Below are 55,655 nucleotides of genomic sequence, written 5' to 3' on the forward strand. Positions count from 1 at the left end.
TTCGTCGGTCGTGGGAGTCGGAAATTTGACGGTTAACTCGATGCGTCATTCCTACCGACCAGTAGGTCACCAAAATGCGTGACCTGCTGCCATCGACGGTCGCCGTCGCCGTCGCCGGGCCGGAGGACTGGACGGGCGAATTGCTCCCCGCCGAGCAGGCATGCCTCGGCGAGCGGGCGGTACAGACCCGTCGGCGGGACTTTGTCGCGGGCAGGATTTGCGCCCGCAGAGCAATGCGCGACCTCGGCCTGCCGTCGACCGCCGTGCCGGCCGCCGCCGACCGCGCGCCGGTCTGGCCGGCCGGGATCGTCGGCAGCATCACCCACACCGCCGGCTACTGCGCCGCGGCGGCGGCGCACACCACCGACATCCGGTCCGTCGGCATGGATGCCGAGCAGCACCGCGAGGTCAATCCGGGAGTACGCCGACTCGTGCTGCTGCCCGAGGAGGAGGCCGTCTGCGCCCGGCTGCCCAGCGGCACCTACTGGCCGATCGTGCTGTTCAGCGCGAAGGAGACCGTCTACAAGGTGTGGCATCCGGTCGTCCGCGGCTGGTTGGACTTCCACGACGCCCACCTCGACATCGATCCGGACGCTGGCACGTTCACCGCCCGGATCGCACCGGCCCGGGTGGACGCGGCGGGGGTCGACGACCCACCGGCATCGATCAGCGGCCGATTCGTGATCGCCGACGGGCTGGTCCGTACCGCCGCCGCACTTCCGGCACGTTGACCTCGCCCGGTTACTCACAGCAATGAATGGATCACCGATCCACATTGGCGTTTGGTGACCGCTTGAACACCGTCCACGCTGGCCAGACACGTTCTGCGTCCTCGCCGTGGGAAGCCCTCCGGCGGGGCGATCGGTTGCTCCGCCACCCACGGTAACGTCGAAGAGTTCCCGCACCGCACGTACCGAAGCGCCAAGGAGTACGGTGACCCACCCCCAGCCTCGCGTCACGCCGCACGAGCCCCGACAGCCGAACCCGCAGCCGCCGACCCGCTCGTTCGCGGCGACACCGCAGCCGCCGTTCTCGGGGGCTGCATACCCGGCGGCCGGCGGGAACACGGGCGATGGCGGCGGATACCGGGCACCCGGCGGCTCCGGCTACCCGATCATCGCACCACCACCGGCGCAGACGGACCGCGCCAAGAAGTCCGTCGTTGTCGTCGCGGTCACCGCGGCCGTCCTCACCCTGCTCACCTGCGCCGGCGGCATCGTGGCGGTCGTCATCGGCACCAAGGGCACCTCGACCACGGTGAGCGAGGCACGGGCCACCCCGCCGGCACCGTCGGCGAACGGCGACACCCGCGGGATGTCGCCGGGCGATACCCTGGTCGTCAACCGCGAGACCGGCACCGTCGAGATCACCGTGACGAAGTTCAGCAGCGCCACCAAACCCTGCAAGTCCCACGGACTGAAGCCCGGCGAAGGCATGTACGTGATAGCCGACGTGACGGTGGCCGTCACCAAGGGCACCGCGTCGACGAACCCGCTCTACTTTCAGTGGGTCGCCGCCGACGGCACCAAGACCACCGCGATCGGTGGAGCCTTCTCCGGCTGTGGCAAACCGATGCCGGCCGTCGACGACCTGACCGCCGGCGCCAGAAGCACCGGCAGCGTGGTGTTCGACGTGCACGACACCTCGGGCGCGCTGGAATACCACGACCAGTTCCAGACCGCCGGTTCCTGGAAGCCGTGACGCGTCGACGCGACGTGGGGCCGACCCGTCCGGGCCGGCCCCACGCGGTGGGCGAGTCAGCGGGTCAGCAGCCCGTCCAGCGCACCGGGGTCAGCCGGTCGGCGAGAACGTTGCGGAACCCGACGATGGTGCCCGAGTCGGAGATGGACCGCGCACCGACGACCACCCCGGTGCCGCCGCCCGGCAGGACCCGGGAGGTGGCGCCCCGGGCAACGCGGTCACCACCCACCACGACGCCCTTGGCGTTGACACCGGTCAGGGCCGGCATGTCCTGGTCGAGCACCGTGTGCGAGCCGTTGCGCAGGTCCCACCGCACCCTGGCCGAGGTGGTGCCGCCCAGCCACGCCTGGCCGATCGCCCAGCGGCCCGCCGCCTCGCCGGCCGTGCTCCACTCGGCACCCGGGAACGTGAGCGCGTCGATCCTCCCGTTCGGCCGGCGGACCCAGCTGTTCCAGTCCCCGAAGGGTCCGGCGCTACCGACGATGGTCCCGTTGTCGGTGATCCCACCCGCCTGCGCGTCCAGCGGGGCGTCGAGCACCTCCACAGTGCCCGGACGGGCGGCCGGCCAGCGCAGCGCCACCAGTTGCCCGGGGACGATGTCCGAGCCGTAACCGACGATGTCGCCGACGTCGTTGATGGCGCTGACGAAGATGCCGGTGGACGGCAGCACCGGCAACTGCTCGAGCTTGCCGTCGCGGTACCTCCACGGCTGCCCGTAACCGCTCTCCGCCGATCCGTTGCCGACCACGACGCCGTCGGCGTTGATGTCGACGGGGGTGTCCGTGCTCTTCGACTCCAGTTCGGTGACCCGCTGCCCGTCCCAGAACAGCAGCAGGTACTGGTTGTCGGTCGCGCCGACCCGCAGCGCGGTGCCCGCGACGTAACGCCCCGTCGGGTCGACCGCGTTCGCGTCGGCCCGATAGGTGTCGGCCGGGTACGGCAACGTGCTGATCTTGCAGGTGCGGGGGGCCGCCCCGCTGGGCGCGGCGGTCGCCGTAGCGGAGACGGCGACCCCGAGAGAGGTGGCCAGCAGACCGGTCGCGGTGGCTGCCAGCATCCGGCGTCGAGTGCTTCGGTTCATCGTTGCTCCCCCGTGTGGGGCCCGGGTGCTCCCAGGCATCTGGTTGATACCTGGCTCCACAGGCGAGCCGGCCGCACGGTTGCGCACTGTCAGCCAAGAGACAGCAGCCGAACAGCCGGAGCTACCGCCCCCATGCCTCGGTGGCGGTGACGACCGGGCGGCCGGTGCGTACCGACTCGTCGACGGCGAGGCTGATCAGGTGGTCCTGGCAGGCTTCGGCCAGCGGGTACGGAGCCGGGCCCTCCTCCCGCGCCCACGCCCCGGCGCGGGCGACGATGTCGGCCACCGCGATGTCGTCGTCGGACATCCCGCTGCCGACGAACGGGTTGCGGTAGACCACGTCGCCGTCGAAGCTGATGTGCTTGAGGTCGAGCCCTTCGAGGTTGAGGTCGAGACCGGTCTGCCGTCGGGTCAGGAACGACTCCACCGGTGTGCTCGGGTCGATCAGCCGGACCACCCGGTCGTCCACCAACTCACCGCGCGAGCCCCGGATCACCAACCGGCGGGTGCGCAGCGGGTTCCACCACTGGTTGTCGGTGAAGTCGTACAACCCCATCCGCCCACCGAAGTCGATGGTCGCGAGGGTGGTGGACAGCTGCTGCGGGGTGTCGTCGCCGCTCCAGCCGGCCGGCGAGAGCGGGTTGGCCAGCGGCGCGACGAAGGCCCGCGCGCTCACCTCGGCGCTCTCGTGACCCACGCCGAGCAGACCCCGGATCAGTGAGACCGCGTGGTACAGGTGGGTCGACGAGATCTGGACCGAGGTCGGCTCACCGAGCACCCCGGCGCGGACCAACGCCAGCCGCGCCGCGTGCCCGGGCATCAGCAGGTACTGCTCGGCGACCTGCACCAGGCCGCTGTCTCCGACGTCGGCCCAGAGCGAGCGCAGACCCGCCAGGTCGGGGGCGGGCGGCGTCTCGGCGAGCACCGGTACGCCGGCCGCGACCAGTTCCCGGGTCGCCTCGGGCGTCACCGACCAGGGCACCGACACGAGGACGAAGTCCGGCCGCTCGTGGGCGAGCATCTCCGCGCCGGTACGGAAGGTCGGCACACCCCAGTCGGCCGTCACGGCGGCTCCCCGTGATCCGGTACGTGTCACCACCCCGGTCACCCGGAAACTCTCGGGGAGCAGCCGGGCCAGGCGTAGGAAGAACTCACCTCGCCAGCCGCTGCCGATGATGCCGAACCGGGTCTGGGCCACCGAAGTCATCTGGGCTCCTCACGTAGAGATCCGGATGCTAGCCGCTCTCCTTGGCTACGGTTGCGCTCCGCTCTCCTTGGCTACGGTTGCGCTGATGAACATCGAGCCGTTGCGGGCCGTACCCGTGCTGGTGCCCGACGTGGGACCGCCGCCCCTGGACTACTACCTGGTCCTACCTCGGCACGACGACAGCGGCGCGATCACCACTGTGGACGGGATCGTCGTCGAGGAGTTCACCCGCCACCACGACTTCACCACGACGGGGCTGGACAGCGCCGCCTGGACCCCGGAGGCCGGCTGGTGCAGTTCCGCCGCGCTGAGCCGCGCCATGCGCACCGCCCCCGAGGTGCTGACGCGGGTGCTTCCCACCTCCCGCCGGGAGGCCGAGGACGTCCACCGCGCGCTCGGTGGCGGGCAACTGCCGGCCGAGGCGGTGCTCCGTACGCACTTCCTCGACCACCAACCGATCGCCAGCGCGCCTCCGCTTCGGCTCGGGCCCGCGCAGGCACCGGCCGGGTTTCACGAGCGGCGGGTGTACCGCGTCCTCTTCGCCGGGGATCTCCGCGCCGAGCAGGTGGCGAGCCTGGCGGACGCCGGCGGGCGGCACGAGTACGGCCTGGGACCTGCGACGGTTCGGCGGCAGCCTGGGCTGGGGTCTCGACGTGACAGTCCTGCTGAGCACCGATGTGGCCGAGGCGGTGGGCTCGACCCTGACCGACCTGACGAACGTCTGCACGAGCACGGTCTGATACCGGTGACGTCCGAACGCTTCTCCTAGCTGCGCTCCTGGCCGGAATTGCGGATGTCGCTCCGCTGCGGACCGCAGGGAGGGGGCGATGGACGTCCATCGCCCCCTCCGCGTTCAGGTCAGACTCTGCCTGCTTGGCAGGTCCGGACAATCTCGTGCTCTCAGTCCTTGTCGGCCTCGTCCATCAGGGCCTTGGTGAGGATGCCGCCAGCGCACCCACCCACCGCACCGAGAACCCCACCGAGCGCCGCGGTGGCGGGTCCGCCGGGAGCCCCACTGACGGCTCCGGTGAGGGCGCCGCCTGCAGCGCCGCCGGCACAAGCCTCCCCGTAGTCGATCGCGAGGCCGGTCGGGTCGACGTAGTTCACCGGGTTGCCGGCGGCGTACGCGTACCGGTTGCCGTTGGCCGGGTCCGCGAGGAAGCTCAGGCTGTCCTGTTGGGTGAAGCGGCCGGTGTTCGGGTCGTACCAGCGCCGACCGAACTTGGTCAGGTCGTCGTGACGGGTGCCGCTGGCAAAACCGATCGCGTTGTCGATGATCTCGTTGTTGCTGCCGACCGTCTTGACCACCTTGCCGTACGGGTCGTAGGTGTAGGAGCCGGACAGCGACCCGTCGTACTTGATGAGGGCGACCACCGAGCCCAGCCCGTCGAACACGTAGAAGTAGTGGTCGAAGGTGCTCCCGGTCTTGCCCCGGAAGCCGAGCGGCGTGCCGAGCTGGTCGCGCTCGACGTAGTGCCGGCCGTAGGTGCCCGGCACTGTGTAGCTCTGCACCACGCTCTGACCGTTCTGGTCGTTGCGGCCGAAGAAGTACTCGTACTCGAACCGGGGCGTGCCCTTCCAGCCCAGCTCGATCTGGTCGGCCCCGCTGTACGCCCAACCGAGCTCGGCGCCACCGGCGGTGAAGCCGCGCATCAGCTGCCCGGCGGTGTTGTACTCGAAGTCGCGCAGCGCCGAACCGCCGAGCTGGTTGCCTGCTCCGTCGTGGGAGTAACCGGAGCTGGTGATCTGGTTGCCGGCGTTGTACGTCAGCGTTTGCGTGGTGACGCCGTCCACCTTCTCCGAGGTGCGGTTGCCGTTGCTGTCGTACGCGTAGTCGTAGGTCTTGCCGTCGATGTTGGTGGCCTTGGTGAGCCGGTTGCCCTTGTCGTAGGTGTAGAGGCTGACCGCGCCGGCGCGGTGGTGGTCGGTCTGCCACTGCCGTAGGCCGGTGTCGTCGGCCTTGACGGTCGAGCAGGGCGAGGTGCCGACCCGCTTGGCGTAGCAGTAGGAGACGTCGAAGACGGTGCTGGCCGTGCCGCCCTGCCAGCGCTTGCTGGTGGTCCGGCTGATCCGACCGGACTGGTCGAGGGTGTTGACGGTCTCGGCCACCTTCACCGAGGAGACGGTCAACGTGGTGGAGGTGCGGCGTCCCTCGTCGTCGTAGGTGAAGGTGTAGGTGCCGTTGGCGGCCACCAGCTTGGTGAGCAGGTTGCGGGCGTTGTAGGTGTGGAACGAGCTGCCGCGCTCGTCCTGCTGCTCGATGAGGTTGCCGACCGGGTCGTAGACGTACCAGAGTCCGCCGACGCTGCCGGTCCGCCGGCCGGTGAGCCGGTTCAGCCGGTCGTAGAAGAAGTTCTGGTACGCGTTGCCGTCGATGCGGGCGTAGACGTTGCCGCCGCCGTCGTACTCGTAGGCGACGTCGGGGATGTCCGGGTACGTGATCCGGGTGACCCGGTCGTCCAGGTCGTACTCGTACTCCTGGGTCCGCCCGGTGCCGTCCGTCGCCGTGCGCACCCGGCCGAACTCGTCGTAGCTGAACTGACGACCCCCGAGCGTCGTCCCCGCCGGTGGGGTGATCGAGGCCAACTGCTTGTTGGCGTCGTACTGGTAGGTGGTCCTGTTCGTGCCGTTGCCGGGGTCGGTCGACGAGGCGATCGTGCCGTCGGTGTTGTACTCGACCTTGGCCTCGGCGGCCAGGGCGTCCGTCGTGGCCAACTGGTTGCCCGCGCCGTTGTACGTGTACGACGTGCTGTTGCCCTGGCTGTCCGAGCCGGACGACGGCTGGAAGTTCGCCGTCGGGTTGGTGGGCGTCGCCACGTTCACGTAGGCGAGGGAGGCCTTCGCCCCGGTCGGCGTGACGACCTGGGTCGGCGACAGACCACCGTTCGCCTCGTACGAGGTCGTGGTGGTCGCACCGGTGCCGCTCTGCGTCGACGCCAGGTCCAGGTTCGGGGTGTAGGAGAAGTTGCGGACCTTGCCGTCGGGGTCGACCAGGCTGGTCACCCGCTTGTCGGCGTTGACCGTGTACGTGCTGCGCGGCACCGAGGTGACCGGCTGCGACTGGTTGGTGTTGGCGTCGGCGACGAGCGTCTGGGTGGCCGACGGATACGCCCAACGGGTGGTGGCGCCCACCGTCGGGTTCTGCGGCTGGAAGGCCCGGGTCAACGAGGTCACCCGGTGTGCCGAGTCATAGGTGATCGAGGTGGCGTTCCCGAGATTGGAACCCTGGATGCCGCCCGAGATCCTGGTGACCCGCCGCGACGAGTCGTACTCGAAACGGGTGTCCCTTCCGCTGGCGGAGCGGATCTGGGTCAGGTTGCCGTTGCTGGCGTAGCTGTACCTGACGCTGCGGTACTGCCCACCGGCGACGGTCTGCTCGATCGCCGAGAGGTAGCCGTTCGAGCCGTAGAGCACCTTCGCGGTGCGGACGCCCGCAGCGCCTCGGTTGGTGGTCACCGTGGTCAACCGGCCGCTGCCGTCGTAGCTGTAGTCGGTGACGCCTTCGTTGCGGTCCTGGCTGCGGTCCAGCTGCCCGGCGGAGGTGAAGAAGAGTTGCCGCCCGCTGTCGTGCTCGACCAGCTTCCAGCCGGTGCCGTCGGCGGTGAGCGTCGCCTTGAACTCCTTGGCGGCGGTGTAACCGGACCCGCTTGGGGTGAACCGCCCGATGACGCCGTCGGCCGCGACGTACGTGACCGAGTTGTCGTCCGCCTTGATCAGCCTGACGTCCACCCCGGCCCTCGTACGCCAGCTGTAGCCGAGCGAGCCGGTCGGCACCTCGCTGCCAGTGAGCAGGCTGTTGTACGCCGCACCCAGCACGAGGCTGTCCGCGATGCCCGGAAGGGCCAGGTCGGTGCTGCGGATGAGCAGGTTTCCCGAGCCGGTGTTGACCTGGGCGGTCAACCGGTCAGTGAGTTGGAACGTGCTGAACGTTCCGTTGCGGACCGGCCCGGTGCCGATCGGGACCGAGATCGGCCCGGCGAGCTGGCTGACCGGAGCGTTCGACGGTCCGAGCGCTCGCTGTTCTGGCGAGCCGGGCGACGCGGGCTGGGACGGTGGGGCCGAGGCGGGCTTCGCTGCCGCCTGCTGCGGCGCGGCGTGCGCTGGCACGACCACCACACCGGACGTGGACACCAGTAGGACACCCAGCGCGACTCCGGTGGCACGTCGTCGGCCACCCGCCCTTGGTAGGAACCTGAGCATGCAACTCCCCCTTGACGATCCTCGAGATAGGAAGGGCTCCGCGGACACCCTGGTACGCGGCCCATCCGTATGAGCTGCGGTGGTCGCCACAGGTCAAAGACCCAGGCGCATGGCGTCGGCCGTACTCCCCGACCGTCCGATCAGGACCGGGACGACCCGCCGCGAGATCGAGTAGAGCATCGATGATCGCCGTTTGGGACAGATGGGCTGTTCGGGACCGTTCGGGCCAGTTCGGGTCCGTTCGGGACGCGCGGCGCCTGCCGCTACACAAGATCGAAAAAGGCCGCCTCCCACACGGGAGACGGCCTTTTTACCTAGGGTGGAGCTGAGGGGATTTGAACCCCTGACCCCCTCGATGCGAACGAGGTGCGCTACCAGTCTGCGCCACAGCCCCCCGCCGGCGAACCGGCTTCGGTCCCACCCGGCTTACACCGGGCGGGCCGGCAGCAAGGCTAACAGGTCGTCGGCCTCCACCGCGAATCCGCCCCCGGCCCGGCGCTCCGGCCCGCCCAAAGATCGACTCGGGTTCCTGGAAATCGGGGCATCCCGGACGCCGCAACCCCCCGACTTCCAGGAAACCGAGTCGATCAAGCCGCCGGCCGCAGCCGGGGCCACGAACGGCACGGCCGGGCCACGGCCAGGGCTGGGGCCGGGGCCGGGTCAGGCGCCTCGGCCGGCCTCGTAGGGGCGGCCACGCAGGCCGCCGGACCGCCGGTACGAGACCGATCCACCATTGACCGCCGCCGGCAGGTCGCCCGGCCGGTCCAGGCCCATGGCGGCTCGGCGTACCCCTTCGCGCTGGGCGGCGAGGCGGCGCTGCGCCTCCCGGCGGGCCGCAGCCCGGCGGGCCTGCTCCCGGCGCACCTCGGCCTGCCGGGCGGCCAACCAGGCGGCCTCCCGGGCTCGGGCGCGGCGGCGGCGACGCCCGGCCAGGGCCTGACCCCGCAGGTGCACGACGTAGAGGGCCAGGAGCAGGAAGGTGACCCCGAAGCCGACCCAGAAGCCGGGGCTGACGAACAGCACACCGATCAACTCGACGACGTTGAGGAGCAGCAGGGCGGCGAGCACCCGGCGACGCCGGTACACGGCGGGGGTGTGCTGTCGGCGCGGCGGCGGGCGGCGACGGGACCGTTTCGGCGCGGCGGGCACGGCGCGCAGTCGGCCGGAGCGGCGGACGGCCGGCGGCGCGGAGACCGGCGCGCTCAACGCGCCGGTAGTCGCATCCTCACTGAGCGTCACGACCAGTGAGCGCGGAGGATGGACGGGTCGCCGTCCCGGCACAGTGCGGCGCCGTCGGCGGCGCTGGAGCACCCGCGCCGTCGACTGCGCCCGCTCCGCCACCAGCCGCTCGGTGGCGTCGTACCGGCGAACCAACGCCGGGGCCAGGGCGAGCAGGCCGGCGGCGGCGAGGACGGCGAGGAGCACCGAGGTCGGCACCCTCACCCCTCCCGTCACCGAATTCGAAGCAACCGCCACCCGACCGCAGGATCTTCCATCGATCACGCCTGGGCGCGTGGATCGTCCGGCCGGGGAGCGCTTGCCGCAGCTTGCAGTTACTTGAGGTTACGGCGCACCGACCGGGTTGCCACCGCGCCGCGCCGATCCCGTCCGTGGGACGAGTGGGCGAATGTCCGGAAATCCTCCTACCGCGCGTTGGCGCGAACCCGGTGCCAGCGGGCCAGCAGGCCACCCTCGGCGGCGATCTCCTCACTCGTCATCGCGTACCCGATGTGGTCCCGCCACGCGCCGTCGATGTGCATGTAGCGCACGTGGTACGACTCCTCGCGGAAGCCCAACTTCTCCACCACCCGCCGGGAAGGCTGGTTCTCCGGACGGATGTTCACCTCCACCCGGTGCAGCCCGCCCGGGCCGAACGCGTGGTCCACGGCGAGCGCCAGCGCGGTCGGGATCACACCCTGGCCGGCGACCCGGGCGTCCACCCAGTAGCCGACGTAGCCGGAACAGAGCGCCCGCCGCACGATGCTGCCCACGTTGATGTGCCCGACCAGCCGGTCACGATCGGCCTCACGCAGGCAGACCGCGAACGGCATGCCCTCACCCTCGCGGGCCGAGCGCCGCTGGTCACGGTGCACCCAGCGGAACGCGGCCGGCGAGTTCATCTCGTCCCAGCCGCCGGGCAGTGACGACTCCCAGGGTGCCAGCCAGGCCCGGTTGGCCCGCCGCACCTCCGACCATGCCGCCGCGTCGGAGCGCCGGTAGGGCCGCAGCAGCACTGGGCCGTCGGCCAGCTCCACCGGCCAGCCCGGTGCCCGCGCGGGTCCGAAGAGACTCACCTGGACAGTCTCCCGCGCGGGACCGTGTCGCGCGCAAGTGGCCTCACCGCGTTAACCGCACAGATCCGACGATCACCCGACGCGGGCCGCGAGCGGGCCGGCCGGGACGTGTCACCGGCGGCGGTCCAGCAGCAGGACATCCACTGTGGAACCGGCCGCGGCCGTGGTGACCCGCTCGCCGAGCACCAGCAGCCCATTGGCCTCGGCCAACCCGGAGAGGGTGAACGGTCCGCCGCTGAGCGGCTGGACCGTGTACCCGCCGCCGCGTCGCTCGGCGACGTGCGCCGGCCGGAACTCGCGCAGCCCGGTCGGCGACGACACGGTCTCCAGCAGGTGCGCCCGCACACTGGGTCGGAACACCGGTTCGGCGCCGGCGAGCAGTTGGATGGCGGGGCGGGCCAGCACCTCGAAGCCGATCAACGCGGCACCCGGGTCGCCGGGCAGGCAGACGACCGGCACCTCCTCGGCGCCGACAGTGCCGAACCCGAGCGCGGTGCCGGGGTAGAGCGCCACGTCGGTGAAGGTGACCGGCCCGGCGCGACCGCCCTCACGGCGGGAGAGGATCCGACGCACCATGTCTCCGGGGCCGGTGCCGGTGCCCCCGGTCGTGATGATCAGGTCGGCGCGCAGCGTCTGGTCCTCCAGCAGCCCGCGCAGCCCCTCCGGGTCGTCGTCGCAGATTCCCACCCGGTACGCCAACGCGCCCACCTCGGCCGCCGCGGCGGTCAGCGCGTGCGAGTTCGCGTCCACCACCTGACCGGGCTGACTGCCCCGGCCCACGTCGACCAGTTCGTCACCGGTGGCCACGATGACCACCCGTGGACTGGGCCGCACCACCACGTGCCCGATGCCGGTCGCCGCGAAGACGGCGACCAGGGCCGGGGACACGTAGGTGCCGGCCCGAGCGAGCAACGTGCCGGCGGGCAGCTCCTCACCCGCCCGGCGTACCCCGTACCCCCGTTTGGGGGTGCGGAAGATCTCCACGGCAGCCATGCCCTGGTCGGTCCACTCCACCGGGACCACGACGTCAGCGGCGACCGGCAGCGGAGCCCCGGCGGCCACCGAGAAGCACGAGCCGGGGGTGAGCCGGACCGGCCGCCAGCTCGCGGCACCGAGATCGCCGACCACGTTGAGCCGGATGGTGCGACCGCCGCGCGTGCCGGAAGGGGCCGGGACGTAACTCGGCCCCCGACCCCCTCCGGAAATGTCCTCCCAGCGCGCGGCGTAGCCGTCCACGGCCGCCTGGTCGAAGGCCGGGAAGGCGTGCGGCGCGACGACGTCCTCGGCGAGGACGTTGCCGTGCGCCTGGGTGAGGTCGAGGTCGAGTGGCGGCAGCGCGCGCAACCTGCGCAGCACGCTGCCCAGGTAGTCGGCGAGCGGCGTCAACTCGTTCGCGGCCGCCTCGGCGTCGGCCGTCGCTGTCATGTACCAGATCCGCCTGCCGCGTCGGCCTTGACGAAGTCGGCCAGCCAGGACCGGAACTCGGTGCCCAGGTCCTCGCGCTCGGCGGCGATCTGCACCACCGTCTGGAGGTATCCCAGCGGCATGCCGGTGTCGTAGCGGGTGCCCCGGTAGACGATCGCGTGCACCGGGGTGCCCTCGCTGCGCAGCAGCTCCATCGCGTCGGTCAGCTGGATCTCGCCGCCGCTGCCCGGCTTGGTCCGCCGGATCGCGTCGAAGATCTTGCCCGGCAGCACGTAGCGGCCGAGCACCGCGAGGTTGCTCGGAGCGTCCTCCGGCTGCGGCTTCTCCACCATGCCGGTCACCTTGACGACCTCGCCGATGTCGGTCAGCTCCGACTCGGCCGGCTCGACGGAGGCGATCCCGTACCGCTTGGTCTCGGACGGGTCGACCTCGAAGAAGGCGAGCACCACACCGCCGGTGCGGGCCTGCAACTCCAGCATCGCCGGCAGCAACGGCTCCGACGGCTTGACGAACTCGTCGCCGAGCAGCACCGCGAAGGCGTCGTCGCCGACGTGCGACTCGGCGTACCCGATGGCGTGGCCGAGCCCGAGCTGCTCGGGCTGCCGCACGGTGTAGATTTCGGCCAGCTCGCTGGGCCGACGCACGGCGGCGAGCCGCTCGGCGTCGCCCTTCTCCTCCAACCTGGTCTCCAGGTCCGGGCGACGGTCGAAGTGGTCCACCATCGACGTCTTACCCCGACCGGTGATCAGCAACACGTCACCGATGCCGGCCTGCGTGGCCTCCTCGACGATGTACTGCAACACCGGCCGATCCACCACCGGCAGCAGTTCCTTGGGCACCGCCTTGGTGGCCGGCAGGAACCGGGTGGCCAGTCCGGCGGCCGGGATGACGGCCTTGACCGCCAGGGGACGGCCGTTTGCGGCGACCGTCGATGAGGGGTTCGCTGAGTGCTCCGACATGCCGCGAGACTATCGGCCACGGCTCTGCCGCGGCGGGTGTGGCCCAGAAGACGCGCCGCCACCCGACCCCGGCCGGGCCGCGTCCGGGCCGGCCCGCGTGCCGCCCGTCGCGCTTTCCGGCGTGTCGTCGGCCGCATCCGGCCGGGCGTGCGCCGGGCCCGCCACCGATGATTCAGGTACGCCCGCCGCCGGGTCGGACCGGGCGGGCCCGCCCGGCTCCCGGGTGGCCTGCACGGGCTGGCCGGCGCGCGGCAGCCCGTCGGGTGGGCTCGCCGCACACGCGAGCACCGGGATCTCCCGGGTCGGCAGATCCGAGCGAACCTCGCCGACCCGGTACGTGTCGCGGCCCGCCGCCTTGGCCGCGTAGAGGGCGTCGTCGGCGGCCTCCAGCACCTCCCGCCCGGTGCTGCCGTGGTCCGGGAAGACGGCGATGCCCACCGACACGGTCACCAGGACCGGCCCGGCGTACCCCTCGACGGCGATGGGCGTGTCGCGCACCGCCGCGCCGAGCCGCTCGGCCACGATCGCCGCGCCCCGCGCGTCGGTCTCCGGCAGCAGCAGCACGAACTCCTCGCCACCCTGGCGGAAGGCGAGGTCGACCTCCCGGATCTCCCCGCGCACCCGCCTGGCGAACTCGGCCAGCACGGTGTCCCCCGCGGCGTGCCCGTAGGTGTCGTTGACGTCCTTGAACCGGTCCAGGTCCAACGCGAGGACGCTGAGCATCCGCCCGAAGCGGCTGGCCCGTTCCACCTCCCGCCGGATCGACTCGCGCAGGTAGCGGTAGTTCCACAGCCCGGTGAGCGGGTCGGTGAGGGAGAGCCGCTGCGCCTCCTCGTGCACCCGGACGTTGTCCACCGCCACCGCCGCGTGGCCGGCGAAGGTGCGCAGGGTGGCCAGGTCGTCGTCGTCGAACTCGTCGACGCCCAGCCGGTCGTAGAGGGCCAGCACGCCGAGGGCGGCCGCCGCGCCCGCCTCGTCGACCGGCCCCGAGGATCCGCCGAGGGTGGCCGTGGCACCGCCGGGCGGGGCGGCGAACGGAACCGCGACGTAGGTGCGACAGCGCGGCTCACCCGTCGGCGCCCCGGTCGGCTCCGCCCTCCCCCGCTGTGGTTCCCCGGTCGCGGCGACCTCACCGACCACGCCGACGCCGACCGGCACCCGGAGCGTCGGCGACCCGTCCGCCTCCTCCGCCGGCCAGCGCCCGTCCAACCCCTCGGTGCACTGCGCGACGAGCACCCCGCCGGTCTCCACCAGCAGGACGGCACCGGCACGCGCGCCGGTGGCGCCGATGGCACTGCGCAGGATCACCCGCAGGATGCGTTGCAGGTCGTGTGTGCTGGCCAGGGTATCGCCGAGCACCGCGAGGTGCCCGCGCAGCTGGTCGCGGTTGCTGGTCAACGCCGCGACGTAGGAGCCGGTCTCCCGGGTCATCCGGTTGAACGCGGCGGCCAGCCGACCCAACTCGTCACGACTGCGCACCGGCACCCGGGCGGTCAGGTCGCCCTGGGCCACCCGGTCGACGGCACCGGCCAGCTCCGCCAGCGGCCGGGTGGTCACCCGGGCCAGCCGCCAGGCGGCCAGCACCGCGAGCAGCCCGGCCAGCACGACCACCCCGAGCAGCGTGGCGTGCAACCCCGGTGGCCGTTCACTGGGCACGGAGAGCACCAGCGGCAGCGGCTGCGCGTCGGAGGGCCCGAGCCTGCGCACGTACCGACCCTCGTTGGTCTCGGTGACCTGTTCACCCCGTACCTCGACGGCGGCGGCCAGCACCGCGTCGCGGACGTCGCGGGACTCGGTCGTGTGGGTGACCCGCGCGGCGCTCGCCCCACTGTCGAGGAGGGTGACCGCCACCCCGGTCACCGCCGCCAGTCGGGCCACGAAGGCCGGGTCGACCAGTTGCGCGGCGGTCACGGTGCCCAGCCGGGCGCCGGCGCGATCGTGCAGGTCGACCTGGGCGGCCAACGCCCGGACCGGGCCGGCCGGGCCCGGGTTCGAGCCCCCGTTCGTGGCCTCGGCCGAGCCGTCGCAGTCCTGCCACGGGGTCGACGGGGCACCGGGCGAGAGGTAGGTGACCTGGCCGGTCACGTCGCTGACCAGCACCGCGGCGGCCAGACCCCGGCCGACCAGTTGCGCGGCGGCGACGGCCGGATCGGCGGTGAGCGCCACCGCGTCGGCGGTGGCGCGTAGCTGCTGGCAGAGCGCGTCGAGCGAGGTACGAACCGTGGAGGCAGCCACCGCCAGGCGCTCGGTGGAGCGGCTGCGGTCCACCGCCGCGACGGTGGAGGCGACGAAGAGCGCGCCGAGCAGGACGGGCCCGAGCACCACCACGAGGAAGGCTGCCGTCAACCGCCCGCGTAGCGTCACTCGTCCCCCCGGAAGTTCCGCCTCCGTTGCTTGCGATGCTGACACAGTGCAACCGTGGGAGAGGCGTTGCGTCAGGAGTGTTGCGTGCCGGAATTTTCTGATGAAGCGGAAGTGACCCGGGTGGCGAAGCGGAACACCCGCGTCGAGCTGCTCGCTCGCCGCCGGTCGCTGCCCGCTCAGAGCCGGGCAGCCGCCGCCAGGCGCGTGCAGGCCGAGCTGGTCGCCCTGGTACGCCGACTGCGCCCACACCGGATGACGGCGTACGTGCCGGTCGGCTCCGAACCGGGCGGTGGCGACCTGCCCGAGGTGCTGCGGGCGGCGCTCCCGCCGGACGCCGAGTTGCTGCTGCCGGTGCTCCTTGCCGACCTGGATCTGGACTGGGCGGCGTATACCGGGCCCAACGCGTTGATCGCGGCGGGGCGGGGTATCCGAGAACCGCTCGGTGTCCGTCTCGGGGTGGCCGCCGTGGCGCAGGCGGAACTCGTGGTCGTTCCGGCTCTCGCGGTCGACCACCACGGTCGGCGGCTCGGGCGTGGTGGCGGTTCGTACGACCGCGCCCTCGCCCGGGTGCCCGCGACGGCCCTGACCGTGGTGCCGCTGCACGACGGTGAGCTGGTCGAGGCGCTGCCGGCGGAGCCCCACGACCGTCGGGTGCGCGCGGTCGTCACTCCCGCCGACGGGGTGCGTACGCTTGACGGCGGCCCGGGTACGGCGCACGGTGTCGCGCCCCACACGTCTGCTGGACGAACCCGGGGCGAATGACGCACCATTGGCACTCGAATACGTCGAGTGCCAACTGGCTGAGCCCAGATCCGGAGGAGAACGTGCCCACGTACCAGTACGCCTGCACCACGTGCGGTGAGCAGCTCGAGGCGGTGCAGTCCTTCTCTGACGAGCCGCTGACCGAGTGCCCGGCGTGTCAGGGGCGGCTGCGCAAGGTCTTCAACTCGGTCGGCATCGTCTTCAAGGGTTCGGGCTTCTACCGCACCGACTCCCGGGCGTCCGGTTCCGAGACGACCGCCGGCGGCACGACCACCAAGCCGGCGAAGTCCGAGTCGTCCTCGACTGACAGCTCGTCGTCCTCTTCGGGGTCCTCGTCCTCGTCCGGGTCGTCCTCGTCCTCGGGGTCGTCGTCCTCCTCGGGGTCGTCTTCCGGCTCGTCCTCGGGCGCGTCCGGCGGCGGCAAGGCGGCGGCGACCAGCTCCACGTCCTGATCGCGCGTGGCCCGACCCCGCCACGGGTCGGGCCTCGATCCACCCGGGTTCCAGGAAGTCGGCCTGTCCCCGTCGCTCTGACCGCCCGCTTTCCCTGATCCCGAGTTGATCACGGCGGTTCTCCTAGCAGATCGCGCCGACGGATGCGCGTTTTCCACAGGCCGGGCGGTTGTCCACAGGCGGCGGCCGTGGGTCGGCCGAGGCGGCGGAAACTGCCTAGCCTCCCGTACACGGGTGCCACTGCGGCGCTCGGGGACGGGAGGCGGCAGAGGCGATGGTCGATCCGGATTCCGCGCGGGCGTTGCGCCCGCTGCGCCAGCTCACTCTGCCCGGCGGGCGCACCCTGCTCCGGGCCGGTCTGGTCGCCGCGCTGCTCGGCCTGGCCGCCGCGGTCCTGCAGACCCCGTCCGGATGCCCTCCTAGCGCGGTGCCCTCCGACGCGCCATCGGTGCCGGACGACCCGAGCCGGTAGGCCGACCAAGGCCGGTCGGGCAAGCGCAGCAGGACAGGCGCACCGGTCAACCCCGGTCGAGCACCGGCCACCGCCCAGGGCAGGCCGGCTGGCGGATCGAGACCGTCAAGGGTCTGGCCGAGCCTGCGGGGGTCATTCCCAGTGCGGGGGGCGTTCGGCGAGCAGCCAGTCGTCGTTGCCGCCCGACCGCTCACCCCAACCACGGTCGGTGTCGTCGGCGGTCTGCTCGGGCAGCACCACCAAGTCTTCGCTCAGGTCGACGGCACGGTCGTCGTCTCCCCGTGCGCCGCGCGTGCCAGGGTCCTCGGTGCTCACGAGCGGCAAGACTAGCTCAGCCGACGGCGGCGGACCGGGTCGCCGGCACTGGGCACGCCGGCCAGAGCCCGGCCGGACCGCCGGCACTGGGCACGCCGGCCGGAGCCAGCCGGACCGCCGACAGTGGGCACGCCCGCCAGAAGCGACCGGGCCGCCGGTGGCGTTGGTAGCGTCGGACGGCGTGACGACCCCCAGCGGTGGCAGCGACCCGGACGACTACTGGCGACGGCCCGACACCGGTGACGACGCGGTGGCGGACCAACCTCCCGCCGCACCCGCGGGCCCGCCGCCCGCACCAATCGCGCCGGCGCCGACGGGAGGCGCAACCAGCGGGTACTCCGGCCCGCCGCCGAGCGTGCCGCCGCCGACGGGTTGGCGTCCACCCGTACATCTGCAGCCGGCGCCACCGCGACGGCTGCCGCCGCAGGACATGGCCGACCTGGACGCGGCCGAGCAGCGGTCGCAGCGGGTCACCTACGGCTTCGGGGCGGCGGCCGGCGTGGTGCTGCTGGTACTGCTCTGCCTGCTCTGCTCACGGGTCATCTTCTGACTCCCACCCCTGGGCGGCGGCAGCAGCAGCAGCTCAGAGCGTGGTGCCCCACACCGTCTCGGCACCGGAGTGCCCGGTCAGGTAGACGTAGATCAGGGCGGCGATGGAGAGCCCCACCGTCGCTACCGCCAGCACGGGGGTGACCAGCGCGGGCAGCTGCGGCACCCGGGGGTGCCCACTGGTCGCCACGAGCAGCAGGATGGCCACGATCCCGAGCGGCACCACGACGCGCAGCAGGATGTCACCGTAGCGGGAGTGCTCGAAGATCTGATCGAGGATCGGCCCCTGGAAGCCCCGGGCAACCAGCGCGTCGGTGAGCGCCTCACCCGACTTGACCGCGACGTAGGCGGTCACCGGCGCGGCCACGGCGAGGAGACCCAGGGCCCAGTCCAGCCGGTGCCGCCACCGCGGTAGCCCCACGTACGCGATGGCCAGTACCGCCAGCAGCGGCACGAACACGACGACCGCGTGGATTACCAGGACGTGCACCGGTAGACCCAGGATCTCCTCGAACATCGAACCCTCCAGGTGGATCATGGTCAGGGTTGTTCAGCCTATGGTCCGCCGATCGTCCCCAGGCTCTCGACGGATGACACGCGCGCCGCGTCGATCGGGTTCACCCGCTCGGGCCGTACTCCCGATCTTTGCGTGGCTGTGTCGGTGGCCACCCGGAGCGGGCGATGGTTGTCGATGCGGGTCGGGCGTGCTGTCATTGGCCAATGTCCGGTGCCGAGGAGTTGCTGCGGTCGAGGGGCCTGCGTGTCACGCGCCCCCGCCTCGCGGTGCTCGACGTGCTCGCCGACGGCGGCCACCTGGAGGTCGACGAGATCACCCGGCGGGTGCGCGAACGCCTCGACTCGGTCTCCACCCAGGCTGTCTACGACGTGCTGGGCGCGCTGTCCCGGGCCGGGCTGTCCCGCCGGATCGAGCCGGCGGGCAGTCCCGCCCGCTACGAGGCGCGGGTGGGCGACAACCACCACCACGTGGTCTGCCGGGGCTGCGGCGAGATCGCCGACATCGACTGTGCGGTGGGCAGCGCACCGTGCCTGGAGCCGAACAGCGCGCACGGGTTCGAGGTCGACGAGGCCGAGGTGACCTTCTGGGGCCTCTGCCCGGGCTGCCGGGCCCGCCGCTCCGCCGACGTCTGACCACCGGCACCGGCGGCACGGGACCGGCACGGTCGGCCCGATCGTGGCACTCTTGTGCGGTGGACTCCGATGACCTCGGCCTTTTCGGTCCGGGTTCGGTCACGTGGAAGGTGCACGAGGAGCCGATCCTGATCGTCGCCGGCCTGCGCTCGCTCTACCTCCAGGCGTTGCACCCCCGGGCCATGGCCGGGGTCGCGCAGAACAGCAACTACCGCACCGACGCCTGGGGTCGACTGCTCCGCACCGCCACCTACGTGGCGACCACCGTCTACGGAACCACCGCCGAGGCGCAGGCCGCCGGGGCCCGGCTGCGCCGCCTGCACGACCGCCTGCGGGCCACCGACACGCTCACCGGTGAGCAGTTCCGGATCGACGAACCGGACCTGCTGCGCTGGGTGCACGTGACCGAGGTCGAGTCGTTCCTCAGCACGGCCCGGCGCGCCGGGCTGCCGCTGAGCGACGACGAGGTGGACGGCTACTACACCGAGCAGCGCCGTGCCGCCGCCCTGGTCGGCCTGGACCCGGCCACCGTCCCGGGGACCGCAGCCGAGGTCGCCGACTACTACGAGGGTGTACGGCCACAGTTGCGGATGACCCGGGAGGCCGCCGAGACGGCGGTGTTCCTCACCGCCCCGCCGCTGCCGTGGAAGCTCAGCCTGCCGGTCCGGTTGGGGCTCACGCTGGGCCCGCCGCGCTGGGCGTACCTGGGGATCGCGGGCACCGCGTTCGCGCTGCTGCCGGCCTGGGCACACCGGATGTACGGGGGTATCGGCCTGCCGACCACCGCGCTGTCGGCGGACCTGAGCGTGCGGGCGCTGCGGCTCGCCCTCGCCACCGTCCCCCGGCGCTATCTGGAGGGGCCGTTGATCCAGGCGGCCAAGGAGCGGGCCGCGCGCCACGCGGCCGCCACGCCGGCCGGCTGACCTGCCCCTCGGTAGGGGATCACCCGTCGGCGGGCCGGTCCATGGCCGCCCACGGCTCCTTGCCCGGAACCTGCGCGCCGGTCGGGCAGTGCCGTCGGAAGTCGCACCAGCCACAGCGCGGGCCGGGTGCCACCGGGAAAGCCTCGTCCGCGTCGGCGCCGTCGGCGACCGACCGCTCGGCGGCCATGATGTCGCGGGCCGTCTCTTCGGCGCGGGTCAGTTGTCGGGCCAGCGACTCGACCGTGTGGTCGTGGCCGGCGACCGTGCCGGTCGGCAGGTGGTGCAGCTCCACCCGGCGGCACGGCCGACGAAACACCCGCTCGGCGGCGTACGCGTAGAGCGCCAGCGCCTGCGAGCCCCGGGCGTCGTCCGTGTCCAGCCCGGTGCGACCGGTCTTGTAGTCGACGATGACCAGCTCCGGCCCCTCCGGGCCGGGCCGGGAGTCGATCCGGTCGGCACGACCGTTGAACGCCAACACCGCGGTCTTGACCGCCACCACCCGCTCGACGCCGAGCGGGTCGGAATCCGGCTCCAGCGTGTCGACGTACGACTCCAGCCACCCCAGCGCCCGCCGGTAGGCGGCCCGCTCCTGCTCGTCGTCGCGGTAGCCCTCGCGGACCCAGGTGCCCTTGAGCAGCGTGGCCAGCACCTCGGGACGCCTTCGGTCGGCGGGCAGCGCATACCAGTTCTTGAGGGCGGTGTGCACGCTGGCGCCGAGCGAGTTGTGCGCCCACGGCGGGCCCTTGGGCGGGACGGGCCGGTCGACGTAGGAGTAGCGGTAGCGACGCGGGCAGTCCGCGTACGCGCCGAGCTTGCTGGGGGTGCAGACGAACAGCCGCTCGGGCATGCCCTCGAAGCCGAGCTGCTCGGCGTCGCCGGCGCGCTGCCGCGGAGCCCGGCCGCCGGCGGCGGGCCGCCCCGCTGATGAGGATCGTCGCACGCCTGCGATCCTGCCATCCGCCCCCGACATCGCGCGCGTGCCGTCAGGTCATGTTGACGTACTGCGTGACGAAGGCGAACACCGCGTCGGCGATGAGCTGCACGGCGATCGCGGCCAGCAGCAGACCGGCGATCCTGGTCAGAACCTCGATGCCACCGGGTCGCAGGATCTTGACGATGCCGCCGGAGAAACGCAGGACGATCCAGACGGCGAGCATCACGGCGAGGATCGCCACGGCGATGGCGGTGAAGTCCGCCAGCCCGTCGGCCTGCTGGACGAAGAGCATGGTGGCCACGATGGCGCCCGGTCCGGCCAGCAGTGGGGTGCCCAGCGGCACCAGTGCGATGTTCGAGGTGGCGTCCGAGCTGGGGCCGTCGGTCTTGCCGGTGAGCAGTTCCAGTGCGACGAGCACGAGCAGCAGCCCGCCGGCCGCCTGCAACGCCGGGAGGTCGACGTGCAGGTAGTCCAGCAGGGTCTGCCCCGCCACCGCGAACACCACGATGACGCCCAACGCCAGCGTGACGGCCTGCCAGGCGGCCCGGTTGCGGTCACGGGCGGGCAGTGGGCCGGTCAGCGCCAGGAAGATCGGCATCATGCCCGGCGGGTCAGTGATCACCAGCAGGGTCACGAAAACCTCGCCGAACAGCTTCAGATCCACGTGATCAACCTAGCCGCGCGGCGATGGGCGAAATACCCGGATCAACCCGAAGCGACCTCGGTCACCCCGTCGGCGACGATCCGCTCGTACGCCTCGACGCCGGTGCTGAACGCGCCGAGTTGAACGGTCTTGTGGGTACCGTGAAAATCCGAGGAGCCGGTGACGAGCAGGCCCAACTCGGCGGCGAGCCCCCGCACGTGTTCCCGCTCGGCCGGGCTGTGGTCCTCGTGGTCGGCTTCGAGCCCGGCGAGCCCGGCGGCGGCCAGCTCGGCGATCAGATCGTCGGGCACCACCCGGCCGCGTCGGGTGGCTCGCGGGTGGGCGAAGACCGGCACGCCTCCGGCCGCGCGGACCAGCCGAACGGCCCGGAACACGTCGATGTCCTCCTTGGGCAGCCGGTACCGCTCGCCCAGCCAGTCCGGGCCGAACGCCTCCCGGACGCTGCCGACCAGACCGGCGCGGATGAGCGCCTGCGCGATGTGCGGACGCCCCACGGTGCCGCCACCCGCGCCGGCCAGGATGTCCGGCCAGCTCACGTCGATGCCGTCGTCCCGCAGGAGGGCGACGATCCGTTCACCACGCTCCTCCCGGGCGGCCCGGACCCGCGCCAGCTCGGCCACCAGCTCCGGGTGGTCCGGGTCGAACAGGTACGCGAGCAGGTGCAGCGGCACCGCCGGCTGCGGACCGGACCAGCGACACGACAGCTCCGCACCCCGGATCAGGCGCAGACCCGGCGGCAGCGCGGCCACTGCCGGCGCCCAGCCGGCCGTGGTGTCGTGGTCGGTGATCGCCAGCACGTCCAGCCCGGCGTCGGAGGCCGCGCCGACCAGCTCGGCCGGGGTCAGCGTGCCGTCGCTGGCCGTCGAGTGGGCGTGCAGGTCGATCCGGGGGGCGGGGCCGGTACGCGAGGTCACCGCCCGACGTTACCGAGGAAACGGTGAGCCTGGCTCACATGGGCCAGCGGGGGTCAGAAGCCCTGCACCAGGATCGGCCGCTCGCCGGCTGGCACACCGGGCACCGCAGCGGGGCTGGCGGGCTTTCCCGCCCGCACCTGACCGACGTCGACCCGGACGAGCTTGCCGTCGCCGTCGAGGTAGGAGGCCTGGGACTTGTCGCTCCAGACGATCGCCCCGGTCATCGGCGGCCCGGCCGGGACAGCTGTCGCACCCGGCCCCAGCCGCAACAGGTCGACCAGCAGGGACCGACCGGCCGAGCTGCTGTTCTCGTTGACCAACAGCCACCGCCCGTCCGGTGAAACCCCGCCGACGCCGTCCTGGCTCAGGTCCGGGCCGCAGCCCGTGCGTACCGGGTCCAGCTGACGTGTCGGGGTGAGGACGGCGAGGCAGGTCCGGTCCGGATCGGTCGTGCTGACCTGACCGACGAGCCGCCCGTCGGGCAGTCGCCCGTAGACGTTGAGGCTCTTGCGGTCGAGGGCGTCGGGCAGCGGCCCGGCACCGGGCCGCCAGAGCGTGTGACCGGCGTCGGCCGGGTCGAGTCGGACCAGCACGCTGTCACCGACGAACCGGACGGGCTCTGCCGCAGCCGGCACCGGGGTGCGCACCGACCCGATGAGTTGGGTGCCGACCACGCCCGCCATCAGGAGGTCGTCTCCGTCGCGCCAGGCGACCTGGCTGCTGTCCGGAGCCAGGACGATCGCTCCGGCACCGGCCAGCAGCACCTGCACCAGGCCGTCGTCCTGCACCACCCACAGGGAGCGCCCGGCGATGCTCGGTGCGCCCACCACCAGCCAACCGTGTCCGCTGGGCAGCGGCTGGACCCGTTCGGCCGGCCCGACGTCGGACAACACCAGCCGCCGCCCGTCGGCGCTGACCAGCGTCTCGCTGGCGAGGAGCAGGGTCGACGCCGTGGGCGTGGGGGCGGGGCCGGGAATGCTGGCTGTCGGGACCGGTCGGCTGGTCGGGTCGGGGTCGCCGATAACGACGATGGGTGGGCCGTCCCGCCTGGTCTCGGCACCGAGCTGGGCCATGCCGGCGCTGAGCAGGACCGTGGCGACCGCCGCGAGGGCGAGGCCGGCGGCGGTGCGTCGGCGACGGATCCGGTTCGCGCGACGGATGGCCTGGCCGGCCGGGTCGACGCTCAGCGGGCGGGCAAGGGCGACCCGGTGCGAGAGGGTCTCCCGCACCGCACCTTCCAACTCGTCAGGCCGCACCTGGTAGGAACGCTGCGGGCCGTCCGTCAGGTTGTCGGGTCGGCCGGGGAACTGACTCACTGCTGTTCCGCGGAGCCCGTGCCGACGGGCACGGCCGCCGGGGCGGTGGGCAGGACCACCTGCGGATTGATCACACGCGGCGCGGCGGGACGTGCAGCGGTGGGGCGGGGCACGGGTCGGCCAGCTTCCCGTCCGGGACGGGGTGAGGCGGCGGCGCCGGCCGCCGGGACTCGCCCGGTCCGGGAGCCCGAGCCCGTCGTCCGGCCGGCGGCGCCGATCGCGCCCGCGGCAGTGTCGGCAGCGCCAGACCGGCCGGCGGCGGCGGCCAGATCCGGTGCGTCCGCGCCCAGCCGCCGACGCAGCGTGGCGAGCGCCCGGGACGTCTGGCTCTTCACGGTGCCCGGTGAGATGTCGAGCATCGCGGCGGTCTGCGCCTCCGACATGTCCTCGTAGTAGCGCAGCACCAACACTGCCCGCTGCCGGTTGGGCAACTCCCGGAGATGCCGCCAGAGCAGGTCACGGTCAAGTTGCTGCTCGATCTCGTCGACGCCGGCCCGCTCGGGCAGCACCTCGGTCGGGCGTTCGCCGTGCCAGCGACGCCGCCACCAGCTGGTGGACGTGTTGACCATCACACGCCGGGCGTACGGCTCGACCGCCTCGATTCCGCCGAGCCGCTTCCACGCCAGGTAGGTCTTGGTCAGCGCCGTCTGGAGCAGGTCTTCGGCCGTGGCCCAGTCGCCGGTGAGCAGATAAGCGGTACGCAGGAGCGCGGCGGAGCGGGCCGCGACGAACTCGCGGAACTGCTCCTCCAACGAGTCCTTGCTCGCCACCGCCCACCTCCGAACCCCTGCCGTCCTGGCAGAGTGCCACGTCAGGGGCGGTCTGGTCCATGACGAAAGGTGCGCACTTGCTCCGATGTTCGGTCGAAAACCTTCACGCCCCGTCGTCGGCCTTGGCCTCGTCGGCTTCCTTGCCGAGCCGCGCCTCGACGGCCTGCGGCTCGTACATCTCCTCGACGACGCGCAGGTAGAGCTCGTTCGGGTTGGGCAGATTCTTGACCTCGCGAAGCGCCTGCTCCTGACCGGCGGACTCCAGCACGAAGGTGCCGTAGTTGAGCGCCCGGCCGGTCGGGGTCTGCTCGTACTTCATGTCGGTGACCCGGACCAGCGGCATCATCGCCACCTTGCGGGTGACGATGCCGTTGACCACCATGACCCGCTTGTTGGTCAGGATGAACCGGTCATACCACCAGTCGGCGACCTTCCACGCCACCCAACCCATCACCGCGAACCACAGCAGCACGGCGATGGTGGTCAACGCGCCGACGTCCTGACCGGCGAGGAAGCCGGAGAGATAGCCGAGCACGAAGGTCGCCGCGACGCCGATCAACAGCGGGTTGCTGAGGTGGATCCAGTGCCGCTTCCACTCGCCCCGGTAGCGCTCGGTGGGGAAGAGGTAGCGAGCCACCAGCGAACTGGGTTCGTCTTCCAGCGGCAGCACCCGCCGGGGGGTCGAGCCGGTCGCGTCGGCACGCAACCCGGCCAGCTCGTCCTCGGAGATCTGGGGCGGCTGGTAGCTGGCCTCCGGATCACGGATCCAACCCCGACCGGAACGACCCTGGCCGGCATAGCCGGGCCCGTCGCCATAGCCGACGTCGTCCGAAAGGGACGGACCGTCGGACAGGCCGGGACCGGCCCCGTAGCCCGGGCCGTCATCGGGCCCGATCCGCGGGATCGGCTCGGTGTCGCGCTCGCGGCGTGCCCGGTCGGGGTCGTCCGGGTCGAAGGGTGGACCGGAGGGGCTGCCCATCGGCGGCTAGGCGACGAGGCTGGTGAAGAAGTCGCCGAAACCCTGGGCGATATCCATGATCCCGCCGCCGAGCGACTTGAACACGTCCGCCGCCGAGTTTGGTCGGTAGGCGACGAAGAAGATCAAGAATGCGATTCCGGCCCAGGTGAGGACCTTCTTGACCATGGCGGGCCATCCTCTCGCGCGGCGCCGGGTCCCATTACCGCAGCGGCACCCAGAGTATCAGTGTGGTGTCGTACAGTGAATATCTGCGTCCGTTCTCCGTCAAACCGGGAGACTTGTCAAGGTCTCCCGGGTAGATACGGGGACGGTGCGCCGTACACGAGCTCGGGCGGAGTCCACTCGGTCAGGTCGTGTAGCACGACGTCTTCCGCGAGCAGGTGACCCGCACTCGCCGGCCAGGCTATCGCATGGATCCACATTCCCCGAGCTTCGCCGGCGTACGCGCTTCGATCCGTTGGAGAATTCACCAACCACAGTGGAGTGGGGTGGCCGCCGACCTTGATCTTCGCCTGTCCGACGTGGTCAGGGTGACCCGACCCCGGGTCGGTCAACGCGTCCACCAACTCCGGCCCCGGATCCGGGCCGCTCAGACCGGCGAGCCGGGTGCCCAGGCCGACACCGGGCTCCTCGGCCACGAAGACCAGATCGGCCGGACCACCACCGAGGGGCGCGGGGCCGGCGCAGGCCACCACCGTCGCCCGCACACCCGTGCGGTCGTCCCCGGCGTACGCCACGCCGGTGAGGGTCCAACCGGGCGGCAGCGGCCAGGGGCACCACAGCGGTGTCACCGGTGGATCGCCGGTCGCGGTGATCCGTTCCACCACGCTCGCCACGATGTCCGCTCCGATGTGCTCGGGCACGTGCAGCGGCGGCACCGGGCCGCAGCGCACGCATCTCGAGTCGGTGTTCATCAGATCCGGCGCCCGTACCGGGCCCCCGCATCTCGGACAACTCACCGCGACACTCACATCCCCACCGTCTCCCCCGACCGCCGGCACGTCAAGCCGGAACGTCCGATTCGGCACCGTACGTGGGTCAGTCCGGCGGCGTGCCGGCGTGCGCGCGGATCCAGGCGTGCATGGCGATTCCGCTGGCCACGCCCGCGTTGATCGACCTCGTCGAGCCGTACTGGGCGATGGAGTAGAGCTGGTCGCAGGCGGCGCGGGCGGGCGCGGAGAGGCCGGGGCCCTCCTGGCCGAACAGCAGCACGCAGTCGCGCGGCAGGGTGCCGGTCTCCAGCGGACGCGACCCGGGCAGGTTGTCGATGCCGAACACCGGCAGGCGCCGCTCGGCCGCCCAGGCGACGAACTCCTCGATCGTCTCGTGGTGCCGTACGTGCTGGTACCTGTCGGTCACCATCGCGCCGCGCCGGTTCCACCGCCGCCGTCCGACGATGTGCACCTCGGCGGCGTTGAATGCGTTGGCGTTACGCACAACGGTGCCGATGTTGAAGTCGTGCTGCCAGTTCTCGATCGCGACGTGGAAGCCGTGCCGGCGCCGGTCCAGGTCGGCGACGATCGCCTCGTGCCGCCAGTAGCGGTAGCGGTCGACGACGTTGCGCCGGTCCCCCTCCGCGAGCAGTTGCGGGTCGTAGCGGCTGTCGTCCGGCGGGTCCCCCGGCCAGGGGCCCACGCCCACCTCAAGCTGGTCGTCGGTCACGGTCATCAGAGGGTACGGACCGCGTCGGCGTCGGCCGCGCCGACCTGCCGGTCAGCCCAGGTCGAGGGCGGCACCGAGCCGGTCCAGGAAACGTCGGTCAGCCGGGCTGGCCGATGGGTCCACCCGGCGCGCGCCGGTGCCGGGCACCGCGCGACAGACCCGGGCCGCGACCGACTGCACCCACTGGCGGTACGCGGCCGAGTCGGCGGGGTCGGCCAGCCGGCGGAGGACCCGGCTCGCCGCACGGCAGGCGGCCAGCAGGTCCACCAGGTCGGTGAGCCGCTCGGCGGGTTGTGGGGTGCCGTCGTGGCGGGCGTAGATCGTGGCGACCACCGCTCGGACCAGGTCACTGTCGGAGGCTCGGCCCGCGGCCACGGCGTCCAGACCGGCCAGGCCGGCCGTCACTGGACGCTCCGTCCGCCCAGGACCGGGTGCCGCGGCGGCCACGAGAACCCGACCGGGCAGGCTGGTGAGCAGATCCCACTCGACGGCGGAGTAGACAGCGGTGGTCAAGGGCGCGGCTCGGCGGCCGGCAGAGGACGGCTCTCCCGCGACGGAGTGGCTCATCGGAACCTCCGGCGTCAGCATATGCCCAGCGACGGGCACCGGGCCCCTTCCTCGGCAGACCCACGGGGAAGAAGCCCGGTGTTCGTCGACGGTCGAGCCCGCCGCGTCCCGTCAGCGCGGTTCGGGGAAGCTCGGCCGCTCCGGGTCCACGCCGTCGGGCACCGCGGTGGCCGCGTACTCCCGCTTGGGGACCATGACCTTGCGCCGGAAGACGCAGACCATCGTGCCGTCCTGGTTGTAGCCGCGGGTCTCCACCGACACCACACCCCGGTCGGGCTTCGAGCCGGACTCCCGCTTGTCCAGCACCGTGGTCTCGCCGTAGATCGTGTCACCGTGGAAGGTCGGCGCGACGTGCCGCAGCGACTCGACCTCCAGGTTGGCGATCGCCTTGCCACTCACGTCGGGCACCGACATGCCGAGCAGCAGTGAGTAGATGTAGTTGCCGACCACGACGTTGCGCTTGAACTGGCTGGCCGTCGCGGCGTAGTGCGCGTCCATGTGCAGCGGGTGGTGGTTCATGGTGAGCAGGCAGAAGAGGTGGTCGTCGTACTCGGTGACGGTCTTGCCCGGCCAGTGCCGGTAGACCGCGCCGACCTCGAACTCCTCGTAGTAGCGACCGAACTGCATGCTGGTCCCTTCGACGGGCGGCGATGGAGTTCGGCACAGCATGCCTTACCGATGGTTAAGGCGACCGGCGGGGCGCGGCGGCGGCGGAAATGTCACACCGGTCACACGCCTGGGGGGAGACGCAATGAGCGGCGGGGCCCTCCCCGGCACCCGCCGCCCACGCTCTGATGTGAGGAATTCTGCCCTACGGGTGCGTAGCTTCAACAGAGATCGCGGTCACATTTATCTTTTTGTAACACTACTGTGCGTGACGAAGTGAAGGTTGATCAGCGATCTCCGCAGGCCGGATACCTCCTTGTCAGGGCCCAAGTTACCGATTCGTAGTGCTCAATCGCGCGGATCTCCCTGGAAACGCTCCCATTACCGCAGGTCACGCAAGTGCGTCATGCACTTGCGTTCCGCAGGTCGGGTGTGAACAGATGCCTGTCGATGACCGTCGGCACCCCCCGGCAGCCCCGGGCACGTTTCGTGCCCCACCCCCCGGGAATTCGATACGGTCAGCCCTGGTTCTACGGGACGTAGATAAACCGCGGTGATCGGAGAGTGCAATGGCAACCGTTGAGCTGACCTCGGCGAACTTCGACGAGGTGACCGGCAACGACGGCATCGTCCTGGTCGACTTCTGGGCCGACTGGTGTGGTCCGTGCAAGCGGTTCGCCCCGGTCTACGAGCGCTCCTCGGAGAAGCACCAGAACATCGTCTTCGGCAAGGTCGACACGGAGGCTCAGCAGGAGCTGGGCGCCAAGTTCGACATTCGCTCGATCCCGACGATCATGGCGATCCGCGACGGCGTCATCGTCTTCGCCCAGCCGGGCGCCCTTCCCGAGTCCGCGCTGGAGAACCTGATCGAGCAGGTCGAGGCGCTGGACATGGACGACGTCCGCAAGCAGCTGGCCGAGCACAACCACTGAGTCGACGACACGCGAGGCCGGGCCCGGTGCGGGCCCGGCCTTCGTCGTACCCCGCCGACTCCACCCATGATCACCTGCCTGGTCAGGCCGAACTGGCCGTCGGAGGGACCCGAGGCCGTCGGTACATCCCGTATCGTCACGACCCGATGGAGAACCTGACCACCCGCGGGCGCGTGACCCGGCTGGGCGCGACCGCACTGGGCCTCGTCCTGCTCGTCGTCGGCACCTTCTGGGGCAGCGACGACGACTTCCCGTTCGGCCCGTTCCGGATGTACTCCACCTCCAACCCGCCGAACGCACCCGCCCCCGACACGCGCGTCGAGGGGGTGAACAGCTCCGGGGCGGTGATCGACCTCGACCAGAACGCGACAGGCATCCGCCGGGCCGAGATCGAGGGTCAGCAGGCCCGGTACGCCGCCAACCCGACGCTGCTCACCGAGGTCGCCGACGCGTACGCCGAACGCCACCCGGACGCCCCCGCGCTGGTCGAGGTCCGCATCGTCATCCGCTGGCACGGCATCCGCGCCGGCCGACCCACCGGCCAGCACACCGACCAGACCGTCGTCCGCTGGCAGGCCACCCGATGAACCGTTGGCTGACCGAGGCCGTTCCCCGGGGCCGGGTGGCCGCCTTCCGCACCCTGATCTACCTGTTCGTCGCCGCCGACCTGGTGATCTTCACCCCCTGGGTACGCACCCGGGTCAGCGTGCCCGGCGACCTGTACCAACCACTCCTGATCGGCCGCCTGCTCCCACTGCCGACGCCGACCGAGACGCTGGTGACGGTGATCTTCTGGGCGTTGCTGCTGCTCGCCCTCCTCGCCGCCACCGGACGAGCGCCCCGGCTGCTCGGCTGGGCGGTCTGCGCGCTGTACCTGGAGTGGATGATCATCGCGATGAGCTACGGGAAGGTCGACCACGACCGCTTCGGGCTGCTCGTCGCACTGGCCGTGCTGCCCACCGCAGGCCGCGCCCGACACGGCGACACCACCGGAACCGAGGCCGGCGGCTGGGCCCTACGCGTCACCCAGATCGCGGTGATCTGCACGTACTTCCTGGCCGCCTTCGCCAAGCTGCGCTTCGGCGGCCTGGACTGGCTGACCGGCTCGGTCCTGGCCCGCGCGATCATCCGGCGCGGCACCGACCTGGCCGACCTCATCGCCCAGGTGCCGTACCTGCTGATCGTCGCCCAGTTCGGCATCGTGGCGTTCGAGCTGCTGAGCCCGGTGGTCTTCTTCCTGCCACCCCGCTGGCGACTCGCCATGGTCGGCTTCTTCTACTCGTTCCACGCGGTCACCATCGCGACCATCACGATCTCGTTCGCGCCGCACCTCGCCGCGATGACCAGCTTCCTGCCGCTGGAGCGGGTACGTCCGCTGGTCTGGGCACGCCGGCTCGTCGGCCGCGACAGTCCCGACGACGCTCCTCCAGCCGACCCGACGGACGCCGACCCGGTGCCGACCGGCCAGGGCCCGGCAGGCGCCGGCGCGGAGCCGGCGCTCGACGGTCAGGCTCCGGCGCTGGGGCGACCGCTCGGACCGTAGAGCCGCTCCCGAGCCTCCTGTGGCAGGGAGCAGGCCGCCGTGCCACCGGGAAGTCGGTGCCGGTTGCGCGCCACCCAGCGGTACAAGGGCCAGGCCGCGACGCGTACCGGAGGAATCCGCAGGCCGGTGCCGGCGGCCCGCCAGAGCGGGCCACTCGCGGCCAGCAGCTTCGCGATGGCGTCCGGACCGGCCGCGCGCGAGCCGTCGGCGCCGACCCACTGCACGGCCTCCTCGCACTCGGCCACCGTGAGACCGAGCGCGTCCAGGTCGGCGAACTGCCAGGGCACCACCCGTGCGGCGGTGGGGATGCGGCGCTCGATGAACTCCGCACAGCTCGTGCAGAACGCGCAGTCCCCGTCGTAGACGAAGGTCGACGTCTCCATAACGTCCATCCTCCCCTCTCCGACCACCAGGACGCCCACCGGTGTACGGCGGGTCACTTGCGCCCGTCTCGTACGCGTGTTCGAATAGTGGCCATGCGCTGGGACAACCTCACCGCTCCCCCGGTCGAGGGAGACCCCGAGCGGGCAGCGCCAGCGACGCCACCCCTGCCGCTGGCGCTGCCCGGCGCCGTCGCCCGCACCTTCGACACCCCGGAGTTCGCCGGGATGACCTTCTACGAGGTGCAGGCCAAGTCCATCCTCAACCGGGTGCCCGGGCAGTCCCGCGTCCCCTTCGAGTGGACGATCAACCCGTACCGAGGATGCACTCATGCATGTCGCTACTGCCTGGGCGCGGACACCCCGATTCTGATGGCGGACGGCCGCACGAAGCCGATCAGCGAACTGGAGTCGGGTGACCGCATCTACGGGACCGAGCGACGGGGCACCTACCGTCGATACGTGATCACCACTGTCCTCGACAAGTGGTCCACCGTGAAGCCGGCCTACCGGGTCACACTGGAGGACGGAACGACCCTCATCGCCAGCGGAGACCACCGGTTCCTCTCTGACCGTGGCTGGAAGTACGTCACCGGCGCCATGCAAGGCCACGCCCGACGCCCCTACCTGACCACCAACAACCGCCTGATCGGTACCGGTCGGTTCGCCCTCGGGCCCAAGGAGTCACTCGACTACCGCCGGGGCTACCTGTGCGGCATGGTGCGCGGAGACGCGCACCTGGGCACGTTCTCGTACTCGTACGGGACGGTGCACCGGTTCCGGCTGGCGTTGGCCGATGAGGAGGCATTGAACCGCAGTGAGCGGTACCTCACCCTCGAAGGGATCAAGACGCAGCGTTTCGCTTTCGCGCAGGTCAGCACCACGCGACGTGCGATAACCGCCATCCGCACCTCGAAGCAGCGGGACATCGAGACCATCGCTGACCTGATCCGCTGGCCGGTCGAGCCCAGCGACGACTGGCGGCTTGGCTTCCTGGCCGGAATCTTTGACGCCGAGGGCAGTTGCAGCAAAGGCGTCCTGCGCATCAGCAACAGCGACGACGCCATCCTCGACCAGACGACGGCAGCGCTGCGCCATTTCAGTTTCGCCTGCGTCCGAGAAGACCGCGGCCGACCCAACCGGGTGCGGGAGATCAGGCTGACCGGGGGCCTCGCCGCCCGGCTCCGGTTCTTTCACCTGACCGACCCTGCCATCACTCGGAAGCGGTCGATCGAGGGTGAAGCCCTGAAACATCAGGGCGGCCTCAAGGTTGTCGGTATCGAGGCACTCGGGCTGGAGTTGCCGCTCTGGGACATCACCACTGGCACCGGAGACTTCATTGCCAACGGAGTGGTCAGCCACAACTGCTTCGCCCGCAACACGCACACCTATCTCGATCTCGACGCCGGCGCGGACTTCGACCGGAAGGTGATCGTCAAGGTCAACGCCGGCGAGCTGGTCCGGCGGGAGCTGGCCGCGCCGCGCTGGCGGGGCGCGCACGTGGCGATGGGCACCAACGTGGACTGCTACCAACGGGCCGAGGGTCGTTACCGACTGATGCCGCAGATCATCGGCGCCCTGCGCGACTTCGCCAACCCGTTCTCGATCCTCACCAAGGGCACGCTGATCCTGCGCGACCTGCCGCTGCTGCGCCAGGCCGCCGAGGTGACCACGGTAGGCATCTCCTTCTCGGTGGGGTTCGTCGACGAGCACCTCTGGCGCACCGTCGAGCCCGGCACCCCACACCCACGCCGCCGCCTGGACGCCGTCCGGGCGCTCACCGATGCCGGCTTCTCCGTCGGGGTGCTGATGGCCCCGATCCTGCCCGGCCTCAGCGACAGCGACGAGTCGATCGACACCACCGTCTCGGCGATCGCCGCGGCCGGCGCGACGAGCGTGACCGCCCTGCCCCTGCACCTGCGCCCCGGCGCCCGGGAGTGGTACGCACGTTGGCTCGCCAGCGAGCACCCGCACCTCGTGCCCCGCTACCGCGAGCTGTACCGGGCCGGCGCGTACGCGCCGCAGGCGTACCAGCGGGAGTTGACCGCACGGGTGCGGATCGCCGCCCGGCGGCACGGGTTGCATCGCGGGGAGCGGGGCGACAACCGCAACCTGCCCGAGTTGCCGCCACCCTCAGCCGAGCAGCTGACGCTGCTCTGATCGGAGCTACAGTCGGCGGGTGCGTACCGCTCAGCAGATCCTCGCCGAATCCGCCGTGATCGCCGTCGTGGGCGCGTCCCGCGATCCGTTCAAGGCCGCGCACGGCGTGCCGTTGCAGATGCAGCAGTACGGCTGGCGCATCATCCCGGTCAACCCGACGGTCGACGAACTGTTCGGGGAACGGGCCTACAAGACCCTCGCCGACATTCCGCACCCCGTCGACCTGGTGGACGTGTTCCGGCCGGCGGCCGACGCCGTGCAGGTGGTGCGGGACGCGGCGGCGATCGGCGCCCCCGCGGTCTGGCTGCAACTGGGCATCGTCTCGGCCGAGGCCCGGCGTATCGCCGAGGAGGCCGGCATGGACTACGTCGAGGACCGCTGCCTCATCGTCGAACGCGCCGCCGCCAACCTAACCCGCCTACCCTGACCACCCCGCCCTCGCCCTGCCCTGCGCCCCGCCCTGCCCTCGCCCTGCCTCGCTCTCGCTCTCGCCCTGCCCCGCTCTCGCCCTCGCTCTCGCTCCAGCTCTCGTCGATCTTGCACTTGCTGTCCCGACAAGACCGCCATAAGGGTTAATAAGGCAACAGCAAGTGCAAGATCGGCGGAGGGGCGGGCGGCCAGCCGGCCCAGCCTTGCGTCGATCACGGGCTTGGCCCCTGCCTCGCCGTCGATCATGGAGTTGTGGTGCCAGATTCACGGCCTTTTGCCGCATCTGCCCCCACCACAACTCCATGATCGACGGGGCGGGTCGGGGCGGGGCGGGGCGGGGTGGGGTGGGGGTCGGGCGGGGCGAGGGCCGCGCGGGGTGGGGTGGGCCGTGGCGGGTGGGGTGGAGCCGTGGAGGGCGGGGTGGGCCGTGGAGGGCTGGGTGGGGGTTAGAGCTTGTATTGCTTGAGGAGGCCTCGGGAGATGATGGTCTTCTGGATCTCTGAGGTGCCCTCGCCGATGAGCAGGAACGGGGCCTCCCGCATCAGCCGCTCGATCTCGTACTCCTTGGAGTAGCCGTAGCCGCCGTGGATGCGGAACGCCTCCTGGACGACCTCGGCGCAGTATTCGGAGGCGAGCAGCTTGGCCATTCCGGCCTCCACGTCGTTGCGCTGGCCGGCGTCCTTGAGCCGGGCGGCGTTGACCATGAGGGCGTGCGCGGCCTCGATCTTCGTGCCCATCTCGGCGAGTTTGAAGGCGATCGCCTGGTGCTTGGCGAGCGGCTGGCCGAAGGTCTTGCGCTGCTGGGCGTAGCTCACCGCCAGCTCGAAGGCGCGGATGGAGATGCCGCAGGCGCGGGCGGCCACGTTGACCCGGCCCACCTCGATGCCGTCCATCATCTGGTAGAAGCCACGGCCGACCTGGTCGGTGCCGCCGAGGATCGCGGAGTCGGGCACCGTCACGCCGTCGAGCACCATTTCGGTGGTCTCGACGCCCTTGTAGCCCATCTTTTCGATCTTGCCGGGGATGGTGAGGCCGGGGGCCGTCTCGCCGAAGCCGGGCTCCTTCTCCAGCAGGAAGGTGCTCATGTTGCCGTAGACGGACTCCGCGCCGGTGTCGGTCTTGACCAGGGTGGCCACCACCGAGGAGTAGGCCCCGTTGGTGAGCCACATCTTCTGCCCGTTGAGCACATAGCGGTCGCCGTCGCGAACGGCCCGGGACTTGATCGCCGAGACGTCGGAGCCGGTCTCGGGCTCGGACATGGAGAACGCGCCCCGCACCTCGCCGGTGGCCATCTTCGGCAGCAGCCGGGCCTTCTGCTCGGCGGAGCCGTGCTGGGAGATCAGGTACGCCACGATGAAGTGGGTGTTGACGATGCCGGAGATCGACATCCAGCCCCGGGACAGCTGCTCCACCACCAGCGCGTAGGTGAGCAGTGATTCGCCGAGGCCGCCGTACTCCTCGTCGATGGTGAGGCCGAACAGCCCCATCTCGCGCATGCCGTCGAGGATGTCGGTGGGGTACTCGTCGGCGTGTTCCAGCCGCTGCGCGTGCGGGATGATCTCCTTGTCGGCGAAGTCCCGAACGGTCTCCAGGATCGACTGTTGCACATCGGTCAGGCCGGGCGTCTGGGCGAGTCTGGCCATCTCAGCCTCCGGGGATCCGCGCACTACTCATGGGTAACTGAACGCTGGGTCAGTATCGGCCCCTCGGATCGAGGAGGCCAAGGTGACCAGTCCACACAACCGCTGTGAAAAGGTTCACCGCTGCGGGTAGCGTCCGGCAAGAGGGACTTTCCCGGCACCGGCAGGAGGAGGACAGCTGTGAGCTACCCACCGCCGTCGGGGCCGCCCGAGGACGAGCCGCCGCCGTCACCCTACGAGCCACCAAAGGACCAGTCGCCGTACGCGCCACCGCCGGCCGGCCAGTCACCGTACGCGCCGCAGCCGGACCAGCCGGCGTACGAGCTGCCAGCGGAACGCTCACCGTACGGGCCGCCGCCGGGCGAACCGTCGCCGTACGGCCACCAGGGCTCCCAGCAGTCGGCGCACTGGAGCCAGCAACCGCCGTACCCCCCGCAGGGCCCCTACGGCCAGTACGGCCCACCGCCGGCCGGCCCGGGTCGGGGCACGAACGTGCTGGCGATCCTGTCGCTGGTGTTCGCCTTCGTCTTTCCGCCGGCCGGCGCCGTCCTCGGTCACGTGGCCAAGCGGCAGATCCGTACCAGTGGTGAGGAGGGCGACCAGCTCGCGACCTGGGGGCTGATCCTGGGCTACGTCTTCACCGGGCTCACCGTGCTGGCCTGCTGCGGCTGGCTGGCGCTGGTGGCCTTCGGCAACTCCGGCGACAGCAACGGCTACTGACCAACGGGCGGTCAGCGGAAGCGGGCCTCGCGGACGCTGTTGCCGCCGTCCACCACGAGCATCTGCCCGGTGATGTACGAGGCGGCCGGCGAGCAGAGGAAGCTGATCGCCGCGGCGACCTCGTCCGGGGTGCCCGGTCGACCCACCGGGGTGCCCAACCCCTGCTTGATCTCGGCCATGGTGGATGCCGCGGTGTAGATGGTGCCGGGCGCCACCGCGTTGACGGTCACCCCGTCGGCGATCATCTCCATGGCCAGCGCCCGGGTCAGCCCGACGACCCCGGCCTTCGCCGCGGCGTACGCGGCCTCGGTGGGCAGGGCGTTGACCGGGCCGGCCGTGGCCGCCAGGTTGACGATCCGACCCCAACCCCGCTCGGCCATCCCCCCGATGAACGCGCGGCTGCACAGGAACGCGGTGGAGAGGTTGCGGTCGATCTCGCCGCGCCACTCGTCGTAGGTCAGCTGCGCTACCGGCCGCAGCACCCCCTGGCTGGCGCGACTGGCCAGGCCGGCGTTGTTGACCAGCACCTCGACATCGCCCAACTGCTCGGCGACGGCATCGGCCAACGCGCCGACCTCGGACTCGTCGGTGAGGTCGGCGACGAAACCGGTGACTCCCAGCTCGGTCGCCCGCTCGTGGATGCGTCGGGTGGTGGAGACGATGGCCACCCGCGCGCCCAGGTCGGCGAGTCGACGGGCGGTGGCGTACCCGATGCCGTCCGGGCTGCCCGCCCCGGTGACCAGGGCGACCCGCCCGTCGAGGCGCATGGTGACCGGGTCGGTGAGCGCGACCGGCTCGTCGGGGCCGGGGCTGCCCGCCGGGGCGGCGGTCCGGGCACGCCGGCCCGCGCCCGGGCGGCTGACGTCCCGTCGGGGTCGACTGCCGGAGCGGTCCGCGGCGCGCGCGTCGTATGCCATGCCAGGGATCCTGCCCGTTACGACCGGCCCGAGCAACGCGGCACCCGGAAGCGGGGGCGTCGGGTTTGGGCAGCGCTGGCTACCCTGTCTCCGCACCCCAACCTGACGGAGAGTTCGTATGACCAATCCCCCGCCGCCCGGCAACTGGAGCGATCCCACGTGGTCGGCCCAGCCGTCGAGCCCCGCACCGGATCCGACCCTGGTGGCCGGTCAGCCGGTGCCCGCGCAACCTGGCCCGGTCGACCCCTACGCCCCCGCCCCGTACGCCCCGGACCCGTACGCCCCGGTCGACCCGTACGCCGGCGCGAAGCAGCAGGCGACCCAGCCGATGCCCGGCTATGCGCCGCCCGGATATGCCCAGCCCGGTTATCCGCAGCAGTACCCCGGCTACGGCTACCCGCAGCAGCCGAAGACCAACGGGCTGGCGATCGCGGCGTTCGTGCTGGCCCTGATCGGCTTCACGTCCTGCATCACCGCGCCGATCGGCGCGATCCTCGGGCACGTGGCGCAGAAGCAGATCCGGCTCAGCGGTGAGAGCGGGGCGGGGATGGCGAAGGCCGCCATCATCGTCGGCTGGATCCTCACCGGGTTCCTGGTGCTGATCATCCTCTTCTACGTTGCCGCGATCGTCTACGCGATCGCGACGAGCGACAACAGCAGCGGCAGCTACTGACCGGCGGGCGGGCCGGCCGGCGTACCGCCGATTGTCGGGCCGGATCGGCAGCCGGCGGCGGTCGGCCCGGCCCGGCCGGTCACTGCTCCGGTGGGGTGAACGACGAGGTACGGCTCATCCCGGCGGCCCGGCCCTTCGCGGCGACCACCAACGCCATCTTGCGGGACGCTTCGTCGATCATCTCGTCGCCGAGCATCACGGCGCCGAGCCGGCCGCCGGCCTCCGAGGTGTAGTGCTCGTACGCGTCGAGGATCAACTCGGCGTGGTCGTAGTCGGCCTGCGCCGGCTGGTAGACCTCGTTGGCGGCGTCGATCTGGCCCGGGTGCAGCACCCACTTGCCGTCGAAGCCCAGCGCGGCCGAGCGCTTGGCCACCTCGCGGAACGCGTCGACGTCGCGGATCTGCAGGAACGGGCCGTCGATGGCCTGCTTGTCGTGCATCCGCGCGGCCATCAGGATCCGCATGAGGATGTAGTGGTACGGGTCGCCCGGGTAGTCCGGGATCAGGCCGCCGACCACCATCGACTTCATGTTGATCGACGCCATGAAGTCGGCGGGGCCGAAGATGATGGTCTCCACGCGCGGCGAGGCGGCGGCGATCGCGTCCACGTTGACCAGACCGGCGGCGTTCTCGATCTGCGCCTCGATGCCGATCCGACCGACCTCCAGGCCGATCGTCTTCTCGATCTGGGCGAGCGTCAGGTCCAGCCACCGCACCTGGTCGGCGGTCTGCACCTTCGGCAGCATGATGCAGTCCAGGTTGGCGCCGGCGCCCTCGACGACCTCGATGACGTCCCGGTAGGTCCACGGGGTGGTCAGGTCGTTGACCCGGACCACCCGGGTCTTGCCGGCCCAGTCGCCCTCGTTGAGGGCGGCCACGATGTTCTTGCGGGCGTCCGGCTTGGCCAGTGGTGCGACGGCGTCCTCCAGGTCGAGGAAGACCTGGTCGGCCGGGAGGCCCTGGGCCTTGCCGAGCATCTTCACGCTGGAACCCGGCACGGCGAGGCAGGACCTGCGGGGGCGACCGACTGCGGCCATGGATGCGCTCCTTCCAGCGTCCGGCGGGCATGCCGACGCCACCTGACGACAGATCCGGGACCTTAACGATCCCAAAGGGCGTTGTGACGCCACGGTAACCTCGCGCCATGACCGGGGTGAATGGACCTGTGGAAGATCTCACTGGGCGCCGACTGGTGGTGGTGACCGGGGCCAGCTCCGGCATCGGGCTGGCCGCCGCCGTGCACCTGGCCTGCCGGGGCGACCAGGTGGTGCTGGTCGGGCGGGACCCGGCGCGCCTGCAGGCCGCAGCCGAACGGGTACGGGAGAACTCCGGCGAACGTCCGGAGCTGTTCCGGGCCGACTTCGCGATCCTCGACGACGTACGCCGACTGGCCGAGCGGCTGCGGGCGGCGTACGACCGGATCGACGTGCTCGCCAACAACGCCGGCGCGATCGCGTTGCAACCACTGAGAACCGTCGACGGCTTCGAGATGTCGATCCAGGCCAACCACCTGGCCCCGTTCCTGCTGACCAACCTGCTGGCCGATCGGGTGGGTCGGGTCGTGGTGACCGCCTCCGGCGCGCACCGCTTCGGCGCACTCGACCCGGACGACCTGAACAAGCCGCTGCGCGGTTACCGGCCGATGGGCGCGTACGGCACCAGCAAGCAGGCGAACGTCCTGTTCGCCGCCGAGGCGGCCCGGCGCTGGCCGGACGTTGCCTCGTACAGCTTCCACCCGGGGGTGGTCCGGACCCGGTTCGCCAACGACAGCAGGATCGTCGCGTTCGGGATGCGGTTCATGCCGTTCCGCAGCCCGGAGAAGGGCGCCGAGACCCTGGTGTGGTTGGCCAACCAGGAGCGTTCCCGACTGATCAACGGGGGTTACTACGTCGACCGTCGGCCACGTCGACCGTTGCGGAAGGCGGCCGATCCGCAGCTCGCCGCCCGGCTGTGGGCGGCGAGCGTCAAGGCGGTCGGTCTCGGTGACTGACCGCTCCGACGACCCGGGTCACTGAGGTGCACGAGGGTTAGGTGTTCTGCCGCGGGCGCGTCGGTCCGACCGTCGAGCGCGGCGGCGTCGCAGCCACGAGAGCACGGGCAGCGCGACCAGGACCGCCAGGATGAACCCCACAGCGAGCGCCCAGAACGGCGGTGGCCCGTAGTGGGGGCGGCCGGATTCGCGTACCGCCCCGTCGATCGCGAGGTCGGCGGCGACCGAGAGGTCGGTGATGCCCTCCGGCGTCCGGAAGAGCACTTCCGGCGCAGTCGCTCCCCGACGTAGCACCACGAGTTCCACCGCCTCCGTGCCGACCTCGTGATAGGGCCCCCAGGCGACGTCGTGCTCCTCCGGGCTGTCCACCGCCTCCGGACCCGGTACGCCGACCAACGCGACCGCCTCGTCCGCCGAGCGCCAGCCGAGCAGTTGCACGAACGAGCGGGAGCGCAGCGGCGGGAACGCCGCGCCGGCCAGCGGTGTGCCGTCGACTGTGGACCGGGGGACCAGTGTCCAGGTGCGCCGGTAGGACGGAACCGGGCAGTCGGTGCAGGTGGACCGGCCGAGGATAGCAACCGATCGGCCGTCCGGCAGCCAGGACCCGGCCCCGGCGAGCCGCCCGCCCGCCAACGGCAGCTTCCGGTACGGCTCGGCGACCCGATCCGCGCCCGCGTCGTCCACCCGGGCCAGCCAGACCTCGTCGCGGAGCTGAAGGGCGAGGTCGCCGCCGTCCGGCGACAGCGCCGCCGTGCGCCCCGGCGGAACCCAGGTGGTGCCGACCCGCACCCGCAGCACGTCGGTTCCGCGATCCCGGTCGTAGACCCCCACGTACGGGGTGGAGTAGGTGTTCGGGGACGTGAACGTGGTGTCGTCATCGGCGTAGACCAGGCGTTTCCCGTTGGGCGCGAAGGCGAGTGGATAGCCGTCCGGGCGATCCTTGGTGGTCTTTCCGGACTTCAGATCGAGCAGCGACGTGCCCATCCAGACATACCGGCCGTCCGGGGAGAGCATCGCCTCGAAGCCCGCGACGACCGGGTCGCCGTCCAGCACGCGGTAGCGGTCGTCGGCGGCGGCCACCACAGCCATCCGGGTCTCGAGCCAGTTGGTGCGCACGGCGGGGCCGCCGAAGAGCATCGCCGCGGCACCCGGCGCGGACGCCCGCACCGAGGCGGTCCGAAGCGGCGGGTCGACGAGTCGGGTGGGCAGGCCCGGGGCGTCGTGCCGGGGGCTGGCGGGCATCGGCAGGGCGACCGGGTGCAGCGCGTACCCGGTGCCCAGGAGCAGGACCAGGACGGCGAGCGCGCCGGCGACGACGGCCCGGCGACGACGGTGCCGGGTCCGCGCCGCGTCGAAGAACCCTTCCGGTACGCGCGCGGGCGGCACGTCGTCCGCGAGGCGACGCAACGTTTCGGAGAGCCGAGCGGTCACCGGGCCACCTCCTGGGGGTCACGTCCGACAAGTTCGGCCAACTCCGGGGCGAGGACACGGAGTCGGCCGAGGGCGTGGCGGGTCTGACTCTTCACGGTGCCGACCCGGCAGCCGAGCAGTTCCGCCGTCTCCGTCTCGGTGCGGTCCTCGTAGTAGCGCAGCACGAGGACCGCGCGCTGCCGCGCCGTCAGCCGGGCCAACGCCGCCGACAGCACCAGCCGCAGATCGGTGTCGTCACCCGGCCCGGGGCGTTCCGGCAGCGCCCCGTCCAGCCGCTCCGGTGGGCGGGCCCGCCGCCAGCGCCACCAACTGGCCGCCTGCGTGCAGAGCACCCGGCGCAGGTAGGCGCGCGGGTCGGCGATCCGCTCCCACCGCACCGCGACCCGAGCGAGTGCCACCTGGACCAGGTCCTCGGCATGATGCCGGTCACCGGTCAGCAGGTACGCGAGCCGGGTCAGCCCGGCGGTCTCGGCCCGGACGAAGTCGGCGAAGCCGTCCCGGGTGCGGTCCTCAGTCGTCAACGGATCGCCCTCCTCACCCGGACAGACGCCGGGCGGGCCCGCCGCGGAGGGAACCAGCGTCGGGGTTCCTCACGTCGTGTCGGTCGATCGGTCGGACAGTGGCGTCGGGTCGGCGGGCAGGGCTGTGGGTTCGGCCGCACGGCGGCCGGCGCGGGCACCGCCCAGCACCACCACCGCCACGCCGGCCAGCAGCATCGCCATGCCGAGCAGCGCGTACGGGCGGGGCACCTGCCCCAGCCAGGCCCAGCCGAGCAGGGCCGCGCCGGGTGCCTCCAGCAGGATCAGCACGCTCACCGTGGTCGCCGGGATCTTCCGCAGGGCGTAGTTGAACATCGAGTGCCCGAGCAGTTGGGCGCCGGCCACCAGGGCCAGGATGGCCAGCCAGGTACGCCCGTCGAAGCCGCTCAGCCGCACGCCGCCGACCAGGCACAGGGCCAGCAGGATCAGCGCGCAGATCCCGTAGCAGATGGTGGTGTAGGTGGTGGTGCTGATGCTGACCCGGGCCCGTTCCCCGAAGGCGGTGTAGACGGCGGCGAACATGGCGCCGATCAGCGCCAGCACGTCACCGAGGACGGCCCGGCCGGAGACGCCGACGTCCACTCCGGTGGCGACCGCCGCGCCGCCGACGGCGACCGCGATGCCGGTCCACACCACCCGGGGCAGCGGACGCCCCTGGGCGCGGGCGATCAGCCCCTGCCAGACCGGCTGGGTGGCGACCAGGGCGGTGGACGTGGCGACCGAGGTGAGCTGGGCGCTCGGCACCCAGGTCGCGAAGTGCCCGGCGAGGGCGACCCCGGACAGGACGCAGAACAGGCCCTCCCGCCGCCCCGCGCCCACTGTCAGTCTGCGGAACTCGGCGCGGCGTCGGACCAACGCGAAAGGGCTCAGGACGGCCACCGCGAGCAGGTTGCGCCAGAACGCGATGGCCAGCGCCGGAGCGGCGGCGTACGCGATCAGCGGCGCGGACGACGACACGGCGACCACGGCCAGCCCGACCGCGCCGGTGGTGAGCGGGTCAAACGGCCGGGGTGAAGGTGGGTGCACGGGACGTAATCCTCACACGTATGACGGTCAGCACGGAGAGTCATCACTCCGTTACGATCACGCGGTTCCGCGCCAGCGACCCTCGACCGCCCGGAGGCGCTCCCCCATGCCCAGCTACCAGGCGGTGCTGTTCGATTTCTTCGGCACCCTGACCCGTTCGGTACAACGCGGTGTCGCCCACCTCGGCACCGCCGAGCTGCTCGGATGTCCCACCGAGGTGCTGACCGAGGTGTTGAACCGCACCTACTACGAGCGGGCCAGCGGCCGGCTCGGCGACGCGGAGGCGACACTGCGCTGGGTGTGCGCCCAGGCCGGCGTGGACCCCAGCGACAATGCGGTACGGGCAGCGGTGGCGTCCCGGCACCGGGCGGTCCGCGCCGACACCTGGCTGCGGGCCGACGCGGTTCCGGTGCTGGCGGCGCTGCGTCAACGCGGCCTGCGCACCGGCGTGATCAGCGACTGTACGCACGAACTGCCGGCCTTCCTGCCGCAGCTCGCGATCGCCCCCCTGCTCGACGTTCGGGTCTTCTCGGTGCAGGTCGGGCGGTGCAAGCCGGATCCGACGCTGTACCTGACGGCCTGCCAGCGGCTCGGGCTCGCGCCGGGCGACTGCCTCTACGTCGGTGACGGCGGCAGCCAGGAGTTGACCGGCGCCGAGCGGGCCGGGATGACCGCCGTCCGGCTCGCGGCACCGGATCTCGCCACGCACATGGTCTTCAATGCCGACCGGGACTGGCGCGGCCCCACCCTCGGCACCCTGGGCGAGGTGCTCGCCCTCGTCGACGCCGACGCCGCGGTGGCGGGCGTCGGCGGTCGAACGGGCTGATCGACCAATCAGCGGCGGCGGACCCGGTGCAGGCGGAACGGCTTGCGGGTGGCCCGGACCACCGGAGTCGCCCGGGGCGGCTCGGCCTGCGCGTCATCCGGCAACTCCGCGCCGGCCAGCGGCGTACCGGCCGGGGCGAGGCGGTTCACCGCGCATCCGTCGGCGGCCCACCGGGCCACCAGGTCAGCGGTCGGACCGGGCGCGTTGAGGCGCTTCGCCGCCACCAGCGGCGCGGTGACCTCCCACGCCTCGGTGCCCGGCTGCAACCGGCTCACCCGGGCCGGCCAGGTGACGATCCGGCCGCCGTGGTCGCCGCGCAGGGTGACCTGGGCCTCGGTCGCGTCGGCCAGACCCGGTGCGGCCTGCTCGCCCGGCCCACTGACCACCAGCAGCGCGCCCTCCAGCGGGGCGCACCAGAGCGCGAGCGCCGGCCCACCCGCGACGCTGACCCAGGCCACGGCGGCCTTCTTCATCGCCTCGTCGACCAGTGGGGTGCCCCCGGGGGCGGTCTCGTCCGTCACACCCGCATCCTCCCGCATCGGCGCCTCCGCTCAGCCCACGAACGGCGGCACGGCGATCTCGCCACGGGCCACCGGCACCACCTGGCCGGCGACGGTCGCGCCGACCGCCACCCCGTTCGCCGCGGTGACCGTGCAGGTCAACGCGGACGGACGGTTCATCTCCACACCCTGACGGACCGCGTACTCCGACCGACCCTCACCGGGTAGCAGACCGCTCGCGACCAGCCAGACACCGAGGCCGAGGGCCGCCGAACCGGTCGCCGGGTCCTCCGGAACGCCGATCCCCGGCACGAAGACCCGGGCGTGCGCGGTTTGCGCGGCCGCGTCCCAGGAGAAGACGCTGACGTGCGAAACCCCGTACCGCTGCGCCGCCGTCGGGTCCACCCGGGCGCGGGCCACCGACTCCGGACGCACCGGCAGGTACGGGAACTCCAGCCCGCAGCCGGCGACCCGTGGGGCGGGCCCGATGTGGTCCTCGGCGACCAGGCCGGCGATCTCCAGCAACGGCTCCGGGTCCAGCTCCGGCCCGAGCGTCGGAGCACCACCGGTCAGCGTCGCCCCGGACGCCCTCACCTCGATCGGCAGCACACCGGCCCGGCACTCCTGGGTGACCTGCCCCACACCGAACATGCCGCGCCGGCAGGCGGTGACCGCCGCGCCGACGCTGGGGTGCCCGGCGAACGGCAACTCCTCCACCGGGGTGAAGATCCTGGCCCGGTAGGTGACGCCCACCTGGGTCGGCGGCAGCACGAACACCGTCTCGGACAGGTTGAACTCCAACGCGAGCGCCTGCATCTGTTCGGTGGCCAGCGCTTCCGCACCGAACACCACAGCCAGCGGGTTACCGGCGAAGGGGCGGTCGGTGAAGACGTCCACGATCTCGTAGGCCAAGGTCGACATGTTGATAAACACTAGGCGCTTAGGCTGGTGCCCGTGAGTACGCCGACCCGGGTCTACATCGCCCGTCTCGCCGGAGTCGCCGTCTTCGACCCGAACGGCGACCAGGTGGGCCGGGTTCGTGACGCCGTGGCACGGCTGCGGGCGACGAAGCGCCCGCCGGAGGTGGTGGGCCTCGTCGCCGAGATGCCGATGCGTCGCCGGATCTTCCTGTCCATCAACCGGATCACCTCCATCGACGCGGACGCCGTCGTACTCGGCTCCGGCACCCTCAACCTGCGCCGGTTCGAGAAGCGCCCGAACGAGCTGCTGGTGCTCCAGGAACTGCTCGACCGGCGGGTGCAACTCGACCCCGGCGGCCAGCCCGGCGCAGTCGTGGACGTCGCGATGGAGTGCACCCGGGGTGGCGAGTGGTCGCTGACCCGTGTCGCCGTCCGCGAACAGACCGGTCGGCTCAGCCGGCGCGGCCACCTGCACCAGGTCGAGTGGGACCGGGTGCGCGGGCTCAGCGGCATCGCCGACAACCGGGGTACGGCGAACCTGCTGGCCGTCCTGGAGGACATGCGCCCCGCCGACCTGGCGAACGCGTTGCAGGACCTGCCCGACGCGCGCCGCAACGAGGTCGCCGCCGCTTTGAACGACGAGCGACTGGCCGACGTGCTCAGCGAGCTGCCGGAGCACGACCAGGTGGAGATCCTCGCCGCCCTCGACCGGGAGCGGGCCGCCGACGTCCTGGAGGAGATGGACCCGGACGACGCCGCTGACCTGCTCAACGAACTGCCCCCACCCGAGCAGGACGTGCTGCTGGACCTGATGGAGCCGGACGAGGCCGACCCGGTCCGCCAACTGCTCAAGTACACCCCCGGCACGGCGGGCAGTGTGATGACCTCGGAGCCGGTCATCCTGCCGCCGGACGCCACGGTCGCCGAGGCGCTGGCCCGGATCCGGGAGCCACAGCTCTCCCCGGCCGTGGCCGCGCAGGTCTTCGTGACCCGGGCGCCGCAGAACACGCCGACCGGCCGCTACCTGGGCATGGTGCACTTCCAGGCGCTGCTGCGTGAACCCCCGGCCGACCTGCTGGGCAAGGTGGTGGTCAACGACATCGACCCGCTGCGCCCCACCACGCCGCTGCCGGAGATCACCCGCCGGATGGCCACCTACGACCTGGTCGCCATGCCGGTGATCGACCGCAACAACCGGCTGGTCGGTGCGGTGACGGTGGACGACGTGCTGGACCACTCGCTGCCCCGGGACTGGCGGGACCGCGACGCCCTCGTCGCCCCGGGCACCACCGACCCCGCGCTGGACGGCACGGATGGCTGACCAGCGTCGGACGGAACGCCTCGACCAGCCACGCGAGCCCCGGGGCGTCAAGCTGCCCCGGTTTGACGCGGAGGCGTTCGGCCGCTGGTCCGAGGGCATCGCCCGGGGCATGGGCACCGCGAACTTCATCGTCGTCATGACGGTGGTGATCACGATCTGGTTCGTCTGGAACACGTTGGCCCCGGCGAATCTGCGCTTCGACCCGTACACCTTCACGTTCTTGACCCTGGTGCTGTCGTTGCAGGCCAGCTACGCCGCCCCGCTGATCCTGCTGGCCCAGAACCGGCAGGCCGACCGGGACCGGGTGGCCCTGGAGGAGGACCGGCGACGAGCCACCGCGCAGAAGGCGGACACCGAGTATCTGGCCCGGGAGATCGCGGCCCTGCGGATCGCGCTCGGTGAGGTCGCCACCCGCGACTTCCTCCGCTCCGAGCTGGCCCGGTTGGCCGAGGAACTGGACGAGGTGGGGCAACGCCGGCAGCGACTGGAGCGCCGCCAGCAGGAGAAGGACAACCGGCAGGAGCGCCGCGGCCCGCGGCCGGCCGACGGCGTCGGCCTGGAAGAACCCCGCGACGACCTGGACGGCGACTTCACCCGCGACGCCCGGCCGGACGGCACCGGCCCGCGCCGGTCGGAGGGTTGACCGGCCGGTCATCGATTGGCTCACACCGCCCCGGGCAGCGGCGGCAACGGATGCCCCGCGACGTAGCATTGCGGGCATGTCAGCACCCGTGAGCACCGTCGAGGACGCGATCCAGGCCGCCCTGGCCACCGTCAACGACCCGGAGATCCGCCGGCCCATCACCGAGCTGGGCATGGTCCGCTCCGCCACGATCGGTGCCAGCGGTGTGGTCCGCGTCGAGCTGCTGCTCACCGTCGCCGGCTGTCCGCTGAAGGACAAGCTGCGTACGGACATCACCGCCGCCGTGGCCGCGGTGCCCGGCGTCACCGGCGTTGAGATCGACTTCGGGGTGATGACCCCCGAGCAGCGGCAGTCGTTGCAGTCGCAGCTGCGCGGCGGCGGCGCCACCGAGGAGCCCGTCATCCCGTTCGCCCAGCCCGGCTCGCGCACCCGCGTGTACGCGGTGGCCAGCGGCAAGGGTGGCGTCGGCAAGTCCAGCGTCACCGTCAACCTGGCGGCGGCGCTCGCCGCCCGTGGGCTCTCCGTCGGGGTGGTCGACGCCGACATCTACGGCCACTCGGTGCCGCGGATGCTCGGCACGGAGGCGCGGCCCACCCGCGTCGAAGACATGATCATGCCGCCGCAGTCGCACGGCGTGAAGGTGATCTCGATCGGCATGTTCACGTCCGGCAACGCCGCGGTCGTGTGGCGCGGCCCGATGCTGCACCGGGCATTGCAGCAGTTCCTGGCCGACGTCTACTGGGGCGACCTGGACGTGCTCCTGCTCGACCTGCCCCCGGGCACCGGTGACGTGGCCATCTCGCTGGCCCAGTTGCTGCCCAACTCGGAGATCCTGATCGTCACCACCCCGCAGACCGCCGCCGCCGAGGTCGCGGAGCGGGCCGGGGCGATCGCCCTGCAGACCCACCAGCGGGTGGTCGGCGTCATCGAGAACATGTCCTGGCTGGAGCTGCCGGACGGCTCCCGGATGGAGATCTTCGGCGCCGGCGGTGGTGAGGCGGTGGCCGAGTCGCTGAGCCGGACCATCGGCGCGCAGGTGCCGCTGCTCGGTCAGATCCCCCTGGACACCCGGGTCCGCGAGGCCGGCGACGCCGGCAACCCGATCGTGCTGGCCGAGCCGGAGTCCCCGGCCGCTCAGGCGCTCGGCACGGTCGCCGACCGGCTCGCCCTGCGCCGCGAATCACTGCTCGGCAAGCCACTCGGTCTCAAGCCCGCCGGTCGCTGACCACCCACGACATCCGTCAGCCCGTCGACCCCTGTCGGTCGGCGGGCTGAGTCGTGTCGGTGCGCCAGGCGCTGGCCGAGCGCCGGCTGCCGTGGTCAACTCGGGTTTCTGAAAACCGGGGCATCCGGTGCCGATTGGCGCGACGACTTCCTGAAAACCGAGTTAGTCGAGACAAGCGCGGGTGCCGGGGGCGGGTCGGTCAGGTGGCGTCGTCGTAGCTGACGCGGGGGGCCGGAGCCGGAGCCGAGGGGCTGCTGGTGGCCGTGCTGGCGGGCGAACTCCCGTTCGACCGCAGGTCGGCGGCGTTGGCCACGTCCTTCAGGTCGTTGTGCACGCCGCTGACGTCCGCGCGCAGGTTGTCGTAGACGCCCTGCAACGGCTTGCGGATCGCCGCCTCGTCCTCCTCGCTGAGGAGGTGCTTGCGGATGAACGCCTTCGGGTGCAGGTCTTCCAGCTGAATGTCGGTGCCCAGTTCACGGCTCAGGTCACCGGTGGCGTTGCGGGCCATGTTGCGCAGGTTCCGCACCAACCGCAGGCCGTCGGTGATCACGGCGGGGAGCCGGTCACCGAAGATCAACAGCGCCAGGAGCAGCAGCGCACCGATCTCCCACCAGTTCAGGTTGTCGAGCATCCCGCGGGCCTCCTCTCGGCGTCAGCAGCAAGACTACGCACGGCGGAGGGCTTTCGGGCAAGGGGTGCGCCGCTGTCCACTGCGCTTGGGCGGTGAGTCACTTCGCGTCCGCGGCGAGAGTTACCGAGGTGTTCTGCCGGGCGGAGCCCCGCCGATACTCGACGGTCACGACCGAACCCGGCGCGTACTTGCGGACCAACGCCGTCAGATCCGTCGGCTCGGTCATCGGGCGCCCGTTGATCTTGAGGATCACGTCACCGACCTTGAGCCCAGCGCCGTCCGCGGGGCCGGACGGCTCCACCTCGGCCAGCCGCAGGCCGCCCCCGACGACCCCGGTCGGGCCGTCCGCCCGCGCGCCGATCACCGTACGCCGGGCCTTGCCGGTGCCGATGATGTCCTGGGTCACCCGCTTGGCCTGGTTGATCGGAATGGCGAAGGCGAGCCCGATGTTGCCCGCCTCCTGGCCCTCGGCGACCAGCGACTTGATGGTGGAATTCACGCCGACCACCCGGCCGGCGCCGTCGACGAGAGGGCCGCCCGAGTTGCCGTGGTTGACGGCGGCGTCGGTCTGGATGGCCGCGTAGTAACGCACCGGGCCGCCCGGCTCGCCGGCCTGCATCGTCCGGTCCAGGGCACTCACGATGCCGGCGGTGACCGTGTTGGCCAGCGACAACGGCGAGCCGATGGCGAGCACGGGGTCGCCGACCGCCAGCGCGTCGGAATCGCCGAACTCCACGGGTCGCAAACCGGGACGACTCACCTTGATCACCGCGATGTCCGACTCCGCGTCCTGGCCCACGATGGTCGCCGGCGCGGTGCTGCCGTCGTTGAAGACGACCGAGGCCTTACCGGTCCCGCCGGCCACCACATGGTCATTGGTGATCACATGGCCGTCGGTGGTGGCGATGAAACCCGAGCCCTCACTGGTCCCGCCGAGGCTGCTCACCCGCACGGTGACCACGCTGGGCAGGACCCGTTCGGCGACCCCGGCCAGCGACTCCGGTTTGCGCTGCGCCAGCGCCGGCACCTCCGCGGGCGCAGCGCCGAGGACCGCCGCACCAGCGCCGCCGCGCACCGCGAACGCGTAGCCCAACGCACCGCCGAGGGTGCCGGCCAACAGCGCGGTGATCACGGGAATGAGCAACAGGTGGCGCAGTGTCGGCCGGCCGGGCGCATCGGGGTCGGTGACCGGCTCGGGCTCGGCACCGGGAGCCACCACGCCGGGCACCACCACAGCGGTCGGGGCCGCCGGGTCGCGCCAGGGGTCGGCGAGCGCGTCCGACCACCAGGCCGACGCATCGGCCGAACCGGGCCCGCCCGAAGCCGGCGCCGGCCAGGCCGGTGCCGATCCGCCGGACGACGCCGGCCAGCCCGGTGCCGGCCCGCTGCCTGGCGGGGCAAGGGGCGGGCGGTCAGCCCCCGGCATGGTCGGCGGCCCCACCGACGGGGCTCCTGCCCCGGGCGGTCGCGCCGGAGCCGGAGTCTCACCGCCCCGGCGCCAGTCCCAGCCGTCGGTCACGTCGGTGCCTCCCAGTCCGTCCCCGGATCCCGCGCCGCGTCGCCCGGCCACGGGCCGATCCGGTCGCGGCTGACGGGATACCGCCTCCAGGATTGCACGGATGGACGCGGCACAGTCATCGGTTGCCCCGGTGATCGCTTCCGGCGGAGGCGCGGCTGCGCGCCCCACGACCGTCGCCTCTACGCTCACAGTGCCAACCCGCCCCCGCACCACGCACCGCCCCCGGAGGTGCCCCATCGCCACGGTCGCCGGTTCCGGCAGTTCGACGACACAGGCCCAGCACTTCGCCGAGTCGTACGTCACCGAGGATCTCGTCCTGCGTACCGCCCGCAGCCTGGCCCGGGAGGTCGGCCTCGACGCGGTCACGCCCGGCGCGGGCGCGGCGCTGCGGCTGCTGGCCGCCGCCGGTAATGCCCGTGCGGTGGTGGAGATCGGCACCGGCACCGGGGTCAGCGGTGTCTGGTTGCTGCGCGGCATGCGCGCCGACGGCGTGCTCACCACCATCGACGTGGAGGTGGAGCACCAGCGGATCGCCCGGCGGATCTTCGCCGAGGCCGGCTTCGCGGCCGGGCGTACCCGGATCATCACCGGTCGGGCACTCGACGTGCTGCCCCGGCTCGCCGACGGCGCGTACGACCTGGTCTTCGTGGACGCGGAGGCGACCGGCTTCCACGCCTGTGTGGAGGCGGCGCTGCGGCTGTTGCGCCCCGGGGGCGTGCTGGCGCTCAACGGCGTGCTGGCCAGCGACCGGATCGGCGACCCCTCCGCCCGGGACGCGGAGACGGTGACGGTTCGCGAGACGATCAAAGCGGTCCGGGAGTCGGAGCACTGGATCCCCGCGCTTCTTCCGGTCGGGCACGGGCTGCTGGCCGCGGTGAAGTGCTGATTCGCGCCAGGACGGGTCAGAGCCCGGGTCGCCCCGAGGCTCCGACCCTCGCGCTAGTCGACGTCGGCGAGGACCCTCGCGCTAGTCGACGTCGGCGAGCCAGCGCAGCAACGAGCGGACGCCCCAACCGGTGGCGCCGCGGCTGACCTCGGCCTGGTCCCCGTCGGCCCAGGACGGGGCGGACATGTCCAGGTGCAGCCAGCGGTCTCGTAGTTCACCGGTGAACTCGCGCAGGTAGAGCGCGGCCAGCACCGAGCCGGCACCCTGCGTGGGTGCGCTGTAGAGGTCGGCGATCTCGCTGCCGAGGTATTCCACGTAGTCGGTGTGCAGCGGCATCCGCCACGCCGACTCACCGGCCGCCTCGACCGCCGCCAGCACGCTGGCGGCCAGTTCGTCGTTCTCGCTGTAGAGGGCGGCGGTGCGCTTGCCCAGCGCCACCGAGTTCGCGCCGGTGAGCGTGGCCAGGTCGAGCAGCAGGTCGGGTTTGAGCTGCCGCGCCGCGTACGCCAGCGCGTCGGCGAGGACCAGGCGACCCTCGGCGTCGGAGTTGGTCGTCTCGCTCGTCGTACCGCCGTAGTGCCGGATCACGTCACCGGGGCGGAACGCCGAGCCGCTGACCATGTTCTCGGCCAGCGGGGCCAACGTGGTGATCCGGACCGGCAGCCGCAGCGCGGCGGCGCCCAGGGTGGCGGCGACGACCGCGGCCGCGCCGGCCATGTCCTTACGCATCAGCTTCATCGACGCCACCGGCTTGATCGAGATGCCACCGGTGTCGAAGGTGATGCCCTTGCCGATCAGCACCACATGGGTGCGCGCGTCGGCGGGGTGCCAGTCCAGTTCGACCAGCCGCGGTCCGCTGGCGGAGCCACCGCCCACGGCGAGGATCCCGCCGAAGCCCTCGGCGGTCAGCTCGGCCGGGCCCCGGACCCGCAGCCGCAGGTCCGGAAAGTCGGCTGCGGCCGAGGCCACCTGATCGGCGAACCACTGCGGGTTCTTCACCGAGGAGGGGGTGTTGGTCAGGTCCCGGGCGAGATGCGTCATCGCGGCCGTGGTCCGGGCCGTGGCGACGGTGTCCTCGTACCCGGTGGGGTCGTCGAGCAGCAGGTCGACGCCGGCGAGCGCCGGTCGGTCGCCGGCCTCGGTGAGTCGGAACCGGTACGGGGCGAGCAGCAGCCCCTCGGTCAACCCGCGGACCGCGGCCCGGGTCACGTCGGCCGGCAGCGCGATGGTGATATGCGTCTCAGCCGAGGCTGAGCGGGCCAGGGCCGCGCCGGCCGTCCGCCAGGCCGCCTCGTCGCCGTCGCCGATGCCGAGCAGCAGCAGCCGGCCGGGGGTACGCCCGGGGCGCAGCTGGGTGTGGATCTCGCCGGTTCGGCCGGTCAGCCGGGCCGCCGACACCAGCGCGGCCGCCTCGTCAGCCGTGCCGTCCGGGCCCGCCACGGCGGTCGGTACCGGCTCGGCCGAGGTGTCGTCTTCCGCCGTCGGATCGGCGGAGCGGACGGGCAGGACGAGGACGTCGAGCCGGTCGGGCTCGGCGATCAGACGAATGGCGAGCACGCGGAACCGCACCTCCAGGAAAGTGTCGCGGGTCGGCAGCCAACCCGCCTGCCCGCAGCATTGAAGACCCTGAGCCACCGGTGGTTCCGGTGGCTCAGGGTCCGCAGAACGTTCCGGGCGGCCGGAGCCGCCCGGAGCACTCCTTACTCAGCCGGCCGCGGCCTTCAGTGCGTCACCGAGCGCGTTGGCCTCGTCGGGAGTCATCTCGACGACGAGCCGGCCACCGCCCTCCAGCGGGACCCGCATGACGATGCCCCGCCCCTCCTTGGTGACTTCCAGCGGACCGTCGCCCGTCCGCGGCTTCATCGCCGCCATGTTGTCTCCCCTCAGACCTACACCAGGGTCGGTGGGTTGCCCCACAGCCACTTCGTCACGACCACCCGCAACGGTCGCGGGGGTGTCAACAAACGATTTTCCCTGATGAACACCGCCGGACCCAAACCGGAGCAGCATTGATGTAACAGCATCTAGCTTATCTTGAGAAGGCCTGTCACAATGTGCGGTCATGCAGGCACGGTCGGCACTCTTCGACCTGTACGGCGACCACCTCCGTCCGAGGGGTGGCCGGGCACCGGTTGCTGCCCTGGTCAAGCTACTGGCGCCGCTGGGAATCGCACCGCCGGCAGTTCGCACCGCCGTCTCCCGGATGGTGCGTCAGGGCTGGCTCGAACCCCTCCGGCTGGTCTCCGGACCCGGATATTCGATCACACCGAAAGCCGCCCGCCGACTCGACGAGGCAGCGGCCCGGATCTACCGGACCGGCCGGGTCACCTGGGACGGCCGGTTCGATCTGCTGGTGTTGGAGGCCCCGGGCTCCCGGCGGGACCGCCAGCGGCTCGCCGCCAACCTGAGCTTCCTCGGCTACGGGACGCTCGACGAGCAGACCTGGGTCGCCACCCGCCCCGCCGAGGACGTCGACCTGCTCCTCGCCGAAACCGGCATCCGGTTCGAGCGGTTCACCGCCTCACACTTCTCCGGCACCCCCGGCGCGATGGGCGTGGTCCGACGCGCCTGGAACCTGGCCGAGATCGGCCGCGCCTACGAGCGGTTCGTCGCCGACCAGCGCCCGTTGCTGGCCGCGGTCACCGTACGCAGCAGCGACGAGGAGGCGTACGCGACGCGGTTCCGCCTCGTGCACGCCTGGCGTACGTTCCTCTTCCAGGATCCGCAGTTGCCCCCGGCGCTGCTGCCCGAGCGGTGGCCCGGCACCGCCGCGGCCAGTTTCTTCGACCGGCACGCAGCCCGCCTGCGTCCGGCCGCCGACCGGTACGTCGAACAGTGCCTCGACGCCGGCAACCGCATCGTCCGACAGAAGGGTCGTTAGACACGTGACCGAGCCGCTGCTGGTCGACCGGACCGATGCCGTCGTCACCCTCACGCTGAACCGGCCGAAAGCGATGAACGCGCTCGACGTGGCGCTCAAGGAGGCGCTGCGCGACGCCCTCGCGGAGCTGGAGACCGACCGGTCCTGCCGCGCGGTCGTCCTGGCCGGGGCGGGCGGGTCGTTCAGCGCCGGGCAGGACCTGCGCGAGCACGTGGCCACCCTGGGCAACTCCGGCAATGATCCGCTGGGCACGGTGCGGGCGCACTACAACCCGATCGCCGCCCGGCTCGCCAACCTGCCCAAGCCGGTGATCGCCGCGGTTCGCGGGATGGCCGCCGGGGCCGGTGCGTCGCTGGCGTTCCTGGCCGACATCCGCATCGGCGGTCCGACCACCAGTTTCCTGATGGCCTTCGCCAAGGTCGGTCTCGCCGCCGACACCGGCGCCTCCTGGACGCTGCCCCGACTGGTCGGGCACGCCAAGGCGGTGGAGCTGCTGATGCTGGCCGAGCCGGTCCGCGCCGAGGAGGCCTGCCGGTTGGGCCTGCTCAACCGGTTGACGGACGACGACGAGCAGGTCCTGCCCGTCGCCCAGGAGTTGGCCGCCCGCCTCGCCGCCGGCCCGACCGTCGCGTACGGGGCGATCAAGCGACAGCTCTCCATCGCCGACGCCGGCACCCTCGCCGACGCCCTCGCCGCCGAGGCCCAGGCCCAGTCGATCTGCGGCGCCACCGCCGACCACCGGGCGGCCACCCTCGCCTTCGTCGGCAAGCAGAAACCGGTCTTCGAGGGACGCTGAACGCGATCCGGACGCCGCCCTTACCGTCCTCGAACACGGGCCGCCTAGCGTCGTGGAGCATGAGCGATCGTGAAGCGGTGGCGCATCTGCTGCGCCGGGCCACCTTCGGGCCGACCGCCGACGAGGTGGACGCGGCCGAACGGGCCGGAGCGGCGGCGACCCTCGACCGGCTGCTCTCCCCGCCCGCGACGGACCGGGGAGCGGCGGCCACGCCGGTCCCGGCGCTGCCCCCGGACCCGTCCGCCGGGCTGACCAAGGACTCCACCCGCGAGCAACGGCAGCAGGCCAACGCGGAGCGCCGCAGGCAACTCCAGCAGGTCACCGAATGGTGGCTGGACCGGATGGTGACCGCCGAGGACGGGCTGACCGAGAAGTTGCTCTTCTTCTGGCACGGGCACTGGGCGACCAGCGCCCAGAAGGTCAAGTCGGCGCGGCTGATGGTGGGCCAGTTGGAGACGCTGCGCCGGCACGGTCGTGGGCCGCTGGGCCCGCTGTTCGCCGCGATGGTGCGCGACCCCGCCCTGATCGTCTGGCTGGACGGGCAGAAGAACACCCGCAAGGCGCCGAACGAGAACCTGGCCCGCGAGCTGATGGAGCTGTTCACCCTCGGCATCGGCGCCTACGGCGAGGCCGACGTGAAGGCCGGCGCGCGGGCCCTGACCGGTTGGGTGGTCGACCGGCGTACCGGTGTGGCCCGCTTCGAGGCCCGCCGGCACGACAGTGGCGAGAAGAGCATCCTCGGGCAGAGCGGCCGGTTCGACGCCGAGACGTACGCCGGCCTGCTGGCCGCCCAACCGGCGGCGGCGACCTTCGTGGCCGGGCGGCTCTGGTTCCGATACGCCGGCACCGAGACCCCGGCCCCG

At 71.9% G+C, this 55,655-nt stretch carries 59 protein-coding genes, 1 tRNA gene and 1 pseudogene (1 of these 61 only partly in view); 25 read left to right on the forward strand and 36 right to left on the reverse strand.

Annotated features, from left to right (window positions below):
• Positions 1-74 precede the first annotated feature (74 nt).
• A complete protein-coding gene (locus AB0877_RS00265) occupies positions 75-731 on the forward strand; it encodes a 4'-phosphopantetheinyl transferase superfamily protein (protein WP_366605280.1) in 657 nt (218 codons plus the stop codon).
• A gap of 202 nt (positions 732-933) precedes the next feature.
• Positions 934-1,701, forward strand: coding sequence for a DUF4352 domain-containing protein (locus AB0877_RS00270; RefSeq protein ID WP_366605281.1), 768 nt, complete (start codon positions 934-936; stop codon positions 1,699-1,701).
• A gap of 64 nt (positions 1,702-1,765) precedes the next feature.
• Here AB0877_RS00270 and AB0877_RS00275 read toward each other — a convergent pair whose 3' ends face one another.
• Positions 1,766-2,782 carry a hypothetical protein gene (locus tag AB0877_RS00275; protein WP_366605283.1) on the reverse strand — a complete coding sequence of 339 codons (1,017 nt, stop codon included), beginning with the start codon at positions 2,780-2,782 and terminating at the stop codon, positions 1,766-1,768.
• A gap of 121 nt (positions 2,783-2,903) precedes the next feature.
• On the reverse strand, positions 2,904-3,989 hold the full coding sequence (locus AB0877_RS00280; RefSeq protein ID WP_366605285.1) for a Gfo/Idh/MocA family oxidoreductase: 1,086 nt from the start codon (positions 3,987-3,989) through the stop codon (positions 2,904-2,906).
• Between the two features lie 85 nt (positions 3,990-4,074).
• Between AB0877_RS00280 and AB0877_RS00285 the strand changes: the two genes are divergently transcribed.
• Complete coding sequence (locus AB0877_RS00285; RefSeq protein WP_366605287.1) at positions 4,075-4,758, forward strand: hypothetical protein; 684 nt, start codon at positions 4,075-4,077, stop codon at positions 4,756-4,758.
• Positions 4,759-4,889: 131 nt separating this feature from the next.
• On the opposite strand, the gene AB0877_RS00290 is transcribed toward AB0877_RS00285, so the two are convergent.
• The 7 genes from AB0877_RS00290 to AB0877_RS00320 all read right to left on the reverse strand — a co-directional run bounded on the left by AB0877_RS00290 (position 4,890) and on the right by AB0877_RS00320 (position 15,231).
• Positions 4,890-8,120, reverse strand: coding sequence for an RHS repeat-associated core domain-containing protein (locus tag AB0877_RS00290; RefSeq protein ID WP_366605289.1), 3,231 nt, complete (start codon positions 8,118-8,120; stop codon positions 4,890-4,892).
• 389 nt (positions 8,121-8,509) lie between these two features.
• A tRNA-Ala gene (locus AB0877_RS00295) sits at positions 8,510-8,583 on the reverse strand.
• 266 nt (positions 8,584-8,849) lie between these two features.
• Entirely contained in the window at positions 8,850-9,632 is a 783-nt protein-coding gene (locus tag AB0877_RS00300; protein ID WP_181549198.1) for a hypothetical protein, read from the reverse strand.
• Between the two features lie 200 nt (positions 9,633-9,832).
• Entirely contained in the window at positions 9,833-10,483 is a 651-nt protein-coding gene (locus AB0877_RS00305) for a GNAT family protein (RefSeq protein ID WP_366605291.1), read from the reverse strand.
• A gap of 111 nt (positions 10,484-10,594) precedes the next feature.
• The gene (gene glp, locus AB0877_RS00310; protein WP_366605293.1) at positions 10,595-11,908 is read right to left on the reverse strand and encodes a gephyrin-like molybdotransferase Glp; all 1,314 of its coding nucleotides are present in this window, start codon (positions 11,906-11,908) and stop codon (positions 10,595-10,597) included.
• Entirely contained in the window at positions 11,905-12,867 is a 963-nt protein-coding gene (locus AB0877_RS00315) for a UTP--glucose-1-phosphate uridylyltransferase (protein WP_366605295.1), read from the reverse strand. Before AB0877_RS00315 ends, glp begins: the two co-directional genes overlap by 4 nt.
• A gap of 9 nt (positions 12,868-12,876) precedes the next feature.
• Complete coding sequence (locus AB0877_RS00320) at positions 12,877-15,231, reverse strand: diguanylate cyclase (protein WP_366605297.1); 2,355 nt, start codon at positions 15,229-15,231, stop codon at positions 12,877-12,879.
• A gap of 84 nt (positions 15,232-15,315) precedes the next feature.
• On the opposite strand from AB0877_RS00320, the gene AB0877_RS00325 reads away from it, so the two are divergent.
• Together AB0877_RS00325 and AB0877_RS00330 are read left to right on the forward strand one after the other, a co-directional pair.
• The gene (locus AB0877_RS00325; RefSeq protein ID WP_366605299.1) at positions 15,316-15,993 is read left to right on the forward strand and encodes a 5-formyltetrahydrofolate cyclo-ligase; all 678 of its coding nucleotides are present in this window, start codon (positions 15,316-15,318) and stop codon (positions 15,991-15,993) included.
• Positions 15,990-16,196, forward strand: a pseudogene (locus tag AB0877_RS00330) (FmdB family zinc ribbon protein); the annotation flags it as partial. The gene AB0877_RS00325 and the pseudogene AB0877_RS00330, both read left to right, overlap by 4 nt.
• Before the next feature lie 14 nt (positions 16,197-16,210).
• Here the strand turns inward: AB0877_RS00330 and AB0877_RS00335 are convergent.
• The gene (locus tag AB0877_RS00335) at positions 16,211-16,438 is read right to left on the reverse strand and encodes a hypothetical protein (RefSeq protein WP_366606205.1); all 228 of its coding nucleotides are present in this window, start codon (positions 16,436-16,438) and stop codon (positions 16,211-16,213) included.
• A 281-nt stretch (positions 16,439-16,719) separates the two neighbouring features.
• Here AB0877_RS00335 and AB0877_RS00340 point away from each other — a divergent pair, with 281 nt between their 5' ends.
• Complete coding sequence (locus AB0877_RS00340) at positions 16,720-16,917, forward strand: hypothetical protein (RefSeq protein ID WP_366605301.1); 198 nt, start codon at positions 16,720-16,722, stop codon at positions 16,915-16,917.
• Positions 16,918-17,049: 132 nt separating this feature from the next.
• Here AB0877_RS00340 and AB0877_RS00345 read toward each other — a convergent pair whose 3' ends face one another.
• Positions 17,050-17,232, reverse strand: a complete 183-nt coding sequence (locus tag AB0877_RS00345; RefSeq protein WP_366605302.1) for a hypothetical protein — start codon at positions 17,230-17,232, stop codon at positions 17,050-17,052.
• Between the two features lie 181 nt (positions 17,233-17,413).
• Between AB0877_RS00345 and AB0877_RS00350 the strand changes: the two genes are divergently transcribed.
• Positions 17,414-17,782: a hypothetical protein gene (locus tag AB0877_RS00350; RefSeq protein ID WP_366605304.1), complete on the forward strand. Its 369-nt coding sequence runs from the start codon at positions 17,414-17,416 to the stop codon at positions 17,780-17,782.
• Between the two features lie 33 nt (positions 17,783-17,815).
• On the opposite strand, the gene AB0877_RS00355 is transcribed toward AB0877_RS00350, so the two are convergent.
• Positions 17,816-18,298 (reverse strand): DUF2231 domain-containing protein, encoded by a 483-nt coding sequence (locus AB0877_RS00355; RefSeq protein WP_366606142.1) that lies wholly within the window; start codon positions 18,296-18,298, stop codon positions 17,816-17,818.
• A gap of 203 nt (positions 18,299-18,501) precedes the next feature.
• Between AB0877_RS00355 and AB0877_RS00360 the strand changes: the two genes are divergently transcribed.
• Together AB0877_RS00360 and AB0877_RS00365 are read left to right on the forward strand one after the other, a co-directional pair.
• Positions 18,502-18,930, forward strand: a complete 429-nt coding sequence (locus tag AB0877_RS00360) for a Fur family transcriptional regulator (protein ID WP_238671193.1) — start codon at positions 18,502-18,504, stop codon at positions 18,928-18,930.
• Between the two features lie 59 nt (positions 18,931-18,989).
• The gene (locus AB0877_RS00365; protein WP_366605305.1) at positions 18,990-19,853 is read left to right on the forward strand and encodes an oxygenase MpaB family protein; all 864 of its coding nucleotides are present in this window, start codon (positions 18,990-18,992) and stop codon (positions 19,851-19,853) included.
• A gap of 19 nt (positions 19,854-19,872) precedes the next feature.
• On the opposite strand, the gene AB0877_RS00370 is transcribed toward AB0877_RS00365, so the two are convergent.
• The 11 genes from AB0877_RS00370 to AB0877_RS00420 form a co-directional block, all read right to left on the reverse strand.
• The gene (locus tag AB0877_RS00370; protein ID WP_366605306.1) at positions 19,873-20,793 is read right to left on the reverse strand and encodes a PD-(D/E)XK nuclease family protein; all 921 of its coding nucleotides are present in this window, start codon (positions 20,791-20,793) and stop codon (positions 19,873-19,875) included.
• A gap of 43 nt (positions 20,794-20,836) precedes the next feature.
• Positions 20,837-21,451, reverse strand: coding sequence for a MarC family protein (locus AB0877_RS00375; RefSeq protein WP_238646462.1), 615 nt, complete (start codon positions 21,449-21,451; stop codon positions 20,837-20,839).
• Between the two features lie 41 nt (positions 21,452-21,492).
• On the reverse strand, positions 21,493-22,365 hold the full coding sequence (locus AB0877_RS00380) for a PHP domain-containing protein (RefSeq protein ID WP_366605308.1): 873 nt from the start codon (positions 22,363-22,365) through the stop codon (positions 21,493-21,495).
• A gap of 53 nt (positions 22,366-22,418) precedes the next feature.
• Positions 22,419-23,681: a hypothetical protein gene (locus tag AB0877_RS00385; protein WP_366605310.1), complete on the reverse strand. Its 1,263-nt coding sequence runs from the start codon at positions 23,679-23,681 to the stop codon at positions 22,419-22,421.
• Positions 23,678-24,451 carry a SigE family RNA polymerase sigma factor gene (locus AB0877_RS00390; RefSeq protein WP_366605311.1) on the reverse strand — a complete coding sequence of 258 codons (774 nt, stop codon included), beginning with the start codon at positions 24,449-24,451 and terminating at the stop codon, positions 23,678-23,680. The genes AB0877_RS00385 and AB0877_RS00390 overlap by 4 nt, the downstream gene beginning before the upstream one ends.
• 103 nt (positions 24,452-24,554) lie before the next feature.
• Positions 24,555-25,430 carry a PH domain-containing protein gene (locus AB0877_RS00395; RefSeq protein ID WP_366605313.1) on the reverse strand — a complete coding sequence of 292 codons (876 nt, stop codon included), beginning with the start codon at positions 25,428-25,430 and terminating at the stop codon, positions 24,555-24,557.
• Positions 25,431-25,436: 6 nt separating this feature from the next.
• Positions 25,437-25,595, reverse strand: coding sequence for a hypothetical protein (locus tag AB0877_RS00400; RefSeq protein ID WP_007455302.1), 159 nt, complete (start codon positions 25,593-25,595; stop codon positions 25,437-25,439).
• Positions 25,596-25,711: 116 nt separating this feature from the next.
• The gene (locus tag AB0877_RS00405; protein ID WP_366605314.1) at positions 25,712-26,458 is read right to left on the reverse strand and encodes a DUF6758 family protein; all 747 of its coding nucleotides are present in this window, start codon (positions 26,456-26,458) and stop codon (positions 25,712-25,714) included.
• Positions 26,459-26,468: 10 nt separating this feature from the next.
• Entirely contained in the window at positions 26,469-27,092 is a 624-nt protein-coding gene (locus AB0877_RS00410; RefSeq protein ID WP_366606144.1) for an RNA methyltransferase, read from the reverse strand.
• A gap of 51 nt (positions 27,093-27,143) precedes the next feature.
• Positions 27,144-27,680 (reverse strand): hypothetical protein, encoded by a 537-nt coding sequence (locus AB0877_RS00415; RefSeq protein WP_366605316.1) that lies wholly within the window; start codon positions 27,678-27,680, stop codon positions 27,144-27,146.
• Positions 27,681-27,770: 90 nt separating this feature from the next.
• Positions 27,771-28,286: a MaoC family dehydratase gene (locus AB0877_RS00420; protein ID WP_357352459.1), complete on the reverse strand. Its 516-nt coding sequence runs from the start codon at positions 28,284-28,286 to the stop codon at positions 27,771-27,773.
• Between the two features lie 548 nt (positions 28,287-28,834).
• On the opposite strand from AB0877_RS00420, the gene trxA reads away from it, so the two are divergent.
• From trxA to AB0877_RS00435, 3 genes are all read left to right on the forward strand, one after another.
• A complete protein-coding gene (gene trxA / locus AB0877_RS00425) occupies positions 28,835-29,197 on the forward strand; it encodes a thioredoxin (protein ID WP_030329190.1) in 363 nt (120 codons plus the stop codon).
• 146 nt (positions 29,198-29,343) lie between these two features.
• The gene (locus tag AB0877_RS00430) at positions 29,344-29,784 is read left to right on the forward strand and encodes a hypothetical protein (RefSeq protein ID WP_366605318.1); all 441 of its coding nucleotides are present in this window, start codon (positions 29,344-29,346) and stop codon (positions 29,782-29,784) included.
• Complete coding sequence (locus AB0877_RS00435; protein ID WP_366605320.1) at positions 29,781-30,740, forward strand: HTTM domain-containing protein; 960 nt, start codon at positions 29,781-29,783, stop codon at positions 30,738-30,740. The genes AB0877_RS00430 and AB0877_RS00435 overlap by 4 nt, the downstream gene beginning before the upstream one ends.
• On the opposite strand, the gene AB0877_RS00440 is transcribed toward AB0877_RS00435, so the two are convergent.
• Positions 30,704-31,123 (reverse strand): DUF393 domain-containing protein, encoded by a 420-nt coding sequence (locus AB0877_RS00440; RefSeq protein WP_366605322.1) that lies wholly within the window; start codon positions 31,121-31,123, stop codon positions 30,704-30,706. The genes AB0877_RS00435 and AB0877_RS00440 overlap by 37 nt on opposite strands.
• 93 nt (positions 31,124-31,216) lie before the next feature.
• On the opposite strand from AB0877_RS00440, the gene AB0877_RS00445 reads away from it, so the two are divergent.
• The gene (locus AB0877_RS00445) at positions 31,217-33,280 is read left to right on the forward strand and encodes an intein-containing Rv2578c family radical SAM protein (RefSeq protein WP_366605323.1); all 2,064 of its coding nucleotides are present in this window, start codon (positions 31,217-31,219) and stop codon (positions 33,278-33,280) included.
• 19 nt (positions 33,281-33,299) lie between these two features.
• Entirely contained in the window at positions 33,300-33,707 is a 408-nt protein-coding gene (locus AB0877_RS00450) for a CoA-binding protein (protein ID WP_357195475.1), read from the forward strand.
• 448 nt (positions 33,708-34,155) lie between these two features.
• Here AB0877_RS00450 and AB0877_RS00455 read toward each other — a convergent pair whose 3' ends face one another.
• On the reverse strand, positions 34,156-35,352 hold the full coding sequence (locus AB0877_RS00455; RefSeq protein ID WP_366605325.1) for an acyl-CoA dehydrogenase family protein: 1,197 nt from the start codon (positions 35,350-35,352) through the stop codon (positions 34,156-34,158).
• A gap of 177 nt (positions 35,353-35,529) precedes the next feature.
• On the opposite strand from AB0877_RS00455, the gene AB0877_RS00460 reads away from it, so the two are divergent.
• Positions 35,530-36,069 (forward strand): DUF4190 domain-containing protein, encoded by a 540-nt coding sequence (locus tag AB0877_RS00460; protein WP_366605327.1) that lies wholly within the window; start codon positions 35,530-35,532, stop codon positions 36,067-36,069.
• Between the two features lie 11 nt (positions 36,070-36,080).
• Here the strand turns inward: AB0877_RS00460 and AB0877_RS00465 are convergent, their stop codons facing one another.
• Positions 36,081-36,986: an SDR family NAD(P)-dependent oxidoreductase gene (locus AB0877_RS00465; RefSeq protein ID WP_366605329.1), complete on the reverse strand. Its 906-nt coding sequence runs from the start codon at positions 36,984-36,986 to the stop codon at positions 36,081-36,083.
• A 118-nt stretch (positions 36,987-37,104) separates the two neighbouring features.
• Between AB0877_RS00465 and AB0877_RS00470 the strand changes: the two genes are divergently transcribed.
• Entirely contained in the window at positions 37,105-37,659 is a 555-nt protein-coding gene (locus AB0877_RS00470) for a DUF4190 domain-containing protein (protein WP_366605330.1), read from the forward strand.
• A gap of 79 nt (positions 37,660-37,738) precedes the next feature.
• On the opposite strand, the gene AB0877_RS00475 is transcribed toward AB0877_RS00470, so the two are convergent.
• Entirely contained in the window at positions 37,739-38,695 is a 957-nt protein-coding gene (locus AB0877_RS00475; protein WP_366605332.1) for a CoA ester lyase, read from the reverse strand.
• Between the two features lie 128 nt (positions 38,696-38,823).
• Between AB0877_RS00475 and AB0877_RS00480 the strand changes: the two genes are divergently transcribed.
• Positions 38,824-39,648, forward strand: a complete 825-nt coding sequence (locus AB0877_RS00480) for an SDR family NAD(P)-dependent oxidoreductase (RefSeq protein WP_366606145.1) — start codon at positions 38,824-38,826, stop codon at positions 39,646-39,648.
• An 18-nt stretch (positions 39,649-39,666) separates the two neighbouring features.
• Here the strand turns inward: AB0877_RS00480 and AB0877_RS00485 are convergent, their stop codons facing one another.
• From AB0877_RS00485 to AB0877_RS00495, 3 genes are all read right to left on the reverse strand, one after another.
• A complete protein-coding gene (locus AB0877_RS00485) occupies positions 39,667-41,079 on the reverse strand; it encodes a hypothetical protein (RefSeq protein WP_366605333.1) in 1,413 nt (470 codons plus the stop codon).
• A complete protein-coding gene (locus AB0877_RS00490) occupies positions 41,076-41,600 on the reverse strand; it encodes a SigE family RNA polymerase sigma factor (RefSeq protein WP_279515046.1) in 525 nt (174 codons plus the stop codon). The genes AB0877_RS00485 and AB0877_RS00490 overlap by 4 nt, the downstream gene beginning before the upstream one ends.
• Positions 41,601-41,669: 69 nt before the next feature.
• The gene (locus AB0877_RS00495; protein WP_366605336.1) at positions 41,670-42,644 is read right to left on the reverse strand and encodes a DMT family transporter; all 975 of its coding nucleotides are present in this window, start codon (positions 42,642-42,644) and stop codon (positions 41,670-41,672) included.
• A gap of 106 nt (positions 42,645-42,750) precedes the next feature.
• On the opposite strand from AB0877_RS00495, the gene AB0877_RS00500 reads away from it, so the two are divergent.
• Positions 42,751-43,470 (forward strand): HAD family hydrolase, encoded by a 720-nt coding sequence (locus tag AB0877_RS00500; protein ID WP_366605337.1) that lies wholly within the window; start codon positions 42,751-42,753, stop codon positions 43,468-43,470.
• A gap of 8 nt (positions 43,471-43,478) precedes the next feature.
• Here AB0877_RS00500 and AB0877_RS00505 read toward each other — a convergent pair whose 3' ends face one another.
• Positions 43,479-44,009 (reverse strand): hypothetical protein, encoded by a 531-nt coding sequence (locus AB0877_RS00505; RefSeq protein WP_366605338.1) that lies wholly within the window; start codon positions 44,007-44,009, stop codon positions 43,479-43,481.
• 12 nt (positions 44,010-44,021) lie between these two features.
• Positions 44,022-44,891 (reverse strand): PhzF family phenazine biosynthesis protein, encoded by an 870-nt coding sequence (locus tag AB0877_RS00510; RefSeq protein ID WP_366605340.1) that lies wholly within the window; start codon positions 44,889-44,891, stop codon positions 44,022-44,024.
• Between the two features lie 33 nt (positions 44,892-44,924).
• Here AB0877_RS00510 and AB0877_RS00515 point away from each other — a divergent pair, with 33 nt between their 5' ends.
• The 3 genes from AB0877_RS00515 (at position 44,925) to AB0877_RS00525 (ending at position 48,079) form a co-directional block, all read left to right on the forward strand.
• Positions 44,925-46,211, forward strand: a complete 1,287-nt coding sequence (locus AB0877_RS00515) for a CBS domain-containing protein (RefSeq protein WP_366605342.1) — start codon at positions 44,925-44,927, stop codon at positions 46,209-46,211.
• Entirely contained in the window at positions 46,204-46,854 is a 651-nt protein-coding gene (locus AB0877_RS00520) for a DUF1003 domain-containing protein (protein WP_366605344.1), read from the forward strand. The genes AB0877_RS00515 and AB0877_RS00520 overlap by 8 nt, the downstream gene beginning before the upstream one ends.
• Before the next feature lie 76 nt (positions 46,855-46,930).
• Positions 46,931-48,079, forward strand: coding sequence for an Mrp/NBP35 family ATP-binding protein (locus AB0877_RS00525; protein WP_366605345.1), 1,149 nt, complete (start codon positions 46,931-46,933; stop codon positions 48,077-48,079).
• 199 nt (positions 48,080-48,278) lie between these two features.
• Here the strand turns inward: AB0877_RS00525 and AB0877_RS00530 are convergent, their stop codons facing one another.
• Together AB0877_RS00530 and AB0877_RS00535 are read right to left on the reverse strand one after the other, a co-directional pair.
• A complete protein-coding gene (locus AB0877_RS00530) occupies positions 48,279-48,710 on the reverse strand; it encodes a preprotein translocase subunit TatB (protein ID WP_366605346.1) in 432 nt (143 codons plus the stop codon).
• Between the two features lie 97 nt (positions 48,711-48,807).
• Positions 48,808-50,229: a trypsin-like peptidase domain-containing protein gene (locus AB0877_RS00535; RefSeq protein ID WP_366605347.1), complete on the reverse strand. Its 1,422-nt coding sequence runs from the start codon at positions 50,227-50,229 to the stop codon at positions 48,808-48,810.
• 190 nt (positions 50,230-50,419) lie between these two features.
• On the opposite strand from AB0877_RS00535, the gene AB0877_RS00540 reads away from it, so the two are divergent.
• Entirely contained in the window at positions 50,420-51,115 is a 696-nt protein-coding gene (locus tag AB0877_RS00540) for an O-methyltransferase (protein ID WP_307788581.1), read from the forward strand.
• Positions 51,116-51,196: 81 nt separating this feature from the next.
• Here the strand turns inward: AB0877_RS00540 and AB0877_RS00545 are convergent, their stop codons facing one another.
• Positions 51,197-52,672: a leucyl aminopeptidase family protein gene (locus AB0877_RS00545; RefSeq protein WP_366606147.1), complete on the reverse strand. Its 1,476-nt coding sequence runs from the start codon at positions 52,670-52,672 to the stop codon at positions 51,197-51,199.
• A 147-nt stretch (positions 52,673-52,819) separates the two neighbouring features.
• Entirely contained in the window at positions 52,820-52,987 is a 168-nt protein-coding gene (locus AB0877_RS00550; RefSeq protein WP_007455245.1) for a DUF3117 domain-containing protein, read from the reverse strand.
• A gap of 190 nt (positions 52,988-53,177) precedes the next feature.
• Between AB0877_RS00550 and AB0877_RS00555 the strand changes: the two genes are divergently transcribed.
• The 3 genes in view from AB0877_RS00555 to AB0877_RS00565 are tightly spaced (at most 59 nt apart) and all read left to right on the forward strand, a layout consistent with a single transcriptional unit that may run on beyond the window.
• Positions 53,178-53,996, forward strand: a complete 819-nt coding sequence (locus AB0877_RS00555) for a PaaX family transcriptional regulator C-terminal domain-containing protein (protein WP_091394799.1) — start codon at positions 53,178-53,180, stop codon at positions 53,994-53,996.
• Between the two features lie 4 nt (positions 53,997-54,000).
• Positions 54,001-54,792 carry an enoyl-CoA hydratase-related protein gene (locus AB0877_RS00560; RefSeq protein ID WP_366605348.1) on the forward strand — a complete coding sequence of 264 codons (792 nt, stop codon included), beginning with the start codon at positions 54,001-54,003 and terminating at the stop codon, positions 54,790-54,792.
• Positions 54,793-54,851: 59 nt separating this feature from the next.
• Positions 54,852-55,655: the 5' portion of a DUF1800 domain-containing protein gene (locus AB0877_RS00565; RefSeq protein WP_366605350.1), read on the forward strand. It continues 495 nt past the right edge of the window; only the first 804 of its 1,299 coding nucleotides appear in the window; its start codon is at positions 54,852-54,854; the stop codon falls past the right edge of the window.

Source organism: Micromonospora sp. NPDC047644 (assembly GCF_040704315.1).
GTDB lineage: Bacteria > Actinomycetota > Actinomycetes > Mycobacteriales > Micromonosporaceae > Micromonospora.

Coding starts and splice junctions, on each gene's coding strand:
- AB0877_RS00265 (WP_366605280.1), top strand. CDS start 75: ATGCGTGACCTGCTGCCATCGACGGTCGCCGTCGCCGTCGCCGGGCCG.
- AB0877_RS00275 (WP_366605283.1), bottom strand. CDS start 2,782: ATGAACCGAAGCACTCGACGCCGGATGCTGGCAGCCACCGCGACCGGT.
- AB0877_RS00280 (WP_366605285.1), bottom strand. CDS start 3,989: ATGACTTCGGTGGCCCAGACCCGGTTCGGCATCATCGGCAGCGGCTGG.
- AB0877_RS00285 (WP_366605287.1), top strand. CDS start 4,075: ATGAACATCGAGCCGTTGCGGGCCGTACCCGTGCTGGTGCCCGACGTG.
- glp (WP_366605293.1), bottom strand. CDS start 11,908: ATGACAGCGACGGCCGACGCCGAGGCGGCCGCGAACGAGTTGACGCCG.
- AB0877_RS00315 (WP_366605295.1), bottom strand. CDS start 12,867: ATGTCGGAGCACTCAGCGAACCCCTCATCGACGGTCGCCGCAAACGGC.
- AB0877_RS00340 (WP_366605301.1), top strand. CDS start 16,720: ATGGTCGATCCGGATTCCGCGCGGGCGTTGCGCCCGCTGCGCCAGCTC.
- AB0877_RS00355 (WP_366606142.1), bottom strand. CDS start 18,298: ATGTTCGAGGAGATCCTGGGTCTACCGGTGCACGTCCTGGTAATCCAC.
- AB0877_RS00360 (WP_238671193.1), top strand. CDS start 18,502: ATGTCCGGTGCCGAGGAGTTGCTGCGGTCGAGGGGCCTGCGTGTCACG.
- AB0877_RS00395 (WP_366605313.1), bottom strand. CDS start 25,430: ATGGGCAGCCCCTCCGGTCCACCCTTCGACCCGGACGACCCCGACCGG.
- AB0877_RS00400 (WP_007455302.1), bottom strand. CDS start 25,595: ATGGTCAAGAAGGTCCTCACCTGGGCCGGAATCGCATTCTTGATCTTC.
- AB0877_RS00415 (WP_366605316.1), bottom strand. CDS start 27,680: ATGCTGACGCCGGAGGTTCCGATGAGCCACTCCGTCGCGGGAGAGCCG.
- AB0877_RS00420 (WP_357352459.1), bottom strand. CDS start 28,286: ATGCAGTTCGGTCGCTACTACGAGGAGTTCGAGGTCGGCGCGGTCTAC.
- trxA (WP_030329190.1), top strand. CDS start 28,835: ATGGCAACCGTTGAGCTGACCTCGGCGAACTTCGACGAGGTGACCGGC.
- AB0877_RS00430 (WP_366605318.1), top strand. CDS start 29,344: ATGGAGAACCTGACCACCCGCGGGCGCGTGACCCGGCTGGGCGCGACC.
- AB0877_RS00435 (WP_366605320.1), top strand. CDS start 29,781: ATGAACCGTTGGCTGACCGAGGCCGTTCCCCGGGGCCGGGTGGCCGCC.
- AB0877_RS00440 (WP_366605322.1), bottom strand. CDS start 31,123: ATGGAGACGTCGACCTTCGTCTACGACGGGGACTGCGCGTTCTGCACG.
- AB0877_RS00445 (WP_366605323.1), top strand. CDS start 31,217: ATGCGCTGGGACAACCTCACCGCTCCCCCGGTCGAGGGAGACCCCGAG.
- AB0877_RS00455 (WP_366605325.1), bottom strand. CDS start 35,352: ATGGCCAGACTCGCCCAGACGCCCGGCCTGACCGATGTGCAACAGTCG.
- AB0877_RS00465 (WP_366605329.1), bottom strand. CDS start 36,986: ATGGCATACGACGCGCGCGCCGCGGACCGCTCCGGCAGTCGACCCCGA.
- AB0877_RS00470 (WP_366605330.1), top strand. CDS start 37,105: ATGACCAATCCCCCGCCGCCCGGCAACTGGAGCGATCCCACGTGGTCG.
- AB0877_RS00475 (WP_366605332.1), bottom strand. CDS start 38,695: ATGGCCGCAGTCGGTCGCCCCCGCAGGTCCTGCCTCGCCGTGCCGGGT.
- AB0877_RS00500 (WP_366605337.1), top strand. CDS start 42,751: ATGCCCAGCTACCAGGCGGTGCTGTTCGATTTCTTCGGCACCCTGACC.
- AB0877_RS00505 (WP_366605338.1), bottom strand. CDS start 44,009: ATGCGGGAGGATGCGGGTGTGACGGACGAGACCGCCCCCGGGGGCACC.
- AB0877_RS00510 (WP_366605340.1), bottom strand. CDS start 44,891: ATGTCGACCTTGGCCTACGAGATCGTGGACGTCTTCACCGACCGCCCC.
- AB0877_RS00520 (WP_366605344.1), top strand. CDS start 46,204: ATGGCTGACCAGCGTCGGACGGAACGCCTCGACCAGCCACGCGAGCCC.
- AB0877_RS00525 (WP_366605345.1), top strand. CDS start 46,931: ATGTCAGCACCCGTGAGCACCGTCGAGGACGCGATCCAGGCCGCCCTG.
- AB0877_RS00530 (WP_366605346.1), bottom strand. CDS start 48,710: ATGCTCGACAACCTGAACTGGTGGGAGATCGGTGCGCTGCTGCTCCTG.
- AB0877_RS00550 (WP_007455245.1), bottom strand. CDS start 52,987: ATGGCGGCGATGAAGCCGCGGACGGGCGACGGTCCGCTGGAAGTCACC.
- AB0877_RS00555 (WP_091394799.1), top strand. CDS start 53,178: ATGCAGGCACGGTCGGCACTCTTCGACCTGTACGGCGACCACCTCCGT.